General features: G+C 49.7%; 50 protein-coding genes and 1 tRNA gene. 19 read left to right on the top strand and 32 right to left on the bottom strand.

Annotation, left to right across the window (positions count from 1 at the left end; translation table 11 throughout):
* The first annotated feature begins 139 nt into the window (after positions 1-139).
* Positions 140-1,105 carry an NAD(P)H-quinone oxidoreductase gene (locus V7051_RS18890; protein ID WP_442919679.1) on the top strand — a complete coding sequence of 322 codons (966 nt, stop codon included), beginning with the start codon at positions 140-142 and terminating at the stop codon, positions 1,103-1,105.
* Between the two features lie 5 nt (positions 1,106-1,110).
* Positions 1,111-1,956: a sulfurtransferase gene (locus tag V7051_RS18895; RefSeq protein ID WP_333877665.1), complete on the top strand. Its 846-nt coding sequence runs from the start codon at positions 1,111-1,113 to the stop codon at positions 1,954-1,956.
* A 279-nt stretch (positions 1,957-2,235) separates the two neighbouring features.
* On the opposite strand, the gene V7051_RS18900 is transcribed toward V7051_RS18895, so the two are convergent.
* Together V7051_RS18900 and V7051_RS18905 are read right to left on the bottom strand one after the other, a co-directional pair.
* Entirely contained in the window at positions 2,236-2,811 is a 576-nt protein-coding gene (locus V7051_RS18900; protein ID WP_333877667.1) for a Uma2 family endonuclease, read from the bottom strand.
* A 75-nt stretch (positions 2,812-2,886) separates the two neighbouring features.
* Positions 2,887-4,230: a sigma-54 interaction domain-containing protein gene (locus V7051_RS18905; protein WP_333877669.1), complete on the bottom strand. Its 1,344-nt coding sequence runs from the start codon at positions 4,228-4,230 to the stop codon at positions 2,887-2,889.
* Between the two features lie 192 nt (positions 4,231-4,422).
* Here V7051_RS18905 and V7051_RS18910 point away from each other — a divergent pair, with 192 nt between their 5' ends.
* From V7051_RS18910 to V7051_RS18925, 4 genes are all read left to right on the top strand, one after another.
* Entirely contained in the window at positions 4,423-5,517 is a 1,095-nt protein-coding gene (locus tag V7051_RS18910; RefSeq protein WP_333877671.1) for an MBL fold metallo-hydrolase, read from the top strand.
* A gap of 69 nt (positions 5,518-5,586) precedes the next feature.
* On the top strand, positions 5,587-5,937 hold the full coding sequence (locus V7051_RS18915; RefSeq protein ID WP_333877673.1) for a CZB domain-containing protein: 351 nt from the start codon (positions 5,587-5,589) through the stop codon (positions 5,935-5,937).
* A gap of 100 nt (positions 5,938-6,037) precedes the next feature.
* Positions 6,038-7,291, top strand: a complete 1,254-nt coding sequence (locus V7051_RS18920; protein ID WP_333877675.1) for an NAD(P)/FAD-dependent oxidoreductase — start codon at positions 6,038-6,040, stop codon at positions 7,289-7,291.
* A 327-nt stretch (positions 7,292-7,618) separates the two neighbouring features.
* Positions 7,619-9,364 carry a SulP family inorganic anion transporter gene (locus V7051_RS18925; protein WP_333877677.1) on the top strand — a complete coding sequence of 582 codons (1,746 nt, stop codon included), beginning with the start codon at positions 7,619-7,621 and terminating at the stop codon, positions 9,362-9,364.
* A 136-nt stretch (positions 9,365-9,500) separates the two neighbouring features.
* Here V7051_RS18925 and V7051_RS18930 read toward each other — a convergent pair whose 3' ends face one another.
* Positions 9,501-10,547, bottom strand: a complete 1,047-nt coding sequence (locus V7051_RS18930; protein WP_333877679.1) for a hypothetical protein — start codon at positions 10,545-10,547, stop codon at positions 9,501-9,503.
* Positions 10,548-10,658: 111 nt separating this feature from the next.
* On the opposite strand from V7051_RS18930, the gene V7051_RS18935 reads away from it, so the two are divergent.
* A complete protein-coding gene (locus V7051_RS18935; protein WP_333877681.1) occupies positions 10,659-11,066 on the top strand; it encodes an HIT domain-containing protein in 408 nt (135 codons plus the stop codon).
* A gap of 31 nt (positions 11,067-11,097) precedes the next feature.
* On the opposite strand, the gene V7051_RS18940 is transcribed toward V7051_RS18935, so the two are convergent.
* Complete coding sequence (locus V7051_RS18940; protein WP_333877682.1) at positions 11,098-11,559, bottom strand: flagellar basal body-associated FliL family protein; 462 nt, start codon at positions 11,557-11,559, stop codon at positions 11,098-11,100.
* 85 nt (positions 11,560-11,644) lie between these two features.
* On the opposite strand from V7051_RS18940, the gene nagZ reads away from it, so the two are divergent.
* The 3 genes from nagZ to V7051_RS18955 are packed head-to-tail and all read left to right on the top strand — an operon-like array spanning position 11,645 to position 13,931.
* On the top strand, positions 11,645-12,655 hold the full coding sequence (nagZ, locus tag V7051_RS18945; RefSeq protein WP_333877684.1) for a beta-N-acetylhexosaminidase: 1,011 nt from the start codon (positions 11,645-11,647) through the stop codon (positions 12,653-12,655).
* Between the two features lie 2 nt (positions 12,656-12,657).
* Positions 12,658-13,197 carry a hypoxanthine-guanine phosphoribosyltransferase gene (locus V7051_RS18950; protein ID WP_333877685.1) on the top strand — a complete coding sequence of 180 codons (540 nt, stop codon included), beginning with the start codon at positions 12,658-12,660 and terminating at the stop codon, positions 13,195-13,197.
* Positions 13,198-13,202: 5 nt separating this feature from the next.
* Positions 13,203-13,931 (top strand): S-methyl-5'-thioinosine phosphorylase, encoded by a 729-nt coding sequence (locus V7051_RS18955; RefSeq protein ID WP_333877687.1) that lies wholly within the window; start codon positions 13,203-13,205, stop codon positions 13,929-13,931.
* Positions 13,932-13,939: 8 nt separating this feature from the next.
* Here the strand turns inward: V7051_RS18955 and V7051_RS18960 are convergent, their stop codons facing one another.
* Positions 13,940-14,419, bottom strand: a complete 480-nt coding sequence (locus tag V7051_RS18960; protein WP_333877688.1) for an FKBP-type peptidyl-prolyl cis-trans isomerase — start codon at positions 14,417-14,419, stop codon at positions 13,940-13,942.
* A gap of 106 nt (positions 14,420-14,525) precedes the next feature.
* Between V7051_RS18960 and greB the strand changes: the two genes are divergently transcribed.
* Entirely contained in the window at positions 14,526-15,026 is a 501-nt protein-coding gene (gene greB, locus V7051_RS18965) for a transcription elongation factor GreB (protein ID WP_333877690.1), read from the top strand.
* 119 nt (positions 15,027-15,145) lie between these two features.
* Positions 15,146-15,235 (top strand) — tRNA-Ser (locus tag V7051_RS18970).
* A 199-nt stretch (positions 15,236-15,434) separates the two neighbouring features.
* Here the strand turns inward: V7051_RS18970 and V7051_RS18975 are convergent.
* From V7051_RS18975 to V7051_RS19040, 14 genes are all read right to left on the bottom strand, one after another.
* Entirely contained in the window at positions 15,435-15,659 is a 225-nt protein-coding gene (locus V7051_RS18975) for a hypothetical protein (RefSeq protein ID WP_333877691.1), read from the bottom strand.
* Positions 15,652-15,858 (bottom strand): hypothetical protein, encoded by a 207-nt coding sequence (locus tag V7051_RS18980; protein WP_333877693.1) that lies wholly within the window; start codon positions 15,856-15,858, stop codon positions 15,652-15,654. The genes V7051_RS18975 and V7051_RS18980 overlap by 8 nt, the downstream gene beginning before the upstream one ends.
* Positions 15,855-16,121 carry a hypothetical protein gene (locus V7051_RS18985; RefSeq protein ID WP_333877695.1) on the bottom strand — a complete coding sequence of 89 codons (267 nt, stop codon included), beginning with the start codon at positions 16,119-16,121 and terminating at the stop codon, positions 15,855-15,857. The genes V7051_RS18980 and V7051_RS18985 overlap by 4 nt, the downstream gene beginning before the upstream one ends.
* Before the next feature lie 14 nt (positions 16,122-16,135).
* A complete protein-coding gene (locus V7051_RS18990) occupies positions 16,136-16,294 on the bottom strand; it encodes a hypothetical protein (RefSeq protein WP_333877697.1) in 159 nt (52 codons plus the stop codon).
* Positions 16,295-16,331: 37 nt separating this feature from the next.
* Complete coding sequence (locus V7051_RS18995; protein ID WP_333877699.1) at positions 16,332-16,625, bottom strand: hypothetical protein; 294 nt, start codon at positions 16,623-16,625, stop codon at positions 16,332-16,334.
* Positions 16,626-16,637: 12 nt separating this feature from the next.
* Positions 16,638-18,152, bottom strand: coding sequence for a DUF3631 domain-containing protein (locus tag V7051_RS19000; protein ID WP_333877701.1), 1,515 nt, complete (start codon positions 18,150-18,152; stop codon positions 16,638-16,640).
* Positions 18,149-18,589, bottom strand: a complete 441-nt coding sequence (locus tag V7051_RS19005; protein ID WP_333877703.1) for a hypothetical protein — start codon at positions 18,587-18,589, stop codon at positions 18,149-18,151. The genes V7051_RS19000 and V7051_RS19005 overlap by 4 nt, the downstream gene beginning before the upstream one ends.
* A 145-nt stretch (positions 18,590-18,734) precedes the next feature.
* A complete protein-coding gene (locus tag V7051_RS19010) occupies positions 18,735-19,004 on the bottom strand; it encodes a helix-turn-helix transcriptional regulator (protein ID WP_333877705.1) in 270 nt (89 codons plus the stop codon).
* A 143-nt stretch (positions 19,005-19,147) separates the two neighbouring features.
* A complete protein-coding gene (locus V7051_RS19015) occupies positions 19,148-19,774 on the bottom strand; it encodes a hypothetical protein (protein WP_333877707.1) in 627 nt (208 codons plus the stop codon).
* A gap of 129 nt (positions 19,775-19,903) precedes the next feature.
* Positions 19,904-20,305: a PIN domain-containing protein gene (locus tag V7051_RS19020; RefSeq protein ID WP_333877708.1), complete on the bottom strand. Its 402-nt coding sequence runs from the start codon at positions 20,303-20,305 to the stop codon at positions 19,904-19,906.
* A complete protein-coding gene (locus V7051_RS19025) occupies positions 20,295-20,507 on the bottom strand; it encodes a hypothetical protein (protein ID WP_333877710.1) in 213 nt (70 codons plus the stop codon). The genes V7051_RS19020 and V7051_RS19025 overlap by 11 nt, the downstream gene beginning before the upstream one ends.
* 28 nt (positions 20,508-20,535) lie before the next feature.
* On the bottom strand, positions 20,536-21,801 hold the full coding sequence (locus V7051_RS19030; protein ID WP_333877712.1) for a tyrosine-type recombinase/integrase: 1,266 nt from the start codon (positions 21,799-21,801) through the stop codon (positions 20,536-20,538).
* 256 nt (positions 21,802-22,057) lie between these two features.
* Positions 22,058-23,152, bottom strand: coding sequence for a transglycosylase SLT domain-containing protein (locus tag V7051_RS19035; RefSeq protein ID WP_333877713.1), 1,095 nt, complete (start codon positions 23,150-23,152; stop codon positions 22,058-22,060).
* Between the two features lie 80 nt (positions 23,153-23,232).
* A complete protein-coding gene (locus tag V7051_RS19040; RefSeq protein ID WP_333877715.1) occupies positions 23,233-23,745 on the bottom strand; it encodes a lipocalin family protein in 513 nt (170 codons plus the stop codon).
* Between the two features lie 362 nt (positions 23,746-24,107).
* Between V7051_RS19040 and V7051_RS19045 the strand changes: the two genes are divergently transcribed.
* On the top strand, positions 24,108-25,022 hold the full coding sequence (locus V7051_RS19045; protein WP_333877716.1) for an EF-hand domain-containing protein: 915 nt from the start codon (positions 24,108-24,110) through the stop codon (positions 25,020-25,022).
* 42 nt (positions 25,023-25,064) lie between these two features.
* On the opposite strand, the gene V7051_RS19050 is transcribed toward V7051_RS19045, so the two are convergent.
* Both V7051_RS19050 and V7051_RS19055 read right to left on the bottom strand, forming a co-directional pair.
* Positions 25,065-26,444: an ATP-binding protein gene (locus tag V7051_RS19050; protein ID WP_333877718.1), complete on the bottom strand. Its 1,380-nt coding sequence runs from the start codon at positions 26,442-26,444 to the stop codon at positions 25,065-25,067.
* 4 nt (positions 26,445-26,448) lie between these two features.
* Complete coding sequence (locus V7051_RS19055) at positions 26,449-27,180, bottom strand: response regulator transcription factor (RefSeq protein WP_333877720.1); 732 nt, start codon at positions 27,178-27,180, stop codon at positions 26,449-26,451.
* Between the two features lie 144 nt (positions 27,181-27,324).
* Here V7051_RS19055 and V7051_RS19060 point away from each other — a divergent pair, with 144 nt between their 5' ends.
* Positions 27,325-27,768: a Spy/CpxP family protein refolding chaperone gene (locus tag V7051_RS19060; protein WP_333877722.1), complete on the top strand. Its 444-nt coding sequence runs from the start codon at positions 27,325-27,327 to the stop codon at positions 27,766-27,768.
* 47 nt (positions 27,769-27,815) lie between these two features.
* Here V7051_RS19060 and V7051_RS19065 read toward each other — a convergent pair whose 3' ends face one another.
* The 8 genes from V7051_RS19065 to V7051_RS19100 all read right to left on the bottom strand — a co-directional run bounded on the left by V7051_RS19065 (position 27,816) and on the right by V7051_RS19100 (position 34,887).
* Positions 27,816-29,399, bottom strand: coding sequence for a PepSY-associated TM helix domain-containing protein (locus V7051_RS19065; protein WP_333877723.1), 1,584 nt, complete (start codon positions 29,397-29,399; stop codon positions 27,816-27,818).
* Positions 29,400-29,407: 8 nt separating this feature from the next.
* A complete protein-coding gene (locus V7051_RS19070) occupies positions 29,408-29,692 on the bottom strand; it encodes a hypothetical protein (protein WP_333877725.1) in 285 nt (94 codons plus the stop codon).
* A 2-nt stretch (positions 29,693-29,694) separates the two neighbouring features.
* A complete protein-coding gene (locus V7051_RS19075) occupies positions 29,695-29,970 on the bottom strand; it encodes a hypothetical protein (protein ID WP_333877727.1) in 276 nt (91 codons plus the stop codon).
* 38 nt (positions 29,971-30,008) lie between these two features.
* Positions 30,009-32,453, bottom strand: a complete 2,445-nt coding sequence (locus V7051_RS19080; protein ID WP_333877729.1) for a TonB-dependent receptor — start codon at positions 32,451-32,453, stop codon at positions 30,009-30,011.
* 178 nt (positions 32,454-32,631) lie between these two features.
* A complete protein-coding gene (locus tag V7051_RS19085) occupies positions 32,632-33,657 on the bottom strand; it encodes a FecR family protein (RefSeq protein ID WP_333877731.1) in 1,026 nt (341 codons plus the stop codon).
* A 9-nt stretch (positions 33,658-33,666) separates the two neighbouring features.
* Complete coding sequence (locus V7051_RS19090; protein WP_333877733.1) at positions 33,667-34,179, bottom strand: sigma-70 family RNA polymerase sigma factor; 513 nt, start codon at positions 34,177-34,179, stop codon at positions 33,667-33,669.
* Positions 34,180-34,520: 341 nt separating this feature from the next.
* The gene (locus V7051_RS19095) at positions 34,521-34,697 is read right to left on the bottom strand and encodes a hypothetical protein (RefSeq protein WP_442919678.1); all 177 of its coding nucleotides are present in this window, start codon (positions 34,695-34,697) and stop codon (positions 34,521-34,523) included.
* 22 nt (positions 34,698-34,719) lie between these two features.
* A complete protein-coding gene (locus tag V7051_RS19100) occupies positions 34,720-34,887 on the bottom strand; it encodes a hypothetical protein (RefSeq protein WP_333877735.1) in 168 nt (55 codons plus the stop codon).
* 46 nt (positions 34,888-34,933) lie between these two features.
* Between V7051_RS19100 and V7051_RS19105 the strand changes: the two genes are divergently transcribed.
* Together V7051_RS19105 and V7051_RS19110 are read left to right on the top strand one after the other, a co-directional pair.
* Positions 34,934-35,149: an ABC transporter permease gene (locus V7051_RS19105; protein ID WP_333877737.1), complete on the top strand. Its 216-nt coding sequence runs from the start codon at positions 34,934-34,936 to the stop codon at positions 35,147-35,149.
* A gap of 176 nt (positions 35,150-35,325) precedes the next feature.
* Positions 35,326-36,549, top strand: coding sequence for an HD-GYP domain-containing protein (locus V7051_RS19110; protein WP_333877739.1), 1,224 nt, complete (start codon positions 35,326-35,328; stop codon positions 36,547-36,549).
* Positions 36,550-36,949: 400 nt separating this feature from the next.
* Here V7051_RS19110 and V7051_RS19115 read toward each other — a convergent pair whose 3' ends face one another.
* The gene (locus V7051_RS19115; RefSeq protein WP_333877740.1) at positions 36,950-37,822 is read right to left on the bottom strand and encodes a LysR family transcriptional regulator; all 873 of its coding nucleotides are present in this window, start codon (positions 37,820-37,822) and stop codon (positions 36,950-36,952) included.
* 230 nt (positions 37,823-38,052) lie between these two features.
* On the opposite strand from V7051_RS19115, the gene V7051_RS19120 reads away from it, so the two are divergent.
* The 3 genes from V7051_RS19120 to V7051_RS19130 all read left to right on the top strand — a co-directional run bounded on the left by V7051_RS19120 (position 38,053) and on the right by V7051_RS19130 (position 41,226).
* Positions 38,053-38,655 carry a hypothetical protein gene (locus tag V7051_RS19120; protein WP_333877741.1) on the top strand — a complete coding sequence of 201 codons (603 nt, stop codon included), beginning with the start codon at positions 38,053-38,055 and terminating at the stop codon, positions 38,653-38,655.
* On the top strand, positions 38,648-39,532 hold the full coding sequence (locus V7051_RS19125; RefSeq protein ID WP_333877742.1) for an alpha/beta hydrolase family esterase: 885 nt from the start codon (positions 38,648-38,650) through the stop codon (positions 39,530-39,532). Before V7051_RS19120 ends, V7051_RS19125 begins: the two co-directional genes overlap by 8 nt.
* 791 nt (positions 39,533-40,323) lie before the next feature.
* Positions 40,324-41,226, top strand: a complete 903-nt coding sequence (locus V7051_RS19130) for a TIGR01777 family oxidoreductase (protein ID WP_333877744.1) — start codon at positions 40,324-40,326, stop codon at positions 41,224-41,226.
* A 182-nt stretch (positions 41,227-41,408) separates the two neighbouring features.
* Here V7051_RS19130 and V7051_RS19135 read toward each other — a convergent pair whose 3' ends face one another.
* Both V7051_RS19135 and V7051_RS19140 read right to left on the bottom strand, forming a co-directional pair.
* The gene (locus V7051_RS19135) at positions 41,409-42,770 is read right to left on the bottom strand and encodes a cryptochrome/photolyase family protein (RefSeq protein WP_333877747.1); all 1,362 of its coding nucleotides are present in this window, start codon (positions 42,768-42,770) and stop codon (positions 41,409-41,411) included.
* Between the two features lie 34 nt (positions 42,771-42,804).
* Positions 42,805-43,239: a DUF1499 domain-containing protein gene (locus tag V7051_RS19140; protein ID WP_333877749.1), complete on the bottom strand. Its 435-nt coding sequence runs from the start codon at positions 43,237-43,239 to the stop codon at positions 42,805-42,807.
* Between the last annotated feature and the right edge of the window lie 54 nt (positions 43,240-43,293).

The raw sequence follows: 43,293 nt of genomic DNA on the forward strand, positions 1-43,293 counted from the left end.
TTTATCCATTCCAGAATAATACGCCTTTTGGGGGGCGAGTGCGTAACATCAGTTATTAAAGTTAGCATATCAATAACTGCGGCATATAATAACCGTAACTCAGTTTATTAACGTGGTAACTATGCAGCTTCCCGAACAAATGATTGCCATTGAAATCGACAACGGCGATTTAAAGCCGACTCAACGCACCGTCCCAACGCCATCGGCTAATCAAGTATTAATTAAAGTCGCCGCCTCCGGCGTCAACCGTCCCGACGTTATGCAACGCAAAGGCCTATATCCGCCCCCATCCGGCGCTTCCGACATTCCGGGGCTTGAAGTTGCAGGGACCATTATTGCCTTGGGAAGCGACATCAGCCATTTACATGAAGGCGACAGGGTCTGCGCACTGGTGACTGGCGGAGGTTATGCCGAATTTTGCCTAGCTTCGGCGGCGCTTTGCTTACCCGTGCCGGAAAGCTTGTCTTTTACCGAAGCCGCAGCATTACCGGAAACTTTTTTCACCGTCTGGAGCAATGTGTTCGACCGCGCACATTTGCAGCCCGGCGAAACGTTACTGGTACATGGCGGCTCCAGCGGCATCGGCACGACGGCGATACAACTGGCCAAAGCGTTTAACGCCAAGGTCATAGTCACCGCAGGCTCAAACGCCAAATGCGAGTTCTGCCTGCAACTGGGCGCGGATGCCGCCATCAATTACAAAGAACAGGACTTTGTCGAAGAGATCAAGCGGCTTACCGATAACAAAGGTGTCGATGTTATCCTGGACATGATCGGCGGCGACTATTTCCCGCGCAATTTAAAATGCATGAGCGATGATGCCCGGCTGGTGCAAATCGCGATTCAAAGCGGCCCGAAAGCCGAAATAAACCTGTTGCCGGTCATGCTTAAACGGCTGACTATCACCGGCTCCACTTTAAGAACCAGGGACGATGCCTTTAAAGCGGCCATTGCCGCCCAGCTGCTTGAAAAAGTTTGGCCTTTGTTAACATCAGGTAAAATCAAACCGGTTATATATTCAACTTTTGCACTGACCAACGCCGCCTTAGCCCATCAACTCATGGAAAGCAGTCAACACATCGGAAAAATCATCTTAACGGTATAAAAATCATGACTTACACGACGCTCATCTCCACAGAAACACTCCATCAGCAGCTTAACAATTCCAACTGGATCATCGTTGACTGCCGGTTTTCCTTAGCGGATACCGAAGCCGGCGCCAAAGCCTATCGGCATGGACATATTCCCAATGCCCGCTACGCTGATCTGGATAAAGACCTGTCCTCGACGATTACCGATTTTACCGGCCGCCATCCTTTGCCGAACTTTGCTTTATTGGCGAAAAAACTGGGCGACTGGGGCATAAGCAACACCAGCCAAGTGGTGGCTTATGACGATGCAGGCGGGGCTTTTGCAGGCCGTCTCTGGTGGTTGTTACGTTTCATGGGCCATGACAAAGTTGCGGTATTAGATGGCGGCATCAAGCAATGGCAAAAACAAGGCCTGCCGATCACCACAACCTTGCCCATCGTTAAGCCCGTCATATTCCGGCCGTACCTGGACGAAGCCGCTTGGCTTAGCGCTTTGCAAGTGCAAAACGGTATCGCCAAAAAATCCATTTGCCTGATCGACGCCAGAACGCCCGAACGCTATCGCGGCAAGCAAGAACCTATCGATCCGGTTGCAGGCCATATTCCTTATGCATTAAACCGGGCCTTTCAATTAAACCTGGATAGCAACGGGCTGTTTTTAGCGCCGGAACAATTGCGTAAACAGTTTAAACAGCTGATCGGCGCTACCGAACCCCAACAAGTCGTTCATTATTGCGGTTCCGGCGTCACCGCCTGCCATAACTTACTGGCGATGGAACACGCAGGATTATCCGGCTCCAAGCTTTACGCGGGATCGTGGAGCGAATGGATCAGGAATAAAAACCGGACGTTTGTTAAAGATTAGGATTTGGTTGGAAATAACTTCCCAACTTGGAAAATGGCCCTGTAGGGGCGAATTCATTCGCCTAGGGCGATTAAAATCGCCCCTACATGGAATTCATGGAAATTATTTATAGCAGATCCTTAGGGGCTAAACGGAATGAAGGAAGCTGCAATTGATTAGCTTTAATCAATGTTAAAAGCTGGCAACATTTTTAAAACCTGGAAGGTCTAAGCGTCAAGGTTCGGAAGCAGCCGAGACAAACCGCCACGCGCTACGATCATTACCTCAGATGCAGCAATTTTACGCACCACTTAACACCTTGTCGTAAATCTCGCGCAAGCTAAGGACGCAATCTATGCTTTCCAGCGGCACGTCAGCGTCAAGCCCCACAGCCTCCGTTAATACCCATGCGCCGCCCTGCCGCAGATAGCGTTCGATACTGGGCTGGTCTTGGGCAACCAACAAATATTCGTTCAATGTCGGAATCTTACGATAATGAGCAAACTTGCCTCCTCGATCATAAGCTTCGGTAGAAGGCGACAGCACTTCAATTAACAAGGTCGGATTGAGCAAGGTATCCACATGCGCATCTTCAAATTGCGGTGTACCGCAGACAACAACGATATCCGGATAATGGTAGCTGCGCGCTTCGGCTGCCTTGACACGCATGTCGCTGACATAAGCCTCGCAAGGACGCCTTTTGAGTTGGCTTCTCAATTCGCCGGCAATATTAATTGTTATCAGATTATGTTCACGGCTTGCGCCGGTCATTGCATAAATTTGCCCATCGTGAAACTCGCTTTTACAAGTCGCACTACGTTCCAACGATAAATAATCTTCGGCGGTGAAATGAGTAGGTGTAAGAACAGCGGACATGAATCACCTCATTAAAAGAAAATAGCTTTTAAGTATCAAGCATATCATAGCGTTTAACAGCTGCACGAAGACTATTTAAATCCCATACATCTTGCGTTTACGCCAGAATGTCGCTCTGCTCATGCCCAGTGAACGAGCGGCCTGGCTAACCCGGTCATTGCTCTGCTCCAGCGCTTGGCGGATGGCGGCGGATTCTTCTGCCGCAGACAGCGGCACGGAATTCTGCGCCGGTTGCGACTCCACGGCACGCGCCTCCCTGAACTCGGGCGGCAGTTCCGAACAGCGCAAGGTGGTGCCCCTGCCTACCGCAAAAGCATATTCGACCACATTATGCAGCTCCCGGATATTACCCGGCCACGCGTAATCCAGCAAAGCGCGCATGGCTTGCGGATCGATCTTTTCAATTTTCCTGAAATTGGCCGCATTATGCTGCTGGATAAAATGCCAGATCAGCAAGCTTATATCTTCCCTACGCTCTCGTAACGGCGGAATAAAAATGGGCACGACCCTGAGCCGGTACATCAAATCTTCGCGAAACCGCCCCAACTTGACTTCCTCCCGCAATGAACGATGGGTCGCGGCAACGATGCGCACATCGACATCAATTGAACGGTCGCCGCCTACCGGAATATAGTTTCTTTCCTGAATAACCCTAAGCAGCTTGGCCTGTAATTCAAGCGGCAACTCGGCCACTTCGTCCAGGAACAGGGTTCCGCCGTGCGCACGCTGGAATAAGCCGCTATGATCCTTGATCGCACCGGTAAACGCGCCGCGTACGTGGCCGAACAACTCGCTGTCCAGCAAACTACTGGACAAGGCCGCGCAATTGATCGCCAGAAAAGGCGCGTTGCGGCGGGCGCTTAGATCGTGGATGGCCTTGGCAACCAGTTCTTTGCCGGAACCGCTCTCGCCTCTTACCAATACAGTGGCTTCCGTTTCCGCCGCATTTTGAATAATCTGGAATACCGCCTGCATGGCTGGCGAGCGGCTTAACAAGCCTTGAAAACCCTGTTTTCCAGGCTCAGAATCTTCTTTCGATAAAATCGCATTTACCGGCGGCTCCGAAGCAGGCAGCAATAGGCCCAAGCCACCGGCAAAAGAGCCTTCACGGTCATACAAAACCTGAGTCATCTTGTTCAGCCCGGTTTTTTGGCCGTCCGCTTGAAATGATTTTATGAGTTGTTTTTTATGGCCGCCGTCATCGGCAATGGCGTATTCTTGCAAACAGGGCTTGCCTGTAACATCCGCGGTTTTCAATCCCGATAACTGCTCCGCACCTTGGCTCCAGTGAATGACCTGTTGATCACGGTCAACAATATAAAGGCCTACAACATCGCAAAGATCGAGCAGTGTTAAAAGTAAAGGCTCTAATGACTGTTGCGACAGCCAACCTGATAATGTTTCGGAGAGTTGTTTCATAAATGTCTCATTGAATCAAATAAGCGTTCCATTGAAACAATATATGAAACAGAAAAAAGGCGCAAGACAAAGAGCAAAAATGAACTCTTCTTGGCTACAGCCCCTTATCTCGTGCCTTTCAACCCTTACCTTGATCTTTTGGCACAGGCTTTGCTTTAACAGATATATCCATAATTCAACCGGAGAGACATCATGCTATTTAAACAATTATTCGATCAGGAAACCTGGACCTACACTTACTTGATTGCTGATCCGGTTAGTAAGGACGCGATCCTGATCGATCCGGTCAACACCCATATCGATGAATATATTGAGTTGTTGGCAACACACGGCCTGCAACTGAAATATTCGTTGGAAACGCATGTTCATGCCGACCATATCACCGCCAGCGGCTTGCTACGCCAACGCTTGGGTGCGCAAACCGCGGTCAGTGGATTGTGCGGCGCTGAATCGGCCGACATTCAAATTCAGGACGGCGATATTTTTAAATTTGCAGGCGACGAACAAATCAAGGTCATCGCCACGCCGGGCCATACCCGCGGCAGCATTTCCTTTTTATGGCGCGACCGTTTGTTTACCGGCGACTCTTTATTGATCGGCGGCTGCGGCCGCACCGATTTCCAGGGCGGAGATGCCGGAGCGCTTTATGACTGCATTACCCAACGCTTGTTCACGCTGCCGGATGAAACATTGGTTTATCCGGGCCATGATTACCAACAGCGCTGGGTAAGCAGCATCATGCAGGAACGGACAACCAATCCGCGTCTGGCAGGCAAGTCTCGCGAGCAGTTTATGGAAATCATGCAAAACCTGAACTTACCCAAGCCCCGTTTAATCGATGAGGCGGTGCCCGCCAACCGTTATTGCGGCCTGGATGAAGATGAACGCCAAGATGCCGTAGCGCTCAGGGACGAAACGCTGCCGGTCCGCGTCACGACCAAAACAGAAGATATGGTAGCCGCTGCCAAGCAACACATCGTTGAAATCGACGTCGCCAAATCGAAACAGCTGCTCTCAGAAGGCAATATCGTGCTGATCGATACCCGCGAAGAAAGCGAATACGCAGCTGGACACGTTGACGGGGCGCTATTGGTGCCGCGCGGCATGCTGGAATTCAAAATCAGCAATATGCCCGAACTGGCCGACAAATCGAAAGCGGTGCTCATATACTGCCGTCTGGGCAATCGCTCGGCATTGGCGGCGCAGACCCTACAGCAATTGGGGTACACTAATGTGCTGTCTATGGCTGGTGGATTTGAAGCCTGGAAAAAAAGCCAATCGTCCTGATTCAGACAGCAAAGCACCGGATTGCGCTCCCGCGCATCCGGCCTATAAAGCGACATAAGAAGAAAAATAATGAATATAGACAGCGCAATCCAAAAACATATGGAATGGAAAGTTAAATTCCGTACCGCCATATCCAAACAAGAACAAATGGATGCCGTAACCATCGGCAAGGACAATTGTTGCGAACTCGGCAAGTGGCTGCATGGGGAAGGTAAAACTCAATGCAGCAGTTTACCGAGTTATGCAATCACTTTAACTAAACACGCCGCGTTTCACGTTGAAGCGGGAAAAGTGGCCTCAGCCATCAATGCAAAAAAATACGCCGACGCGGAAACAATGTTGGGCAACAGCTCTGCTTTTTCCACCATATCCGGTGAAGTAGGGATTGCACTGATGCGCCTTAAAAAAGAAGCCGCTTAACTTATAGTGAAACTACGTACATGACAAAGAAATTATGTTGCTTTACACTTTTTTGTCGTGTACCGAAATCTTCCACTAACCGCACGCCTGAGAGGAACTTATGTCAAACCAACACCATACTTTGCTAATCATAGGGGGCGGCGCCGCCGGCGTCTCCGTTGCCAACAATATGCGCCGCCAAAACGCCGACATTGATATTGCAATCGTCGAACCGTCCGAAATCCACTATTACCAGCCGGGATTCACTATCATCGGCGGCGGCGCTTATACCTTAAAAGAAACCACACGCAATGAAGCCGACTTGATCCATCCGAGCGTCACCTGGATTAAAGATTATGCTGAAACCTTTCAACCGGATGAAAACAGCGTCAGCCTGCGTTCCGGCGATACGGTTAGCTACGACTACTTGGTAGTCTGCCCCGGCCTACAACTGGATTGGGATAAGATTGAAGGATTGAAAGAAACGCTGAACAAAAACAATGTATGCAGCAATTATTCCGCTGAGACTGTGGAATATACCTGGGAATGTATCCAGGCTATTAAGGAAGGCACCGCGCTGTTCACCCAACCGCCAATGCCGATCAAATGCGCAGGCGCGCCGCAAAAAATCATGTACTTGGCGGCGGATCGCTTCCGTAAAAGAGGCACGCTGGACAAGTTTAATATTGAGTTCTTAACCGCCACGCCCGGCCTGTTCGGCGTACCGTTTTTCGCCAAAGCATTGAGCAAAGTCGTCGCCGACTACGGTATTAAAACCCATTTTAACCATAATTTGGTTGCTATTGACGGCCCGGCCAAAATCGCCATTTTTGAAACCACCGACAGCGAAGGCAACAAGGAACGGATCACCAAAGCGTTCGACATGATTCATGTCACTCCGCCGCAAAGCGCGCCGGACTTTATTAAGAAGAGCCCATTAGCCAATGCCGCAGGCTGGGTTGATGTCAATCCCAACACTCTGCAACATAACAAATACAGCAATATTTTCGGCCTGGGCGATGCCGGATCAACACCGAATGCCAAAACCGCGGCCGCAGTGCGCAAGCAGGTGCCGGTCGTGGTTGACAATATTCTTAACTTGAAGAGCAGCAAGGATCTCGAAGGAGGCTATGACGGCTATGGCTCCTGCCCGTTAACCACCTCGCTGAGTACAGTAATGCTGGCTGAGTTTGCTTATGACGGCAAAGTAACGCCTTCTTTCCCTTTACTCGACCCAAGAAAAAACCGCGCTATCTGGTGGTGGGGTAAAACAACCGGCTTTCCGTGGTTATATTGGCATTTGATGCTCAAAGGTTACCGCATTGATATTCCTCATTTGGAAAGTTATGCCAAACGGTTTATGAATGAAGAATAATGTATCCGACGAAATACAGCAGGATGCGCCTCTTGTCCCGGCATATCCTGCACCTTTGTTCCCCCGTTAATAAGTAACGCACGCAAAATAACTTGAGCATTTATAGGGGCGGATTCATCCGCCCCTGCACGACGCAATGATTTAACAAAAAATCTTGGATTTTATTAAACCGTTGTTCTTAATATTCTTTACCAAAGGGCGAGCTGGATGTTTCCCGGCGATGTCATTTTTTAATGTTCCTCAGCCGTTCATTGATGAACATTAAAAATATCTGCACGGATCAATCCCTCACTGTGTCTTACCCAATAAAAAACTCACAAAACTGAAATGACTCTCTTAAATCACAACGCGTCACGATTAACACAGTTATTTCCGATTGTAGGCTGGTTAAAATCCTACTCTCGCCATGAATTTAACAGCGACTTATTCGCTGGGATTATTACCGCTATTTTGCTGGTTCCGCAAGGCATCGCCTATGCGATTCTGGCCGGTTTACCACCGCAACTTGGGCTTTATGCGAGCATCCTGCCGCCGATAATATATGCCCTGTTCGGCACCAGTCGCACCTTGTCGGTCGGACCTGCATCGATTGCCGCCATTATGATCGCTGGCGCCTTAACCGCACCGGAAGTCAGTGCATTGGGCAATCCCGTTCAAAGTGCACTGATTCTGTCGGCAGAAAGCGGGATCATCATGTTGCTGATGGCACTGCTGCACATGGGCGGACTGGTGAATTTCATCAGTCATCCGGTACTGACCGGTTTTACCAGCGGCGCATCTTTATTGATTATCGGCAATCAATTGCCGCAGTTGTTCGGCTTAAAAGCCCCGTCGTGCGGTATTGATGCGATTTGCTACGGCCAGTATCTTTCAGGCATTGCCCCCGTCACTCTGGCAATCGGCCTCACCGCGCTGGGCTTGCTGATTTTTTTCGGCAAACCGTTGATTCATGCTCTTAAGAAAATCGGCATGCAGCCTACCCTCATCACTGCAATCAGTAAATGCGGACCCTTATTGGCCATCATGCTGACAACCCTGGCCGTCAGTTATCTCGATTTGACAGCACAGCACCATGTCGCGGTTGTCGGCCAAGTTCCGGCCGGTTTACCTGCGCTGATCTTCGATTTCTCTCCTATTGAAAAATGGTATGTATTGCTGCCCTATTCCGCTTTTATCACGCTGATTGCCTATGTCGAGAGCGTAGCCATTGCCAAGGTCACCGCTAATTTAAGAGCCGAAAAAATCGCTCCCAATCAGGAATTGATCGCGCTGGGCATTGCCAACCTATCTGCCGCTATTTCCGGAGGCATGCCGGTGGCCGGCGGATTTAGCCGCACGATGGTCAATTTTGCTGCCGGTGCGCGCACTCAAATGGCGATGCTGATTGCCGCCGCCATTCTTGCCTTGGCGGTCATTTTCTTTAGCCCGTGGTTTGAAAACATTCCCAAAGCGGCACTGGCCGCCATCATTTTGGCCGCCATCACCCCTTTAGTGAAACTGAAGGACATCGCCCTGACGTGGCGTTACGACCGCGGCGACGGCATCGCCGAACTCGCCACCTTGCTGGGTGTTTTAGTTTACGGTATTGAAGAAGGCATCACCTTGGGCATTATCCTGACCCTGGTCAGCCACTTGCGGAAAACAAGCCAACCGCATATTGCCGTGGTTGGGCGCATACCCGGTACTGAACATTACCGCAATATCAAACGCCATAACGTAGAAACGTGGCTTCACTTGCTATTGCTGCGTGTCGATGAATGTATCACGTTTGCTAATATCAATTATATCGAGGACTTCATCAAATCCGAATTGAGGCAGCAGCCGGACATTAAGCATATTGTGCTTATTTTTACGTCAGTCAGCGACATAGACACCACAGCGCTGGAAGTATTGGAAAACCTCAATCATACTTTGCAGGCAGCGCAAATAACCTTGCATATCTCGGAAGCGAAAGGCCCAGTACTTGATAAGCTTGAAAAAACCGACTTTATCAGGCAACTGCAACCCGGCAAGGCGTTTTTTCATACTGCGGATGCGGTTAAGGAGCTGAGTAAAGCTGGTGCCATACATTAAATAAGCAGTCAGATTAATTCACCACGAAGACACGAAGGACATGAAGAAATACAAACTTCGTGCCCTTCGTGTCTTCGTGGTGTAAATTTTTAAAACCTATTAGGTAGCAATTCGCGCCATCCGGGCACCATTATTGCTATTTCGAAAACGCAATAAACCTTCGATAAGGCGAGCCCTGCTTCCAGGTAAACGCTTCTGTGTAGTAATGCATTAACGCCAGATAGCCCAGTAGGCCTAAGGTAATCGCTTTATGAATCTCCACACCGAAAAAGAACTCGGTCAGTCTATTGACCATGCCGTCCCCGTATGACTGCAACACAAACGCCAGCGCAAACGAACACAAGGGCAAGACGATAAAAACCGGTAAACGACAGCGCGCCGCATAACGGTAGATGAAATTCTGCGGTTGCCGATGGTGCTTGTTGTAATCATGCACCACATAGAAAATATAGGCCGTCGTGTCATGCACCAGCCTTGGCACCAAAATCGCGAGGAAATAATACTGCTGAACAAAAAGATAAAACGTGCTTAATACCAATAAAACGTTGGACCACAAAAAACACCTACCCGATTGCGTGGTCACATAGCGCTCGCACAGCAACGCACTGCAAATCAGCCCTATACATAAACTGCCCGAAACAAGCTTGATAAACTCCAGTTGTTGTAAATCCAGGCTGTTTTTCAGGAATATACCGATGTAAACAAAAAGACCCGCCGTCACGCTCAGCCACAATAATAAATAAAAAACCCAATCGGGTAGTCGATACAAACCACGCCCTACGCCCAGTTGCTGTTTGAGCACGTGGTATACGGTCCAGGCGGCCACCGTTACGTAAAGCACTTTATAGGGAATAAACAAGCTGCCTATGCCGAAAACGATGGCAATGGCGACCGTCATCAACATAATTTTCAACTTGTAAAATTTCAGGTATTCGGTATTGCTCGCCAACAAGATGGAACTGGCGACGATATGCGGCGTTCCAAAAATGATTTGGAACAATAAAAATTGCTTGGGACTACTCGGTAGATTCTGCTGCAAGAAACCATGCCAAAACCAACCATCAAATAACTGTAACAATAAACACAACGGAATGATTGCATACAACCCTAACAACAACCGAAACGAGACGGTCAATTGGTTATCATTAGGTATATCTTGAACTGAAAGGGCTTGGGCAGACATAAAACTATCCTCCTGTTATTGTTGTTATATTCTCAGTCAGGATATTAAGTTAAACTGATTATTTAACCATTTTCAAGCTTTGCTTTTAGTTTTTTTAGGATAAACAGGATCATGACATTTCAGCTGCACCCGCGCTTGGAACAGGATTGCATAGCCATTGGCCGCTTTGAGTTATGCCGATTATTAATGATGAATGACAGCCAGTATCCCTGGTTTATACTGGTTCCGGAACGAGGTGACCTGAAGGAAATTTATCAGCTAAGTAAAACTGAACGTGAGTTGCTGACCGAGGAATCCAGCTATCTTGCCGAAAACCTGGCAGCACTTTATAAAGCAGACAAAATGAATATTGCTGCAATAGGCAATATGGTTCCGCAACTGCATATTCATCATATAGTCCGCTATCAGGCCGATAAAGCATGGCCTGCGCCGGTCTGGGGAAAGTTTGACGCCGTTCCTTATACCGAAAGGCAAATTGCGGATAACTTAACTCGTGTTAGAGCTCAGTTGGGCATGTAACACAGGCACAAGGTTTTATGCCTTAAAAATCTTAATCAACCAAAAACTCGGTAAAATAAGCTTCTTTAAAACCTTCTTCATGCGCGTCCTTGCCGTCCTCGTCATGCTCTTTCTCGGCTGATGCGCCATGCCCTTTGTCACCTTTTTCCATTTTCTCCAGCGTCTTACGAATAACCTCTGTCGTTTCATGTCGTAATGCTTCGCGCTGTTCCATCGTTTGCAATCCTTCAGACGATCTGCCGCTATATAACATGATTAGCTCATGCCTTAATGCAGGCATGTGCTTTTTTACCGCCGCAATAGTGTTCGCACCTTCAACCAATAGTTGAACATCTACCAGCAAATATTTTTTTGGTTCGGCCAAATTAACGGTAAACTTAGGAGCCATTTCCACATATTTTACACCGGCTTCTGCTTCCGATTCTTTTGCCCCCTCATTTGCAACAGCGGCAGACATGAACAGAAGACTTAGTACTACAACCCATAAACGCATAACAGACTCCGTGTAACTGGAAAATAATGGTCTAGTATAAGGCCAACCCCATCAATTTTAAAACGAATCCAATATTGACAAGGCAATGACAACCCATCTCCCTATCGGCCCGATAATGCTCGATGTTGCAGGCTTAACCCTGACACAAGCTGAAAAAGAAAAAATAAATCATCCTAACACCGGGGCGGTCATTCTTTTTTCGCGCAATTACCAAAATCCCGAACAAGTGACCGAGCTGATTAATCATATCCGTGCCGCGCGTAATGGCGACATAATGATTGCCGTCGACCAGGAGGGCGGCAGAGTACAGCGCTTTCAGCAAGGTTTCACCCGCTTGCCGCCCGCATCAAGCTATGCGCAAAACCCCGAGTTGGCGGAACCGGCAGGCTGGCTCATGGCCGCTGAATTACTGGCTGTCGGCGTCGACTTCAGCTTTGCGCCGGTTCTGGATATTGATTGCGGCGTTAGCGAAATCATCGGAAACCGTTCATTTTCAACCGATCCGGCGCTTGCAACACGTCTTTCAAGCTTATTCCGGAAAGGCATGAATGAGGCGGGCATGGCCGCAACCGGCAAGCATTTCCCCGGACACGGCGCAGTGGCTTTGGACTCACACTTGACTTTACCTATAGATGAAAGAGACCTGGACAGCATCAGGGTAAAAGACTTGGCGCCTTTTAAACAACTGATCGAAGAAGGTCTGGAAGGCATCATGCCGGCGCATGTGGTCTATCCGAAAATCGATCCGAATCCGGCCGGTTTTTCGCCGTTCTGGATACAGCAGATTTTACGCAAGGAATTAAATTTTAACGGCACCGTGTTCAGCGACGACCTGAGCATGGAAGGTGCGGCATCGGTCGGCGACTTTCCGGAACGCGCCCGGCTGGCTCAACTTGCCGGCTGCGATATGATCCTGGTTTGCAACAATCCTACCGCCGCCGAACAGGTGCTTGATGCTTTGCCGATAACCCATGACCCTATCAGGGAACAACGACTGGGCAGGATGCAAGGCAAGCCGCAGATGAACCGCGAGCAGTTGATGCGCAGCGAAAAATGGCAACACTTATCCACTCTCATCCTTAACAATAATAAATAAACATGCTTGAAGAAATCAAACACGTCCAGGCAACGGCCGATTTGCTGCACAGCGAACAGGAAGTTGAAGCAGCCATCGATAGCATGGCTCAAAAAATCAACATCGCTCTCGCCGATAGCAACCCGCTATTACTCTGCGTTATAAATGGCGCGATCGTTACTTTCGGCAAATTATTGACTCGATTAACCATCCCGTTAACCATTGACTCCATCCACGCCAGCCGTTATCAAAACCAGACCTCGGGCGGCAGCATCAAATGGCTGGTTAAACCGGAAACATCGCTGAAAGGCAGGACCGTTCTTATCGTTGACGATATTCTCGACGAAGGCATCACCCTTGAAGCCCTCTATCAATATTGCCGCGAACAAGGCGCAACAAACGTCTACAGTGCCGTGTTAGTCGATAAAATTCTTGACCATCAAAAACCTGTCACTGTCGATTTTATCGGACTGAAAGTAGAAAACCGCTACCTATTCGGCTACGGTATGGACTACAAAGGCTATTTACGCAACGCACCGGGCATTTATGCCTGCAAGGAATAAACATTATGATTCAATTAGCCATTATTGGCGGCACCGGCCTAACCCAACTTAGCGATTTAAACATTATCAAACGCGAGCAGCTGAGTACACCTTACGGCTCTCCATCTGCCGAGTTTCTTACCGGGGAGCTGAACAACAGCCGGATTATATTCCTGGCCAGACACGGCAACCCTCATACCATCGCTCCGCATAAAATAAACTACCGGGCCAATATCTGGGCACTTAAACAACTCGGCATTGAGCAGATCATTGCCGTTGCCGCCGTGGGCGGTATTACCCCCGAAATGGGACCTGCGCATATCGCCATCCCGGATCAGATTATCGATTACAGCTATGGCCGTATGCATACTTTTTTTGACGATGAAACAGTCGCTCACATAGACTTTACCTGTCCGTACAGTCAAAAACTGCGCTCCCGTTTAATTAGCGCCGCCGCTAAAGCCGACATAAAAATCAGCCCGATAGGCACCTATGGCTGCACACAAGGCCCGCGCCTGGAAACCGCCGCAGAAATCCAGCGTATGGAAAGAGACGGCTGCGACCTAGTCGGCATGACCGGCATGCCGGAGGCCGCGCTGGCCAAAGAACTCGGTATCGATTATGCTGCAATCAGTGTAGTCGCCAATTGGGCCGCAGGAAAATCGGAAGGAGAAATAACCATGGAAGAAATTGAGCGGCACCTCCATAAAGGCATGGCTGATACCGCTGAATTACTAAAGGCTTTTGTAGGTTAGGCTATGGCCTAATGGTGACAACCGGCGCCATGGATATGGCCATGCTCGGCTTCCTCTTTGGTCGCCGGTCTAACGTCCACAACTTCCACATCAAAAGTTAAGGCCATTCCTGCCAGCGAGTGATTGCCGTCAATGGTAATATCATCGCCATCGATCTTAACGATAGTGACTTCGCCGGGACCGGAACTGACATCGGCATGGAACATCATGCCGACTTCAAGCTCATCTATGCCTTCAAACATAGCGCGTGGAATGACCTGAATCATCTCATCGTGCTTTTCGCCGTAAGCATCTTTGGCCTCAACGCGCACATTAAATTTGTCGCCAACGGCTTTACCATTCAATGCGGTTTCCAGACCGGGAATGATATTTCCGGTCCCGTGCAGGTAAACCAAGGCATCATCACCTTTTGAACTATCCAGTACTTCGCCGTCATCATTAGTCAAAGTATAGTGAATTGAGACAGCCATCTTGTCAGCTACTTGCATGATAAAACCTTTTTGGTAATTTAAAAGCGGACTATGATAAAGAGTTGCAGCTGTTTTGTCTGGAAAATTATTTCAGTCCATCATAATTATCTACAGGAAATCAATCATGTCGCGCTGGAGACCGCCGGGACCGAAGTCATCCCCTTACATCACGCCGGAAGGCTATCAATCGCTGGAAACTGAATTGAGGGATCTGTGGACCAAACGCAAAGAGGTCACCCAGGCATTATCAGCGGCTGCCGCGGAGGGCGATCGCTCGGAAAATGCCGAGTACATCTACCGTAAAAAAGAATTACGCGGTATAGACCGACGCATCCATTATCTGCAAAAACGCCTGCCCGCCCTTAATATCGTATCCCAGCCACCCGATGATCAGGACAGGATTTTTTTCAGTGCCTGGGTGACCTTGGAGAATGAAGCGGGCGAAGAAATAACCTACCGCATCGTTGGAGCTGATGAGCTTAATCCTAAAAAACAATACATCAGCCTTGATTCGCCGCTGGCAAGAGCGCTGCTTAAAAAAACGTTTGATGATGAAGTCGCTATTAAAAATGAACTTAAAGAGACTCGATACACAGTTATTGATATTAATTACAGTAAGAACTGAGACAACAATATTTATACAATGCAATGAGCCCTGAGTCACTACACAAGCTTCAGATTCGTCATATCCGCTTTAAATTAAGATTGCAATAAATGTAACACCCTATATAATACGCCGGGTATGGAGAGGTGGCTGAGCGGCCGAAAGCGGCGGTCTTGAAAACCGTTGAGGGTTGATCCCCTCCCAGGGTTCGAATCCCTGCTTCTCCGCCATATATACAAGATAACCGATTGTTTTTTAAAGGCAATCGGTTTTTTTATGTCTCCCCGCCCTAACTCCCGCCCTAACTTTGGCGCTGGTTTGGGTTGAACCTCGTTGAATAAACCACCGGCAACTTCTGCCGACTATCAATAAATTTCAGACACAAAAAAGCCGGTAATTAAACCGGCTGCAATACATGGTATCGAATCGCTATTTAATCGCATCACTCCATTGCACGGTATCCGCTCCCGGTATAAACACGCCTAAGGTATTACCTTTGTTCTGAAATATAAACACCATCCGGCCGTCTGCATGTGCGGCGTTAATTTGCTCCCATTGTTCCGGGTCCGGCATATCTTCAATCTCAATGGTGAACCACGGCTTCTGGGGTATTTCAGACTCCAGCGCCTTGAGTCTCAATTTTAAATTAGCCATTCATCCCCCCGTTTTCACTGGCATCAACAACGTTAAAGATAATAACCTGCTGCCCGTTGGCTTCGGCTTGGTCAATCTCTCGCTGTTGTGCTTCTGTCGGCGCGTCACCATTGAAAAACAGCACTAAGCCCGGCATAACCGGTGCTGCATCTTCGGCGGCGCGTTCAAGGTTCACTAGTCTTTTCTCTAAGCTGCTCATTTTTTACCTTCCAATATTTCAATACGTTTTTCTAAATCGCTGCCTTCGATCACCTTACCGACCGCCTGCAGCATCCAAGTCATTTTAGTAGCGTCCTGCACATCAAGAACGCCGGATCTCGTCTCACGATACAGCTTTGCCATTTCGCGCCTTACGTCTTGCAGCGTGTCCAGCTTTGCCCGGTATCGCGTTCTATTGGCCGGGGGGAGGTCGCTAACCTCACCCGTTACGCCATCGACCTCAACCGGGTATTTATTACTCATATTTTCACCACCAATTAAGAAGTCGAACCATAACCCATAGCCCATAAATTGCTGAACAATAAATCCGTGTCTTCTTCGCTTAAATCATCAACCATAGCAATTACTTTTTGTAGCGCTGGACTGTAGATAACATCAACCTGATGAGCTGGAAAATTAATAATATTGTCTTTCATTTTATTTTGTCCTTGCCACCCGTAGACGGCGTTTAAATTAATGGGGCTTGGCTATACCGTCGGCGCGTTGCAAAAAGTAACTGAGCGTCTCCGGGTCGGCTTTGCAGCGGTCGATAGTTTCATCAATAACGCCCTGTTCAGTCTCCCCAATCAAAGCCAGCCAGTTAATGATTTTCTGATAGGTTGAAAGCTCCGTTATGATTTCGGCCTTATGTGATTTCAGGAACTCTTGTTGTGGAAGTGTTAAGTCCTTCGCCGGAGTAATGCCTAAATTATCGCCATTCAAAAAAACCCTAAATCCTGCCCTTTCGATCTTGGTTAATGCACTCATTTTAAAACCCCTCTAAAAATACATAACATCGTCATTAATTCGTGCGTTTACCCCTACCCCTAAAAACGTCGTTTTATCTGTCTTGCTGTCGGAGCCCTCACCGTTCGTGGGTTGTAGGCCAGACGGATAATTATCTATCTGTCTATCTGTCGGGTTATCTGTCGATGCTCTAGGCCTTACCGTTGTTGGGTTTGTTGGTATTATCGACGGATAGACAGATAAAACCGGAGGGGTGAGATAACGCATAAAAGCATCAGTGAATTGCTCCATCCTAAAACCACGCACTTCTCGAAAACCTACCGTTATCTTTTTTGATTCAATTTGATAGGGTTCAAGCTGTTTTTTAAACTGCCTTGGTACAATGGGTTTTCCTCTGTTGTAAGTTGCCCAAGGGGCTTCTTCATCGTCACAAAGGGCCTCTATTAAATCCGTTGTGCTTATTTTGTCGATACGCTTAGTTTCAAAGATATTCTGAATATCACTAAGCAATTCATTTCCAGCACTGACGGTTTTGTCATTGGAATTTGCCGACAGTTTTAACGCTGCTGCTGTTGCCTTATTCAGCCACTCAGAACCGGCACATGACGCAATTGCCAACAGTCCTTCCCAGTTATCCTGCTCACGATCTGAAAGGGCATCGGGTAACGCTGGTCGGGCTTGTTGTACCTGTTCGGAATAATCCAGTGCAAACCTCGCCAGCTTTGAGGCAATGCCGCTGAATAAACCGGGTTCGGCGTGTCGTAACCGACTAACACTTTCGCCGGGTAGCTTGCGTCTCAGGTTAAAAATAATTCCTCGGCTCATGGTGGCGTCAGGTAAATGTTTTTCTAACTTGATACCTGCCAGCGCCTTTGCTGAATAGACGGAAAACACACGAGGTTCAAAGCTATCACCCACTGCCTCGCTCCGCAGAACATAGCCGCCTTTCTTATATCCGGCATTGACCATGCCATGTAGCTCTAGGTTATCTCTGAAAAAGGTGTCGGCTTCGTCAATCAAGATAGTGGGCTTCCAGAGCTCTACGGCTCTAAACAATGCAGATGATGAAGCGTTTGATGCGGGTAGCGGTCGATAGCTCATTCTTCCCATCACATCTAAGAGTTGAGTTTTTCCGCAGGCCTTCTCCGGCGCGTTGATGATAGCCAGGGGCGCATAGTCCACAACATCAATGAAGTATGTCAGGGCTACCCATAGCGCCGCCGCTTGGACTTGATGCTCGTCCATTACGATAAATTGACGGATAACGCCTGATACTTCGTTAAGTAGTTGAGCTGGGTTTATCGGTTCGGGGTGAACTTCAACATTGGCGAATGGCAAGCGTCCAGCTTCCTTTTCAGCTCCCTTAATCGCTTTAACTTCTTTGTCCAGCGTTGACGCTCTTACGCCTAAAGTTTTCGCGTGTGCTTCCCTTTGGCGGTCGTAGTCGATAGAGTTAAGCGTTGATAGCTTTTGGATTATTTCAGTATCAGGCAAGGCCGGCTGGTCGTCCGGTGTAATTTCCTCATAATCAATTTCATCTGGCATCATGCTTGTACCTGCTTTGGGTAATAAGTTCGGATGATTTCACGGCAATTGATAAATTTAATCGGCTGCTGGGATGTGTCGTAATATCCAGGCGGAGTGTTGAAGTCCTCCCAGGTCGGCCAGATGGTCACGGCTATAGCTCCCGCACTCAATAAGCATTTCACTAACGATATGATTAACGCTATCGCTGCGCTCCCGTCCCACTCTATGACGACAGGGCAGCCAGCAACCGGCCATATAAGCGTCTTAGGGTCTTGTTCGGGCGTTAACACCATTGCTGAGTTATCACGGTCTTGGTTATGCTTCTGAGCTGATCTGAATGCATCACCGCCGACACAGACGAATATAAACATCGGCGGGTTATTCCATTTCATACGATCAGCAAGCACTTTCCCATACGCTGCGTATTTTGATTTGAAATGGGTCTGTTTGTTCATCATAGCGAGAACCCCATCCATGATAACCATGTGCAAACTTCGATTATTGCGGCTTTAATTCCACGGTAAGCTGTTGTAAAATTTGATTGCTGAATTTGTATAGTGCTGCCACGGTTCGCCGCCGTGGTGGTGCTAATCTCATCCATGATTAGCCTCCGATTTCAGCCAATAATGCACGTATATCTTGAACCCTCCACGCTACAGACCTCGCGCCTAGCTTTACTGGCTGGGGATAAGTTCCGTCTTTTACACGACTTAAAAAAGTTGACCTTGAAATTGGCAAAACTGCCGGAATATTCCTCTTCTTGTCTCCGACGATTTGCCACAGCTTACAGAAGCCGCCGGTCTCAGGTAATGAATTGAAGTTGATTTGATTAAACGCGGCTGCGCTGGTTTGTGTGGTGGGTTCTTGTTGCATTTGGAAGTTCTCCGTTACACTTCATTGATAAAGTGTAACTAGCCTATAAGACCCAGCAACAAAATAAAACTATAAGTTATTGAATTTGAAAGATAAATTTAGTTTGCGCCGTAAAGTCTGAGTTTACGCCGTAAACTGATTATTCATTCTGGCTCTGCTTGCCACTTGCGAATATACCTCTCTAGCGAGCTTCGTTTTGGCTTGGTTGGCGATAGTTCATAAATTGAAGTCTTTTCCAATAAGATAGCAGCCTCAGTTGCCAGTTTTGTTCTTGGTATATTCTTTTTCCAATATGCCTTTAAGTCATTTTCTATTTTTGCAAATTTGTTGGTGCGGCTTTTATTAGCATCGATCTTTTGATTAATGCCTTCCGCTTCGTCAAGGCATCGATAAGCCTCAATGATATGTTCGATTGTAAAGCTATTCGGTTTAATCACTCCCTGCTTAATCACGCCTGTGCATAATCTCGCAAGATATGCTGCTGGTTTTATGGGATCTGGAAGATTCGCGCACAAGTTAAACTGATACGCGTCATCTGGGTCGCATAGATTCCATGGTGCATTAGTAGCACTTTCAATACGAATTGTGCGAGAACCTGGCTCCATGTGACATAAACCCGGTCTTTCTACGTTGTTTATCCACGGCTCAAGAACAGCAATGGCCTCATTTAAAATATTGTTGAGCACTGCTAATATAGCGGGGCGGTCATTAAAACCAACGGACTGTTTTAGTCCGCTTTTGTAATGAAATGCAAGCTCTTTTCGGGTCATTATAAACACCTCGTTAAAGTGTAATCGTTACGAAAGGATTAACCGGAAGTAGGGTAACGACTCCTACTTGTTGCCCGCTAAGGCTATCCGGTTAAATTTGGTTGTATCAGCTGTGCGATTTTTAACGGTTTACAAGAACGGATTGATAATTCTAATTCGCTCTTCAATAATCTGGCCGTGCTGCATATCCTCAGAATAAAGTGTTGTGCAACCTGCTTGTAATGCAGCGGCAATAATTAAGCTGTCGTAATGTGAAAAACTGTAACGCTCGGCTATATCTAGCGCTAGGTTAAGCGTTGTAACGGTAATCGGTTGCAGTAAGCTACATTCTTGGTTAATACGATTGATAACTGCACGGATAGCGGCAATGTCAAAGCCCAGCTTGCGCCTCATGACATTTGCAGTTTCGCTTAATACCTGTACCGACATAACCGGCTTATTAGCCAGTAAAGCCAGGGCTTTATGTTGTTTATGTTGGTCTTTACTCAGGCTGTAAACAACAACATTGGTATCAATAAATTCACCGGGCATTGGCATCTTCTCGATCAAATTTAAACCCGGTCATGTCCTTTTGATAAGGCGCGAAAAATGACTTTAATTCGCGTTGTTTTGCCTGCTCGTCTCGGTGTTTTTCAATGAGCCTTTCAATCAACTCTGCACTGGTAATATGTTCTTGTTGCGCCATGTCATTAAGATGATTTGCGGCTTGGTCACTGATCTGTAGAGTTTGCATGATGGGTACTCGCTGTTAGATTTGATAATTATTGTACTGCAACTTTAACCGCTTTATTAATCGGCACGACATCACCATTCAATCTTGATGTTTTGCAGTACCGCGCCCATTCTTCCATTAACCGGCTGCGCTTTTCCAGCAAGTCACCGCGCCTATAGGCCGCCTCGGTTAGATTCTTAATGGCATGTGCTAACGCCATTTCCACCACTTCGCCGGGATATGCCGTTGACTCTGCCGCCCAGTCACGGAACGTAGACCGGAAACCATGGACGGTAATATCTGCCCGATCCATGCGCTTTAAAACTGCCAACATCGCCATATTGCTCAAGCCCTTTTTAGTGCTGGGGAAAACATAATCATTAATCCGAACGGCTGCCATATCATTCAGGATGGTTAGGGCATCAGCACTTAATGGGACACGGTGCTCCCGTTCTGCTTTCATCCGAACCGCTGGAATAGTCCAGGTTTTTGCATCAAGTTCGATTTCATCCCACGTAGCGCCGATGGTTTCCCCGGTTCTTGCTGCTGTCAAAATAGTGAACTCAAGGCATTTAGCGGCTATACCGTCCTGCCGGTGTAACTGACCAATGAAAGCGTTAATTTCCATATAAGGTAACGCTTTATGATGCTCTGTTTTTTGTACCTTTGATTGTTTAGCTAGGAGCTTATCCAGATGACCGCGCCATCGTGCCGGGTTTACGCCTTCCCGGTATTCGTGAACGGTCGCCCAATCCAAAATAGATTCAATACGCCCACGCACCCTGCCGGCTGTTTCATTCTTGGTTAGCCAAATCGGTTCCAGGCATTTTGTGATTAATCCGGTATCAATGGCTTTAACGTCCAAATCTCCGAACACTGGGAAGGCGTATTGTGAAAGCGTGTTTTGCCATTGTTGAATATGTTTTGGGTTTTTCCATCCGGCTCTATGAGCGTTGATGTAAGCATCGGCACATTGGCTAAAGGTCATAAACTTGGCTCTCTGTGCTTTGTCCTCATTGGTTTGGCGCTGTTTTTCGAATAGTGGATCAATGCCAGACCTGAGTAATTCATTAAGCCCACGAACACCATTAGCCGCGTCCCCGTCCCTTTTGATTCTGGCCTCTGCAAGCGTTATATCGTCGACTGATCCCAAGCCTATTTCTGTGCGCTTGCCATCGCGCTTGTAAATAAATGCCCATGTCTTTTTAAAAGTCTTGGAAACCCGTAAGTACAAATTACCACCGTCAGCATAATAGCCGGGTGTTTTTTTGTGTTCGACGGCTTTCACTGTCAAGCCATTTTTGCTTTTACTCATGAACCCGCCTTAATCCCCGCCCTAACTCCCGCCCTAACTTTGGCGCTGGTTTATAGTGTATTTCATTGAATCTCGTTGAACAATCTTTTTATAAGCTGCTGTTATTTAACAGTGATTTAAGGCGTTATTGAATCTCCTTGAATAACAGTTGGGCGGACTGCTTCTCCGCCATATACATAAAAACGCAATCTACCTTTGGTATGTTGCGTTTTTTTATGCCTCCTTATTTTGTACTCAAAAGCCCCGTCTTTTCTCGCTAAAGCTCCGCTTGCAATCCAGGTATGCCAATGCGCTGGATACGCATCGCATTATCGCCTTCTTCATAAACCGGTAACTTCCCTTCTATTTTCCATAACCTGAAAGCAAGTGCATGCGATAAAACCCGAATCGGATAATCGCGGGGCAATTGCTGCAAATATGGCTGTATGGTGACAAAGTCCGTCGCGCCGTATTGCTGCATGATAAAGCGAAGACCGCCATTGGCAGGGCCGATATTATAAGCCAGCAAGCCGAGGAACAGGTCGCCGCGCATCTCGGTCAGATAGTATTTAAAGGTGGCGGCGGCGATAAAAGCATTATGCCGGGGGTTGAGCAATGAAGGTTTGCTAACTGCCAGCTGTTTACCGGCCTGCTCCATGACAGCTTTAGGCACTTGGGTAATTTGAAACAGGCCATGACCGCCGTCCTGGCTGTCTCTGGGCAAAAATGAGGATTCTGTTGCGGCGATGCCTTGCAGAAGATTGGCATCAATGCCGAATACCTTAGCGGCTTCGGCAATGGCCGGATTATATTCCTCTGCACGGTTAACCAACTGTTGCAATTGCGACGGATCATAACGGCGGTAGGCGGCATAAACCTGATGAGCCAGCGTAACCCGGCTAGCCTCCTGCTTGCCGCCAACCAGCATCCGAAAATGTCCGAATGCTTGGGCAAAATGATTTTGCATCACAAACCAGCCGATAATCAGCGCAAAGCTGACAGCCAAAACCGGCGATAATATCGCCGCCCTGCCCTGTAACCATTTACGCAGTTTCCACCAGCCTATCAGCAACACAGCCGCCGCAACGATCAATGCCAATACGCCGATTGCAAACGGCAACAAGCTGGTAAAAAAACGGGTGCCGGAAAACCAGCTGGCGGAATAACCCAACAAGATCATAACGACAGAAACCGCAGTTATCGCCAGGCCGAGCACTTCAAGACTGATCATTAACAGTCTGTGTTTAAAGTTGCCGAGCGGTGGTTTAGGCAAGTCTTTTTTAGAGGCTTTCCGTCTGGTTCGGGGTTTAGGTTTTACAGCGGTTTCCGGTTTGACACTGGCCCGTTTACGAGGTGTTGCCGGTTTATTCATACAAACAGATTATCCAGTTTCGGCAAAGGTTGACGTTACACGATTATAGCGTGAAAGACCTTAACCCATAGCCAGTAAAGCTAATCATGCTTGGTAAAAATAAGCTTGTCGGTAGTAAAGCCCAAGGCCTTGGCGCGATCGATCAATGCCTGCAAAGTCGACTCCGGTAATTGCTTGGTTCGGGACAATATCCAGAAATAAGAGCGGTCCGGCCCGGTTATCATCGAATAAGCGTAATCCTTTTTATCCAGCTCGATAATATTGTAACCGCCATAAAAGGGCCCGAAAAAAGATACTTTCAGCCTGCCTTTGTCTGGCTGTTCGACAAAATAGGCTTTGCCTTGCGCCTCGTGCCATTCGCCGGCTTTTATATCCCAGCCTTTATTCAACACATCAACGCCGCCATCTTCACGCAAGGTATAAGTTGCAGAAATATTATCCAACCCTCTTTCAAATCGATGATCGAGCCGGGTAATTTCATACCAGGTGCCCAGATAACGGTTAATATCAAAACCATCAACAGCCTTAATCCCTTCAGGAATCCCGGTGCAGCCGGTCAACAAGGTAACGATCAGTGCCAATAATATTTTCATATGGGATTCCTTTTAAAAGTAGTTTATAACTAAACCGTAAACCGGCCGAATTTAGCGGCCCGCATTCCGTCAGTCTACCACCGGCGGCAACAGCGGCAATAATTTGCCAATCGACGGCCAAATTTTACGGTTTTCGCCAGATAGTCTTTCAACGCTGCCATTTATTTAACATTACTCGAAAATCCTTAACATTTTTTAACCTAACTTTACCTTCTCGCGCCTATTTTTAACCCTATCCCGGCCGATATATTGCACAAGGGCTTATGTAGTTCTATTGCGTCAGTTAGACGTCTTTATAACAACGATAATATCTGACAACCGACAGGCCGTCAGGCAATGACAATCAACATGAGGATAGAATCATGAGTATTAGCAGTATAAACAGCAGCAGTTCTGCGATGATGTCCGGCGGAATGCGAGGCACGCAGCGCCCCGACCCATCGAAAATGGCCGAAGATTTATTTTCAAAGCTGGATACCAAAGGACAAGGTTATATTGAAAAAAGCGATTTGGAGACGGCGCTTAGTAATGCATCGCAATCGGGCAGTTCAACTAGCTCAAGCAGTTCCAGCGTAGCGGATGCACTGTTTTCCAAGCTGGATGGTGACGGCGACGGCAAGGTTACCAAAGAGGAAATGTCGGCGACTATACAAAAAATAGCCGCCGAGCTGGATGGGCCGTCCCCTAGAACGCGCATGCAAGGCGGTACGCCGCCTCCCCCACCACCACAAGGTGGAGGCCAAGGCGCTCAAGGAGCGAGTTCGACAAGCAGCACCACATCCAGTCAGAGCAGCGATCCGGCCGATACCAACGGCGACGGCACGGTGAGCGCTATAGAGGCGCTGGCCTATGAGATATCTCAAGCCGCGTCCAGCGCCACCGATGCATCATCGTCTTCCGCATCAGACTCCGATGCAAAATTAATGCAAATGCTGACAGGCAATATGCCGCCGCCAAGCAATGACGGCCAAGGCGGTCCGGGCTTTACCAAAGATCAACTGACCTCAATGTCAAAAGAGCTGGGCTCGACAGACAGCCATAGATCCAAGGTAATGAGTGATATAGTCAGTAATTTCGATGCAGCCGATACTGACGGTGACGGCAAGGTGAATGGCAGCGAGGCGAAAGCTTATGAGGACTCGAAAAGCTCATCCGGTAGTTCCACGTCAGCATCCAGCAGCGATGCCCAGTTCATGAAGCAGATGATGCAGTTGCTGCAATCTTACGGCAGCCTGGACCAGACAACGGAACACAGTAGTTTTTCGGCATCCGCTTAATTTAACTGATATCCCCTTGCCCGACATCGTCGCGCAAGGGTTTTACTCGGCAAACGGAATCTCTATTTCAATACGCAAGCCGCCTTGCGGCCGGTTACAAGCCTGAATATGCCCGCCGTGCGCCTCTATCGAGCGGTAGGCAATGGCTAATCCCAGGCCGATGCTGTTGGCTTTGCCGCGGTCGCCGCTACGGAAAAACGGTTCGAAAATCGCCGACAAGTCGTTTTCGGCAACACCCGGCCCTTGGTCATCAACCGTCACCTGCAAGCGGCGCTTACCGGCATCAAAACGAGCGGCAACCGATACCTCACCGCCTTTTTTGCAATGTTGCAGCGCATTACGCAGCACGTTTTCAATGGCGCGATGCAGCAATTCGCTTCGGCCTTTGACCAACGTTTCCTCTATACCGTCGTAGCGAATCACAATCTCATGACGCTCCGCTTCAAAACGGGCATCTTCGACGATATCGTCCAACAACCCGCCGATGTCTAAATCATGGTTTTCGGTACCGGAAACTCCGGCTTCCAGACGTGACAGCACCAGTAATTCGCCAACCAGATCGTTGATCCGTTGCGACTCCCGTTCGATGCGTTCCAGCATCGCCTGCTGTTTTTCCGGCTGCTGCTGGGCCAGCCCGATAGCGGCCTGTATCCGCGCCAACGGCGAACGTAACTCATGGGAAACATCATGCAACAAGCGTTGCTGGGCGTGCACCAGACTATGAATTTGTCCGGCCATATGATCGAAATCCCGGCCCAGATCGGATAATTCATCGCGACGTTTTCCCATCAATGTGCCGACCCGGGTATCCAAATCACCTTGGGCCAACGCGGCAAAAGCATTACGCAAACTGCGAATCGGTTTGGCAAAATACCAGGCCAGCGCCGCACTGAACATCAGACTGGCGAAAATACCGGCCAAAATCGGCAACCGCGGCGATGGCGGCATGCGCGGTGGCCGGGCAGGACGTGGCGAACGACCGTCTGGAGGCGGCGGAGCAAAACCGTGTTCGGGCAAAGGCACAAACAACAAATAATGATGCCCGTCTTCTCCCGACACCATTCGAATCGCCTCAGGATAAACCTCCTGCAAAAACAGAGTGCGAGCCTGTTGTAAAACGTCGGCCGCTACGTTGCGTTGCAGAAGTTCACGGTCTTGATCGTCAACCGCATAAACCGGCGGAAAAGGAGCATCGCGCATCGACTCAAGAAAACTGCGTAAACCGGCGACACCGCCATGCCGGATCACCGTTTTAGCAACAGCGACAAACGCTGACGCGTGCCTGACATCAATCGAATACTTGACGGGTTCGGCTCTTTGCCAAGCGTTATGCCTCAACCAGACAGCCGTGCCGACGCCGATACCGGCTACCAGTAAAGCCAGCCAAAAAGTAAGAAAAAACTTCCAGAACAATCGTCCCATAGCCTTACTCTTTTACCAATTGGTAACCATGCCCGCGCACGGTCTGAATATAAGATCGGCCGTCATTCTGGCAGCCCAATTTCTGGCGGATGCTGCTCATATGCACATCGATGCTTCTATCGAAACGAGCCAGAGGCCGTCCCAGCGCTTTTTCGGATAATTCATTTTTGCTGACGATGCGACCGAAGCTCATCGCCAGCGTTTCCAGCAAATTAAACTCGGTACTGGTGAGTTCCATATCCTGGCCGAACCATGAGGCCTTGCGTTTTTCGCTCCAGATTCTCAAAGGCCCTGCAATAATCGGCCCGTTATCAGCGGCGGTTCCTACAGGCTGGCTTCGACGTAAAATTGCGCGGATACGCGCTGCCAGTTCCCTTGGTGTACAAGGTTTAGGCACATAATCATCCGCGCCCGATTCCAAACCGATAATACGATCGACATCATCGCCTTTGGCGGTAAACATCAGCACCGGAATACGGCTTTCCATCCGGATGCGGATTAAAACCTCGGTGCCTTTCATATCCGGCAGCATGATATCGAGTATCGCCAACTGGTAGTCGCCAGATAAAGCCAGACGCAGCCCCGACTCGCCCTGATGGGCCACTTCGACCGTAAAGCCGTCCTGTTCCAGGTATTCTTTAAACAGCCCGGCCAGTTCGACATCATCGTCAATTATCAAAATCTTCGTCACGTCCGCCACCTTAATTATATTGTCGGCGTCATCATAGCGTTCCATCAGGACAACCGCCACAAGGCGCCTATGGGTTTTACCTGAATTTACATTTCAATAACAGTGCTTTACCTGTATTAGGGCGATACTGAGCATGACGGAAACAAGTGTATTCCGCCTCTATTTTCATTAAGCACCGGAGATTTTTTTATGCGTAAACTACTGTTGATTTTATCTTTACTCCCCGTAATGGCCCTGGCTAACCCGCACATGCATGACGAACCGTCTTGCAAAGACATGCCGTTTTTCAAACATCATAGACCTGAGGATGGCGAGGAGCGCTTGCCGCGATTTTTACATCGAATGGACCTGACCGAAAAACAGCAAACTGAAATCAAAGCGCTGGTTAAATCCCATCTCATCGATGCCGACGCCAAGATGGAAAATGCCGGAAGCATTGGCAAAGAAATTCATCAACTGAGTTTTTCCAACGACTACAGCAATGTCAAAGTCCAGGCGCTGCTTGACAAAGCTGCCGCCATCCACAAAGAAATGGCATTGCAAAAATCCAGGCTAAACAACGCCATTTTCAAACTGTTGACCGCCGAACAGCAACAAAAACTGCAAAGCAAAATGAACCATTCCGAGGATTGATTCATACGCTTTCCGCGCCCAGCCATCGGCTGGGCGCTTTGATCATTTTATATCCCCTCACCCCAACCCTCTCCCACAGGGAGAGGGTACCTGTTGCCGACGTTATTTCGTGCGCGGTAGCGCATCATCCTGAGCAAAGCGAGCGCTCCCGCCAGGGCGACCACGTCCACGCCGATCGCGGCGGGACTGTCGTTGACCCACATACCCAGCGATGGCAAGACCCAAGCCAGCAGAGTGGTCAAGGGAATCGCAGCCGTAGTTGCCGCCGCAAGAAACAGCAGCTCGACAGCGGCTTTTTGGCTGTCCCGAAGGAAAGCCCAGGCGATACTACCGAGGAATACGGCATAATAAATGCCCTTGTGCCAAGCATCGACATCAGCCACATGTCCATGCAACCATTTTCCCGCCACAATGGTCAGCGAAATACCGCTGATACAGCCGAAACAGACCCCCACGGTTAAGGCAGCCATGAAGCGGGTGGAACGCCGCTGAACCGCCGACTTATCACGTCCGTCCCGGCTGCGCGTTTCGATCCATAGCCGGTTGCCGGAATAGAACAGGAATGCGCCGGCGAGGCCAAGAAAAAAATAACACCAGCGCACCGTGTCGCCGCCGAAGCTCGCAAAATGCAGGGCGAATATGGCGGAGACCGGCGCATTCCATAAATCCTGTCGGCCGGGAAAGTAATCCGTGTTCAGAATCTCTCCGCTGACCGGACTCATCACCAGAAAACCTTTGCCCCGCAGCATGTAGCGCGGGTCGTTGCCGGACACTCGCACACTGGCTCCACGGGTGCCGGCGTCGCGGTATTGCATCATGACAGGTTCGAACGCCGGGGATAAGCTTTTAACCCGAGCCAACAACATGTCGGGAGGCAGCATCGCCGCCGGCTGCGGGTCTTGTTTTACTGCACTGAAAGGGCTGTCCGCTTTCATGATAGGCTTCAATTTTCCCGCGTAAACGACCGCATCCTGAATATCATAAAGATGATCATGAAAAGCGAAAACAACGGCGCTCAATGCCATCACCAAATGAAACGGGAAACTGGCAACGCCGATCAGGTTGTGCGCATCAAGCCATATGCGCTTCAGCTTGGTTCCAAGGCGCAAAGCCAGGAAATTTCTGGCCAGAGAGGGAAGCAGCACGATCAGGCCGGAGATAAGGGCCACGCCATAGAGCATAGCGACCACGCCCATAAAATGTTCGCCGATCTCCGAGTTACCGGGAATGCCCCCGGTACGGTGAATCATATCCACGAACCGGGCCAGCCCGGAAGGATGAATCCGGGCAATCTGCAAGGAACCGTCCTGAGCAATCGCCGTAGACCAGAAAACATCGCCATCGGTTTTTTTCTGCCACGTCAGCCGCGCCGGAACATGCTCTTCATCGCCCAGATGCAGGGTGAATTCCTTGCCGGCATCCGGGCGGGCGGACAGGGTTTGAGTGATCAGTTCATGCATTTGGGTCAAGGGCGCACGGATGCTGTGATTGGGCGGAGCAATCCAGCGTTCCAGCGGTTCCTTGAACACAGTGATGGCGCCGGCATAAAAGGCAATGAACAGGACGAGACCGGTCAGGATTCCGGCCCAGGTGTGAACCGTTTTATAGATACGGATGACTTCGGTACGCATGCGGCGCCTCAGGAAAGAAAATGACGGCAGGCGTAGAGTCCGACAAAGGCCAGAGCGTTGGCGCCGCCCAGCCATAACCAGGCGCGCAGGCCGCTACGGAATAGAAAACAGAAACTTATCACGCCCAACCAAATCGGCGACATCAGCCACATGTTCAATTGAAATTTATTCGGTGCATATAGGCCGCCCGGTCCCAGCCAAGCGAACAGACCGGACACGGCGACAGCCAGGCCGAGTCCGCACAGGACTCCGGCGCTGCCCTTGCCGAACCAGTCATAGCGTGTCTTCCCCATATTCAGCACTCCCTCGGCCATAAAGGCAATAAGGCCGCGCAAGGCACGGCAATGAAGGCAAGCATGAGCAGAACCAGTGCGGTGAATACGGCGGTTCCCGAACTGAAAAGCGCCATCAACAGCAGCAGGCTCAGCACCATGAATGCAGCGCCCTTCATACGGTTTGACCGGGCGGTATGGAGTCGGCGCAAGCACTGCTGATGCCAGGTGCCGAGATAGAAACAGTACGCGGCAATAACGGTTGAGATGCCTGCCAAGAGTAAAATGAGTGTATTCATCGTTAGCCTTGTTTCAAGAAGAACGCCGTCACAGCGGCTCAAAAATCGACTGTTGCGGACAGCATGACCGTGCGCGGCGGGCTCAGGGTCGTGAAACCGTCCGAAAAACTGCCCGCCCAGTAATCCTTGTCGAACAAATTCGTCACGTTCGCGCGTAATACGACATTCTTCTCTTGCAGCCGCATCGCATAACGGGCGCCGAGGTCGAATTGCATCCAGCTGGGAATTTTCTGTGTGTTGGCGGAATTGACATATTGCGAACTGGTATAAACTCCGCGGGCCTGCAAGGTCATCCCGGACAGCCAGGGTATATCCCATTCCACGCCGAGATTTGACTGCCATTCGGGCGTGCCGAAAGTGGTTTTGCCGTTCAGGACGCCTCCCGCGGACTTGGTCATCACCCCTTCGGTGTAGACCGCTCCGCCCAACAAGCGCACATCTTCAACGATTTCGCCGAACATATTCCACTCGATCCCGCGGTTGCGCTGCTCGCCATCCGCGTTATAAATGTTGCCGTTCTTGACCATACTCGGTTTGGTGACCTGGAAAAGACTCAAGGTATTCGCGAACTTGCCCATATCCCATTTGCCTCCCACTTCGACCTGTTCAGTCTGGTAAGGCGCAAACATATGGCCGTAATTACTTGCCGTGGTATCGGTCACGGTATCGCCCTGGCTCAAGCCCTCGATATAGTTCACATACAGGGACACCGGCGCCTGCCAGGGCTTGACGACCACGCCGACCGCCGGCGTGACCACTCCTTGATCATAGTTGGAAGTCTGTAATCCTGTGGTAGTACTGAAGTTCTTGGTCTGCACCTGCTGATAGCGTCCTCCCAGGATCAATTGCACCTTGTCCCCGGCAAACGACATAGTGTCCGCCAGAGCGATACTGGATAACGTGGTTTCAGCGGTCTTGCGTGCGGCTCCCGGATCGGCGGCCAGAATAGGCGTAGCCGGCTTATATAAGCTGGAAAGGTAATTTGCTCCTGTTCTAAATACCGAACCGTTATCCAAATCAAGAGAAGTGCCGCTCAACACCAGTTGATGATCGACCGCCCAGGTCTTGAAATGTCCGCGTAAACCGGCTTCGGCCGATAGCGTATCGGTATAGCCCCTTTGGTTTGTGGTGTAGCCGGTGTAAGCACCGGCCGCGTTCACGTTCCGGGTATGGGTCGAATTGATGAAGCCTTCAAACCGGAACCGTTGAGCCCCCACACCGGCATACGCCGTCAGATCGTCGTTGAACGCGTATTCGCCGCGCCCGACCAGGGCTTGGTTCTCGAATTTTCCATTGATGCCGAGAAACTGGTTGGTGCTTGAATCGGGGGCTCCGGGAACGGTGGTACCGGAAAACGACGCCATCATCGAACTACCGTTCTTGATGCGTTCTTCATTGGTATAGGCATCAACAGAAAGTTTGAGGCGCTCACCCCGGAAATCCAGCGCCAAAGCGGCTAAATTGCGATTTTTCGACTGATTGTCAATCATCGTGTCGCCGTCGCGGTAAGCGCCGTTGAAGCGAATCCCGAATTGATGGTCCGCGCCCAAACGCCGCCCGACATCCAGATGCGTGCCGAACTGGGATTCCGATGTGTAGTCTCCGGTGACGCGGATCAACGGCTTGTCATCGGCACGCTTGGGCACCAGGTTGATCGCGCCGCCTACCGCTCCGCTGGGGGACATGCCGCTGAGCAGGGCATTCGGGCCCTTAAGCACTTCCACACGTTCGACGAATTCGGTCGCCACATGACCATAGGGCGTCAACCCGTACATGCCGTTCAGCGCCAGTTCCGAGGCGTTGATAGGAAATCCCCGGATACGGTAGTTTTCGTACATGTGTCCGGCCGAGGTCGTAAAACGTACCGAGGGGTCGCTGACCAGCACTTCGGCCACAGTGCGGGCCTGCTGATTTTCGATGTGTTCCGCGGTGTAGCTGGTAATATTGAACGGTACATCCATAATGTCCCTGTTACCCAATATGCCCAGCCGTCCGCCACGGGCGACCTGTCCTCCGGGATACGCCTTGGGCAGATCGCCGGGAATTTCGGCGTTAGCGGTCACCTTGACGACCGGCAGTGTCCGCATATCGACCGCGCTCACGGGTTCCGGCGCCGGCAATAACACATAGCCTGCAGCGGTCCGGGCGATCACGTAGCCGTTGCTCCTCAACAGCGTATTGAAGCCCTCCTCCACGCTGTAGCCGCCATGCAGCCCTTGAGTGCGCAACCCTTGTACTTTGCTCGCATCCACAGAAATCGCCACTCCGGCCTGCTGTGCAAAACGGTTCAACGCTTCACCCAGCGGGCCTGCGGGGATGTCGTATTGAGCGGCCGCCGTTTCGGCGCAGGCGGGGCGGCCGATGCCGCCGGTGATGACAGCACCGGCCAGGGTGAGGTGTGCGGCAAAAGCCGCGGATTTGAGGTATGCATGGCGGGACGCGCGGTTGACGGCGCGAACCGGAAAAATAGATAGTTTGGTCATGTAGCAGGTTCCTGTTGGTTAATCTCATTACCCTTGAAGGGAGAATGACGAAAATCGGAACGGGCTAACGCAAATTTTTCAGGAACTGCCTGGCTGCCGGATTTTGTCTTTCATTAACCTTGACGCACGAGAATGAAAAATCGGAACCTGGAAACAAAAAAAACGGCTGAGCCGGTCGTCACCAGGATGCAGGGACGTCGACCATGACCAGATAAGGGGTCATCGTTCTGATCCGCAAGCCGGGGAAGCTGGCCGCCAGCAATTGCAGGGCCTTATCGGTATCGTTAAGAGGCAGCACGGCGGAAACCTTGATATCCGCCAATTTTTCGCGCCGGTACTGGATGCGGCCGGGGCGATGGCGGCTCAGTTCGTCCAGCACGTCGGGCAGCGGCCTGTCCGCCACCACGAGCTGATGGAAGTTCCAGCTCTCTTGAACACTGCGGACATCAATGCCTTCCACCGGGCCGATGCTGTCGGCGCTGATGCGCACGCGCTGACCGGCAATAATCACGCGGCCGTCCGCAACGTTTATGTCGGCTTGCTGCGCGGCTTTAATCGCCACTTTGGATTCCAACATGGTGAGTACTGTAAACCCGGTTTCGCGGCTGACCGCGAAACGCGTTCCCAGCGCCCGGATACGGGCATGGGCGGTCTCGACAATGAACGGGCGGGCGCTATCGGGCGCTACATCAACCAGGATTTCGCCACTCACCAGTTCGATGGTGCGGCTTTTTTCGTCAAAGCTGAGATTAACCGCACTCCGGGTGCTGAGCGTGATCTGCGTGCCGTCCGCGAGCATTCGGCTGTTCCATTCCCCGGTTGCGGTACGGATGTCGGCCAGTAGATAGGCGGGCGGATAGGCTTGTACGGTCAACCAGACAGGCAAGGCAAAAACGCCTGCGAGAACCAAGGCAGTAGCCGTGCGCCGTACCCCGGTGCGCCGGGCCTTGCCGCAGAATGCCGCATGCAAGGCGGAGCGGGCGGGCTGGGTGACACCGTCCGAACGGACGGCGTGCATGCGTTGGACCACATGTTCTATACGCAGGGCCGCTTCGGCATGACGAGGGTCGGCTTGCTTCCAGGCATCGTAACCGGCTTGGGCCAGGATACGCTCGCCGGGATCGTCCGCCGTCAGCCTGACGATCCAGTCCGCGGCCTGTTCAACGATCGGATCGTTAGTAACGGGTTGTGCCGCACGGGTCATGTTCGTTGCTTACTCAAGACGCATCCGGTCGCAATGCAGCAGGCATTGCACCAGGTATTTATGGACCATTCGGGTTGAGACGCCAAGCCGGGCCGCAATGGCGGCATGAGGCTCATCCTCAAGATAATGCAGCAAGAAGGCCTCGCGCGCCTTGACGGAAACGCACTCCAGCGCCGAACCGATTTGTTCCAAGGCCTGAAGCGTGGCCAACGTTTCTTCCGGTGAAGGGAAGCCGGGCAAAGTATCGGCAATCAGCGTAAGCTCGGCCAGGTAAGCTTCTTCTATGATCCGGCGACGGGTGCGATCCACCAGCAGGCGCTGGGCGGTGGTGGTCAGAAAAGCGCGCGGTTCGCGCATGCCTATCAGCGCGTCCCGCGAAACGATGATGCGCACAAACGTATCATGAGCCACATCGGCCGCGTTGTGCGAACACCTGAGTTTTTTACGCAGCCAGCCGAACAGCCACGAGTAATGGTTCTCATACAATTGGGCAACGGCATCGGATGATGGAACAAAACTCAAAGCAGACTCCGTAAAACTCGAACGACATCATCGGGCCGGTGTTTCTGTCCCGATTCCAATTAAGAACGGTTCTCATTATTGCAGCTAAATCTTAAAGCGTCAATGTGCCCCTTTCTGAACTGAACGGAGAGCGACAAGGCTTTTTCTTTATCTTTTCCGTTATTATTGCTCTCGCTTCGGCTAGGCTCAGAACCGGTCTCTTGATTTGAATCGCGATGACTCGCAGCCTATGAATCGTTCGTCTTGAAGCGGTAATTTTCAAACCGCATCCGTCTGCGATCATGCTCTTTATTTACGGTTTCATGAACCGTCAGAGTACCTTTTTCGGTTTGTGTATCCAGTCACAGACTGACATCGTCACAGAGCCGTGGAGTGTTATCTTTCAGGGCCAACACAGTGTCGGCTTTTTCCTGGATGACCTTTTCAGCGATAACTTTCTGGCAGCCTATGGCATCGTTAGTGACCACCGTGCCTTTTAACTCCAAGCAGCTTAATAGCCGGAATCGCGGTGATTTCATTGGACTTGCCGTCCACTGTCGTCTACGTCAAAACCAGCCGTGCCTTGACCGCATAAGCATTCAGCAACTGCACGGCTTTGTCGTTTAGGCGACTGCCTCGCAGGGTTTTGCCATCCCACTTACCGGCAAGGCTGGGTATGGCGCATTGCGCCCAACGCAAAAAGACTTCGGACTGTATCCGCCTGGCCATCGGCGCGCTGGAAAACGAGATATTGCTACAATTTCTGGTATAGGCGGTGGTACTGTCATCGTCCGGCGGCTTAATCGGCATTGTATTGGCGCTGGTTTCTTCGAGTCTGTTAGCTGTTGTTTTACAGGTGCCGTTAGTATTTAATCTCCCGATTATTGCGATTGCATTTGCATTTTCCGCGACAGTCGGTATCGTGTTCGGTTATGTCCTCGCTCGCAAGGCCGCGCGTTTGGACCCGATCGAAGCGTTACGTCATGGATAGGTCGAAGCACAGACTACGGTGAGAATCTCCAGTTTGGTCAATGTTTGAATTCATAATCTCAGCCGTAAAATCCCGCTTCTGTGCCGCAAATTTTTAAAGACAATCAGCGGCTCGCCTGTCAAAATCGCGCACATTTTCAGCAAAGCTGCTTGTTACCCAGTGGAGCCCTATATACCATGAAGCTGCAACACATTGATATACATAGCGCCATTACTGCACTAAGTTGTGCGTTGGATTTAGTCGGGGTTGACGAAATCAGGCACGGCAAGCGCGTCGCGGTTATAGCCAGGGCTATTGCCCAGCACCTGAACTGGTCCGAAATTGAGAGCCTGTCCATCCTTTACTCCGGCATGCTGCATGATTGCGGCGTGTCCAGAATTCACGAACACCGCCAAATCACAGAAATGCTGGAATGGGAAGGCGCCGAGGGTCATTGCATTCGCGGCGCCGATTATTTGTCAGCCTGCCCGCCGTTGGCGCATTTGTCGGCCGAGATTCGTTACCATCACACCCGCTGGGAAAATCTGCTGAAGTTGCCTGTCGATGATCGCATTCGTTTGCGCGCCAATCTGCTGTTTCTGGCGGATCGCATTGATGTGCTGCAAACGCCGTTCCTGAACACCGGGCGCATCCTGATCGAATACCCGGCAATTATCGACCGAATCAAGACGCTGTCCGGCATATTGTTTGCGCCGGAGTTGGTGGAGGCCTTTGCCGACATCGCCGATGTCGAAGCTTTTTGGCTGGCAATGGAACCCGAATACCTGGATGAAGATTTGCAGCGCATCGGCAGCCATATTCCAACGACCCTGCTCGATATTCCTGCACTCAAAGAACTGGCGCGGCTGTTTTCGCGCGTGGTGGACGCCAAATCCCCTTATACTGATGAGCATTCGCAGCGGGTCGCGCATATCGCCCGGCAATTAGCTATCGATTTCGGTATTAAAGGTTATGAACTGGAGCAGGTTGAAATCGCCGGTCTGTTGCACGACATCGGCAAATTGCGGGTATCGGAAGACATCATCGACAAACCGGCCGGCCTGACCCTGGAAGAACGGGCCACTATGCACCGCCATAGCTACGACACCTTCCGCATCCTGCAACGCGTGTTTGACGATTCAAAGATTCCGGTATGGGCCGGATTCCACCATGAGACCTTGCTCGGCGACGGTTATCCTTTCAAAACCGAGAAAAAAGAACTGGATCTGGAATGCCGCATTATTGCCGTTGCCGATATTTTCCAAGCCTTAGCGCAACAAAGGCCTTATCGCCATCCCATGAGTCTTGAATATATTCTGAACGATTTGCAGTCGCGCGTTGCGGCCGGTCGTCTCGATGCGGAAGTCGTCGCTAAATTGACCGAAAATGCCGACCTTTATTTCCGACTGGCTGTGATTTAAGTTGCCTGTAACCATTAAGGCATGCTGCGCGCCTTAATGCCTTATGATGACGTTGGCCCGGTCTCTACAAGATTAAAAATTCTTAAAAATCATAACCGTAATAACCATGTAATGAAAATAGTCCAAGCTAAGGCATCGGATGATTGCCCTCATTCCAGCTTAGATTGGTGAATAAAATGACCTTAAAAAGATTAACGTATGATGCTTTTGAGCTTTTTTTAAAAATATCAAACATTCAGAGCTCATCAGACTTTCCAATAAAGCGTGTAGATAAACTGTACAAATTAGCGGATAAGGCTTATTACAGATATAAACGACGGCTAAATACCTGGGAACACTCTGATTATTATTCTTGATCCCGCATTTGCCGCAGGATTCAGTGTAGTTTAACCAGTGATTATTACCGGCTACTCAGATTAACGATCAAGGCCTTCAACTCGGGCTTTGCCGGTGACTGATGCGTATGAATCGCATAAACCTGACGGCTGATTTCAGGTTCGTACAAATAGCGGTAACTAATGTCGGTTGCCTGCTTGGGTAAACTATATTCCGGCATTAATGCCACGCCGAGGCCTGCTTTCACCATCTGCAAAATCCATTCTTCGCTGTTACTGCGGTAAGCGGCGTAAAGATTGATTTCCTGATTGTGGCAAATGCATTTCAGGTCTTCTCTTAACTCACAGTTTAGCCGGTCTAAATAAGGCTCTGACTGTATGTCTTTTAAACCGACTTTTGGCAATTGATTAAAGCGATGGGTAGGGCTGAATACAACTACGTAGCGCTCTTCATACAATAAGATCGACTGATACGGTGAGGGCGGTAATTGCGCCGGGGCGCTGATTACGAGATCCAGTAATCCCGAATCCAGTTGCTTCAATAAATTCGCTTCGCTATCGACGATTAGTTCCAGCTCAATATTCGGGTATTCTTGCTGATACCATGCAAGACAAGGACTCAGGCGTTGCGCGCCAATCGTGGTCATCGCCCCGATGCGCAATGGAATGGTATTTAACCGGGTAAAACGAATGGCTTCCGCCTTGGTTGCCTGAAGGTCTCTATAAATCTTGCGCAGATTGGATTCAACCATGCGGCCTAACGGCGTTAACTCGCAACCGGAACGAGTCCGCGTAAATAAAGCCCCGCCCATTTCATCTTCGAGTTTTTTTATGGCCTGCGTCAACGACGGTTGCGAGACATAAGTGAGCTGCGCCGCATGCGTGATTGTGCCCTGATCGCAGACGGCTAAAAAATAGCGGATTTGCTGCATTTCCATCAGAGTTACTCCTTTGGTATAGAGAAAAGCTATTGTTCCATAGAAAGTCAGTATTATACAAACCTTTATATTTCAATATACGATTGCGTTCATTTCATAAAACGATATGAGAAAGCTATGAATGCAGCATGCATGATTGTGATGTATATCCGGCGTCTGCACAAGCAGAACAGGTCTCGCTACCGGTTCACCCGACTCAAATAATTTTGCTTTCACAATAGGTTTTGGGCATGAAAAACAACATACTGTTATCCAAATTAATCAATATCTTAACCTGCAGCTGCCGCACTTTCGGTTTAGTCGGATTATTGACCGTCGCGTTGCCGTCGACAGTCTATGCACATCGCGGAACAAGTAATGAAGTCGATGCCTGCAATATTCTGGTGGGACATGAGCGGGTACACTTTACCGCCTACACACCGACATTTAATAACAAAGAGTACTGCCAATTGATTCCGCATCTCGGCACCACTAATCTGGTATTCGACTATGGCGGTAAAAGCCTGCGTAATCTGACTGTCGAATTTGAAGTCACCAAAGAACCGGAAGGAACCCGAGTTTTCTATCTGGAACCGACAAAGATAAAATCCGGCACAGTGAACGGCACGGTTGACTTTAACAAGTTCGGTGCCGGTAATTATCTGGTCCATGTCGCGATAGTGCATAAAGACAAGAGCATCGATAACCACATTCCGCTTTCGGTAGGCCTTGAATCAGAACCCTCAGACAATTTGCCGATAAAAGCGCTATTCATTGTGGCGCTTATTGCGGCAGCTATTTATCTAATGAAACGTGCCGCCGGTAAAAACGCAACCAGGACATCCGATGTTTAAAGCCTATCTTGATAAGTTGAAAACGACTTCGACTTTGCGAAACAACGCTGTTAAGGCACTGTTTATACTGCCTATCTTGATAACGCTGATCGTCTTTTTCAGCGAAGATAATGACCAGTATTCTCAAGTAGGTAATGCCTCTTATGCCGGGGAAATCGAAAATCCGCAATGCGTTGCCGATACGCTTGAGGGAGAATCCGGCGCCGTCAATGGCGAGTCGACGCTCGAGGGCATTAAATACAATATACGCACGCCATTGAATTATAATGCCACTTTCGCCCATCCGTTGCTGGTGGTGCTTTCCCCGGCCGGTTCAAACCGGGCAAAAACCGAGAAAACGACGGCGCTTACGTTGAGAGCGACAGCCGCCGGGTTTATCGTCGTTTATGCCGATCATCCCGATTTATCGCCGACCTCAACCATCGAACTCGGAACCATCCCCAGCTTGATTGCCAAGCAATGGTGTGTTGATAAAGAACGCATCTTTTTTACCGGGCATTCCGACGGCGGTACTGCCTCAATGGCCTTGGCGTTTATGGCCGGTACCAAACATATTCCCAAAGCGATTGCGCCCAGCGCCGCAGGAATCGATTACCAGGATTTACGCGACCACACATGTCCTGATCCGATTCCTGTGATGATCATGCACAGCGTGAACGATCACTTGTTCCCGAAGTATGGTCAGCAGACTTCGGGCTGGTGGGCCGCATGCAATCAGTGCGAACCTATACCTGAAAAGATCGTCAATGGCTGCATGGCCTATTCCGGTTGCGCTAAAGGTGTAAAAACATGGTATTGCGAAGGCGGCAAGCCCCATGCGCAGTGGCCGGGCATTAATGATACCTTGCTGGACTTTTTGCTTTCGACGGGCCGTTAGGCTCACGAACAATAGTCCGGAATCATAGTCTATAGAGGTCAAACCGCTGACTTAATGGCAGGTAACAAACCGCTCGCCACAAGCTGATAATGAATTAGCCGGATAAAACCGGCTAACTCAAAACAGGACAAAGTTGAAAAAAACCAACAATAATCAATATCAACCAACCCTGCCAGACAAGTTTGAGGTGCGCTCATTCGGGGCAGGCGTCTAAACTGCCCTTTTTTTTGTACCGGTTTTACGCGCTATCCAATTATTTACTGATGTTACGCACGGACCGTATTTCTCCCGTTTGCCGCGCCGAGCACCGGAGCTTTTATCGAGAACAGCCCGTTAGGGGTGCGGCAGGGAGGCCGCACGTCAGCAGAGGGGCAGGAGCCCCTTCTGCTGACCCTCGATAAAAGCGAGGAGCGCAGGAAGCAAGCGGCAACCGGGCCGCCTTTTCTTTGGTTACTTTCTTTTGGCGGAGCAAAAGAAAGTAACTCGCCTTCGGGTGCGACAAACCCGATTCAAATAACCGTCGCGCTAGCGACACTTTTAATAAAATTGTTAGTACAGTCTTCTAAATTCGAATAACTGCGTAACATCAGTTATTTAGACATATACCTTTTACATTCACTCATCCTGCGCAGGAGCATTATTGTCTTTAGGATGATTTACCTCCTTAGCGGCAAACATTAATTTATAAATTCACGCAATTTTTATTGATCTATCTCCCGTATAACTGTCACTATCGATCTAATGCTATTAGTATTTTTCCAAATCGACTTAAGAGTTATGAGGACAAGGTTATGAACATACTTATTACCGGAGGTACCGGCTTTATCGGTAGTGCATTGACTAAAAACCTGATTGCTCAAGGCCATGCCGTTACGGTATTAAGCCGCAATCCCGATAACGTAGCCCAACTATGCGGCCCCGGCTTTAATGCGTTGGGCAGCCTCTCGCAACTTAAAGCGGAAGACTGTTATCAGGTCATCATTAATCTTGCCGGCGCACCGATTATTGACGCCCGCTGGACTGAAGATCGCAAACAGCTGATCAGGGCCAGTCGTATCGACCTGACTGATCATTTGATAGCCTACATCGCTCGGATGACGGTTAAACCCGAGCTGTTAATCAGCGGTTCCGCTATCGGCTATTATGGCAATCAAGGTGACAAAGTGTTAACCGAACAATCGGTTCCCGCTAACGATTTCTCAGGACAGCTTTGCGCCGATTGGGAAACTGCCGCAAAACAAGCCGAGCAATTCGGCGTCAGGGTCTGCCTGATCAGGACCGGCTTGGTCATTGCCAACGGCGGCGGCTTTTTGCAGCGCATGCTGCTGCCGTTTCGCCTGGGATTGGGAGGGCGCTTGGGTGACGGGCGACAATGGATGTCCTGGATTCATCGTCGGGATTGGATCAATATCGCCTTAATCATGATGAACGATTCAACCATGCAGGGCGCATATAACGCGACCGCGCCGAACCCTGTTACCAATGCCGAATTTACCCGGATATTGGCGCAATGCCTAAAGCGCCCCGCCCTGCTGCCGATTCCGGCCTGGCTGTTAAAAATACCGCTCGGAGAAATGTCGGAGCTGGTATTGGGGGGTCAGCGCGTGATACCGGAACGGCTGTTGGCGCAGGGATTTAAGTTTCAATATGACGATCTTTCTGCTGCGTTAAACGAAGCGTTGCAGCATCAATAGCAACGCAGACTTTGATCATGGAAAAGTTATTTCGTCCACGAAAAGCACGAAAGACACGAACCCAGTCTAAAAGTCTTACGGCCCTTCGTTAAACTCACTAGAGCCTTGGTATCTGTTTGAAGTTTTTCGTGTTTTTCATGGACAACTGCGGTTTTTAGATTGAACGCCCTTGTCAATCAACGCTATGAATTGGCTGCAGCCTTAAACCGGGCTTTGCTCAATTGGCTCTCACGCCCATGATCGATAATCGGCGCAGGATAGTTGCAAGCACTGTGCTTTTTATCCCATTGATGGATGGTTTTAGGTGGGAAAGCGTCTAATTCGGGCAGCCAACGATAAATGTACCGGCAGTCCTGATCGAATTTAAGTTGTTGCAGCCAGGGATTAAAAATCCTGAAATACGGTTGTGCATCGCAACCGGTCGAAGCGGCCCATTGCCAGTTGCCGTTATTGACGCAAGGATCATAATCAACCAGATGCCGGGCAAAATAACGTTCGCCCCAGCGCCAATCGATATGCAGGTCTTTAACCAGAAATGAAGCCGTAATCATACGCACCCGGTTATGCATAAACCCGGTGGCGTTCAGTTCGCGCATTCCTGCATCCACTATCGGAAAGCCGGTTTTGCCGTCGCACCAAGCCTGAAAGTAATCAGTATTGTTATCCCAATGCAGACCGTTAAATTTTTCCAAAAAAGCCTGTCCGAAAACCTGCGGAAAGTGATAAGCGATATGGGTAAAAAAGTCGCGCCAATACAGTTGTCGAATCAGCGGATGCTCGCTGCCGAGCCGTTCGGTGATGGCGTAAAATACCTCTCGAACCGAACAAGTGCCGAACTTTAAATGTGCGGAAAGTTTGCTGGTCGCATCCAGCGCAGGAAAGTCGCGGGTATGTTGGTAATCCGCGTAATCGCCAAGGCGGTCCAGTATCGCCAGCGACTGATTACGGCCGCCTTTGATTACGGCTTCGGCAAGTGATAAATCAAGCTGATCAAGGGTAAATTCAGAAGCTGACGACAAAAAGTTACGCTTAACCAAAACTTGCGGCAACGCAACCGGGATCTGTTTGGCATGGTTATAAAACGCCGTGAACACTTTATAGGGCGTTTTATCGATTTTTACCGCCTGCTCCGGTTCATTCAGCAGGCTATCGGGGAGCGTATGCAGTGCAATACCCAGCTGTTTACAAATAGCTGCGAGCTCATCATCACGCCGCAGGCTGAAAGGCGTGTAATCGCGATTAATAAACACAGCTTCTATCTGTTGCTGTTCATGCAAGCGCTTTACGACCTGCTTCGGCAGCGCGCGATAAAGGGCTAATGTGCCGCCTGCCGATTGCAACTGCTGCTGAAGATCGTTAATGGACTCCACCATAAACTGCAAGCCCGGTTTGCTCTGATAAGGATGCGGCTCTATCTGCCGCGGATCGAAAATGAAGCAGGGAATCACCTGCTCTGAAAGCCGCAAGGCTTCAAGCAAAGCGCTATTGTCTTGAACACGCAGGTCGCGGCGGAATATGAACAGCGAAGTTGAATATTGAGTCATCGAAAGCGTCCATAATTCGAATCCTGCATAAAAATCATTCTATAACATGCGCCTGCTGTAATTGCGAACGAAGCAATTCCACCCGTTTGCGATTAACCCCGAAATCGCTGTAACCGACACGCGATGCGGAACGAATCTGAATTAACTTGGCCTCAGCATCCAGTATCGTGTCTATATCATCGACAAAACGAAATACCAGGCTGGTTGCCTGGGCATGAAGCGTGTCGCCGGTTTCGTTGGTGATTACCGTGCGGCTTTGGCTGAGTAAGGCTTTTTTCAGTGCCGCCCAAGCCGCTTCAACATTGCCGGTGATTTTAAACGGTGTAATAAAGTGATCGGCGTCTGTCGCTGCCGCTTGGCTGGAAACACAGTTGGGGCTGCTTGGACAAGGAGGCAATTGTTTTTCCGATGATTGAGTTGCTATGCTTAGTGTCATAACGATGATATAAAAAATGGTTTTAAATTTCATAACTGATGTTACGCAGTCCGTAACTTCTGCAATTCTTCATAAGCCATCTGGTTC

The sequence above is a fragment of the Methylobacter sp. genome (assembly GCF_036845245.1).
Taxonomy (GTDB): Bacteria; Pseudomonadota; Gammaproteobacteria; order Methylococcales; family Methylomonadaceae; genus Methylobacter_A.

Bases quoted from the DNA above. Each gene is read 5' to 3' on its own strand.
- V7051_RS19125 (WP_333877742.1), top strand. From the start codon at position 38,648: ATGTTTAAAGCCTATCTTGATAAGTTGAAAACGACTTCGACTTTGCGA.
- V7051_RS18940 (WP_333877682.1), bottom strand. From the start codon at position 11,559: ATGCGTTTATGGGTTGTAGTACTAAGTCTTCTGTTCATGTCTGCCGCT.
- V7051_RS19025 (WP_333877710.1), bottom strand. From the start codon at position 20,507: ATGCAAACTCTACAGATCAGTGACCAAGCCGCAAATCATCTTAATGAC.
- greB (WP_333877690.1), top strand. From the start codon at position 14,526: ATGTCGCGCTGGAGACCGCCGGGACCGAAGTCATCCCCTTACATCACG.
- V7051_RS18950 (WP_333877685.1), top strand. From the start codon at position 12,658: ATGCTTGAAGAAATCAAACACGTCCAGGCAACGGCCGATTTGCTGCAC.
- V7051_RS19040 (WP_333877715.1), bottom strand. From the start codon at position 23,745: ATGAAAATATTATTGGCACTGATCGTTACCTTGTTGACCGGCTGCACC.
- V7051_RS19115 (WP_333877740.1), bottom strand. From the start codon at position 37,822: ATGGAAATGCAGCAAATCCGCTATTTTTTAGCCGTCTGCGATCAGGGC.
- V7051_RS19135 (WP_333877747.1), bottom strand. From the start codon at position 42,770: ATGACTCAATATTCAACTTCGCTGTTCATATTCCGCCGCGACCTGCGT.
- nagZ (WP_333877684.1), top strand. From the start codon at position 11,645: ATGACAACCCATCTCCCTATCGGCCCGATAATGCTCGATGTTGCAGGC.
- V7051_RS18920 (WP_333877675.1), top strand. From the start codon at position 6,038: ATGTCAAACCAACACCATACTTTGCTAATCATAGGGGGCGGCGCCGCC.
- V7051_RS19095 (WP_442919678.1), bottom strand. From the start codon at position 34,697: ATGAAATCACCGCGATTCCGGCTATTAAGCTGCTTGGAGTTAAAAGGC.
- V7051_RS18995 (WP_333877699.1), bottom strand. From the start codon at position 16,625: ATGAGTGCATTAACCAAGATCGAAAGGGCAGGATTTAGGGTTTTTTTG.
- V7051_RS18960 (WP_333877688.1), bottom strand. From the start codon at position 14,419: ATGCAAGTAGCTGACAAGATGGCTGTCTCAATTCACTATACTTTGACT.
- V7051_RS18925 (WP_333877677.1), top strand. From the start codon at position 7,619: ATGACTCTCTTAAATCACAACGCGTCACGATTAACACAGTTATTTCCG.
- V7051_RS19120 (WP_333877741.1), top strand. From the start codon at position 38,053: ATGAAAAACAACATACTGTTATCCAAATTAATCAATATCTTAACCTGC.
- V7051_RS18905 (WP_333877669.1), bottom strand. From the start codon at position 4,230: ATGAAACAACTCTCCGAAACATTATCAGGTTGGCTGTCGCAACAGTCA.
- V7051_RS19085 (WP_333877731.1), bottom strand. From the start codon at position 33,657: ATGACCCGTGCGGCACAACCCGTTACTAACGATCCGATCGTTGAACAG.
- V7051_RS18895 (WP_333877665.1), top strand. From the start codon at position 1,111: ATGACTTACACGACGCTCATCTCCACAGAAACACTCCATCAGCAGCTT.
- V7051_RS19005 (WP_333877703.1), bottom strand. From the start codon at position 18,589: ATGATGAACAAACAGACCCATTTCAAATCAAAATACGCAGCGTATGGG.
- V7051_RS19045 (WP_333877716.1), top strand. From the start codon at position 24,108: ATGAGTATTAGCAGTATAAACAGCAGCAGTTCTGCGATGATGTCCGGC.
- V7051_RS19015 (WP_333877707.1), bottom strand. From the start codon at position 19,774: ATGACCCGAAAAGAGCTTGCATTTCATTACAAAAGCGGACTAAAACAG.
- V7051_RS18990 (WP_333877697.1), bottom strand. From the start codon at position 16,294: ATGAAAGACAATATTATTAATTTTCCAGCTCATCAGGTTGATGTTATC.
- V7051_RS19030 (WP_333877712.1), bottom strand. From the start codon at position 21,801: ATGAGTAAAAGCAAAAATGGCTTGACAGTGAAAGCCGTCGAACACAAA.
- V7051_RS19050 (WP_333877718.1), bottom strand. From the start codon at position 26,444: ATGGGACGATTGTTCTGGAAGTTTTTTCTTACTTTTTGGCTGGCTTTA.
- V7051_RS19070 (WP_333877725.1), bottom strand. From the start codon at position 29,692: ATGGGGAAGACACGCTATGACTGGTTCGGCAAGGGCAGCGCCGGAGTC.
- V7051_RS19010 (WP_333877705.1), bottom strand. From the start codon at position 19,004: ATGCAACAAGAACCCACCACACAAACCAGCGCAGCCGCGTTTAATCAA.
- V7051_RS18975 (WP_333877691.1), bottom strand. From the start codon at position 15,659: ATGGCTAATTTAAAATTGAGACTCAAGGCGCTGGAGTCTGAAATACCC.
- V7051_RS18890 (WP_442919679.1), top strand. From the start codon at position 140: ATGATTGCCATTGAAATCGACAACGGCGATTTAAAGCCGACTCAACGC.
- V7051_RS19020 (WP_333877708.1), bottom strand. From the start codon at position 20,305: ATGCCCGGTGAATTTATTGATACCAATGTTGTTGTTTACAGCCTGAGT.
- V7051_RS19110 (WP_333877739.1), top strand. From the start codon at position 35,326: ATGAAGCTGCAACACATTGATATACATAGCGCCATTACTGCACTAAGT.
- V7051_RS19075 (WP_333877727.1), bottom strand. From the start codon at position 29,970: ATGAATACACTCATTTTACTCTTGGCAGGCATCTCAACCGTTATTGCC.
- V7051_RS19100 (WP_333877735.1), bottom strand. From the start codon at position 34,887: ATGGCCAGGCGGATACAGTCCGAAGTCTTTTTGCGTTGGGCGCAATGC.
- V7051_RS19065 (WP_333877723.1), bottom strand. From the start codon at position 29,399: ATGCGTACCGAAGTCATCCGTATCTATAAAACGGTTCACACCTGGGCC.
- V7051_RS18915 (WP_333877673.1), top strand. From the start codon at position 5,587: ATGAATATAGACAGCGCAATCCAAAAACATATGGAATGGAAAGTTAAA.
- V7051_RS18930 (WP_333877679.1), bottom strand. From the start codon at position 10,547: ATGTCTGCCCAAGCCCTTTCAGTTCAAGATATACCTAATGATAACCAA.
- V7051_RS19080 (WP_333877729.1), bottom strand. From the start codon at position 32,453: ATGACCAAACTATCTATTTTTCCGGTTCGCGCCGTCAACCGCGCGTCC.
- V7051_RS18900 (WP_333877667.1), bottom strand. From the start codon at position 2,811: ATGTCCGCTGTTCTTACACCTACTCATTTCACCGCCGAAGATTATTTA.
- V7051_RS19055 (WP_333877720.1), bottom strand. From the start codon at position 27,180: ATGGAACGCTATGATGACGCCGACAATATAATTAAGGTGGCGGACGTG.
- V7051_RS19140 (WP_333877749.1), bottom strand. From the start codon at position 43,239: ATGAAATTTAAAACCATTTTTTATATCATCGTTATGACACTAAGCATA.
- V7051_RS18955 (WP_333877687.1), top strand. From the start codon at position 13,203: ATGATTCAATTAGCCATTATTGGCGGCACCGGCCTAACCCAACTTAGC.
- V7051_RS18910 (WP_333877671.1), top strand. From the start codon at position 4,423: ATGCTATTTAAACAATTATTCGATCAGGAAACCTGGACCTACACTTAC.
- V7051_RS19130 (WP_333877744.1), top strand. From the start codon at position 40,324: ATGAACATACTTATTACCGGAGGTACCGGCTTTATCGGTAGTGCATTG.
- V7051_RS18980 (WP_333877693.1), bottom strand. From the start codon at position 15,858: ATGAGCAGCTTAGAGAAAAGACTAGTGAACCTTGAACGCGCCGCCGAA.
- V7051_RS18985 (WP_333877695.1), bottom strand. From the start codon at position 16,121: ATGAGTAATAAATACCCGGTTGAGGTCGATGGCGTAACGGGTGAGGTT.
- V7051_RS19060 (WP_333877722.1), top strand. From the start codon at position 27,325: ATGCGTAAACTACTGTTGATTTTATCTTTACTCCCCGTAATGGCCCTG.
- V7051_RS18935 (WP_333877681.1), top strand. From the start codon at position 10,659: ATGACATTTCAGCTGCACCCGCGCTTGGAACAGGATTGCATAGCCATT.
- V7051_RS19035 (WP_333877713.1), bottom strand. From the start codon at position 23,152: ATGAATAAACCGGCAACACCTCGTAAACGGGCCAGTGTCAAACCGGAA.
- V7051_RS19000 (WP_333877701.1), bottom strand. From the start codon at position 18,152: ATGATGCCAGATGAAATTGATTATGAGGAAATTACACCGGACGACCAG.